Source organism: Leifsonia sp. Root112D2 (assembly GCF_001424905.1).
Classification (GTDB): domain Bacteria; phylum Actinomycetota; class Actinomycetes; order Actinomycetales; family Microbacteriaceae; genus Root112D2.
Window position 1 is genome coordinate 1,589,802 of sequence record NZ_LMCU01000001.1, and the last position, 57,671, is coordinate 1,647,472.

A 57,671-nucleotide genomic window follows, 5' to 3' on the forward strand; every position below is an offset into this window, starting at 1 on the left:
CCCCCGACCCCAACCCGGATGACGAGCCGGCGCGCGACGATGAGCCCGGCCGCGTGCCCGGTGCCGGCCCCGGATGGTTGAGCGACATCGAGCTCGCACAGGTTCGCACCCGCCTGCCGATTCTGTACGTCGAGGCGGTGCCGGTGCGGGTCGACGGCATCGGCCAGGTCATCCACGTGGGCGTGCTGCTGCGTGCGAATGCGGTCGGCGAGATGACCCGCACGCTCGTCTCGGGTCGGGTCATGTACGGGGAGACCCTGCGCGAGGCCCTCTTCAGGCACCTCGAGAAGGATCTCGGCCCGATGGCCTTTCCACAGCTGCCCGCGAGCCCCGTGCCGTTCTCGGTGGCCGAATACTTTCCGATGCCCGGCCTCACCCCGTATACGGATGATCGCCAGCACGCCGTCTCGCTGGCCTACGTCGTTCCCGTCACGGGAACGTGCGAGCCCCGGCAGGATGCGCTCGAGCTCACCTGGATGACGCCGCTCGAGGCGGCATCCATCGCGGTGTCAGAGGAGATGGAGGGCGGCCGCGGCACCCTGTTGCGCGCCGCGCTCGCCTCGGTGGGCGTGCTGCCGTAGCACTGCGCGAAAACGGGCTGGCTCCGTGGAGCCGACCCGTTCTCGGTGTGAAGCGTGTGGGTGTCAGCCCTGGGCGCGACGTGAGCCGCGACCGCGCGAGGTGCTGGGAGCGCCACCGACGAGGCTGCCGACGCGCATGCCGCCCGAGCGGCCGCCCTGGCCGGCGCCTCCACGAGACGACTGGCCGGATGCGCCCGCGCCGCTGCGTGCCGGCTGAGCGGAGCGCGCCGGCTGAGCAGAACCGCCGGAGCGGCCCTGCCCCTGCTGCACGCGACCGTTTGACGATCCCTGGCCGGATGCCGCGGGGCGACCCGAGCGGTCACGGCGCGGACGGCCGCTGCCGGCATCCGCTGAACCGCCGCGCCCGGCGCCGGAACCATCACGGTTCGCGCGCTTGCGCTGTGCGTTGGCACCCTGCGAGCGTCCGCCGCCACCCTGGCCGCGCTGCGGCTGCTCGGAGCGCGGCGCCGGCTTGACGTAGGGAGCGACGTCGCCGACGAGGCTCACGACGGCGGGGGAGGTGGCCGAGACCTGCTGCGGGGCAACGGCGATGGCGGCCTTGCGCAGCAGTGTCTTCACGTCGCTGCGCTGGGCGGGCAGCACGACGGTGACGACGTCACCGGCGCTGCCGGCGCGGGCGGTGCGGCCCGAGCGGTGCAGGTACGCCTTGTGCTCGGTGGGCGGGTCCACGTGAATGACGAGTTCGACGTTGTCGACGTGCACGCCGCGCGCCGCGACATCCGTGGCCACGAGCACGTTCACCGAACCGTCGCCGAACGCGGCCAGGTTGCGGTCACGTTGCGGCTGCGACAGGTTGCCGTGCAGGTCCACCGAGGGAATACCTGAGTCGGTGAGCTGCCTGGCGAGCTTCTTGGCGTGGTGCTTGGTGCGCATGAACAGGATGCGGCGCCCGGTGCCCGAGGCGAGCATCCGCACCAGCGCGGTCTTCTCCTCGGCGCCGGCGACCTCGAACACATGGTGGGTCATGGCGTCGACGTGCGAGGAGACGTCGTCGACCGAGTGCAGAACCTCGTTGTGCAGGAAGCGCTTGACGATCTTGTCCACGCCGTTGTCAAGGGTGGCGGAGAACAGCAGGCGCTGCCCGTGCTCAGGGGTCTTCGACAGGATGCGCGTGACGACGGGCAGGAAGCCCAGGTCGGCCATGTGGTCGGCCTCGTCGAGCACGGTGATCTCGACGGCGTCGAGCTGAACGAAGCCCTGCTGCATGAGGTCTTCGAGGCGTCCCGGGCAGGCCACGACGATGTCGACGCCGGCCTTGAGCGCGGCAACCTGGCGGTTCTGCGAGATGCCGCCGAAGATCGTGGTGGTGTTCAGGCCGTATGCCGCGGCGAGCGGGGCGAGTACAGCGTCGATCTGGGTAGCCAGCTCGCGGGTCGGGGCCAGGATGAGACCCACGGGGCGGCCCGGGCGGCGCTTGCCGCCGGCGAGGTCGCCGCCGAGGCGCGCGGCCATGGGAATGGAGAAGGCGAGAGTCTTGCCGCTGCCGGTCTTGCCGCGGCCGAGCACGTCGCGTCCCGCGAGCGTGTCGGGCAGGGTGTCGACCTGAATCGGGAAGGGCTCGGTCTTGCCGTCGCTCGCCAGCTTGGTGACGAGGGCGGCGGGAACGCCGAGTGAGGCGAATGTGGTTTCAGACATAGGTGTTGTGGTGCCTTTCAGGGCATCAGAATCTCGGTTGCACGCTGGTCGAGCTTGTCGAAACCGGCGTGGTCGGTGGAGATTTACATGGCGAAGGTGCCGGAGGGCACATCCGTTCGCCGTAAGAAAGTTTCTTTGGAATCGGCGCGCATCCGCGAAGGAATGTGCCGAGGAAAAGGGTCGATCTACGACGCAGGGAACGCCGTCATGGCGTTCGCAAGTAACAACAGTCTAGCGGATGCCGTATTCCCGAGCCGCAACAGGCCTCCACCGCCGCTCTCAGGCGGGCAGACTAGGCTGTTTGTCCCCGGCAATCAGGCCGAACCGCCAGGCGCGGTGTGTGGCAGATCGCCAGGAAGAGTCGAGTGACGCAAACCGAGTTGGACCGCGAACGGGCCTATACGGCTGCGCTTTACGAGCGGCTGGATGCCCTGCGTGCGGATGCCGAGACCCGCCTCACCCAGGTGCGTGAGCAGAACCCTGGCAGCAATCACCAACTGCGTTCGGAGCGCGACGCGTTCGCCCGACTCTACGAGGATCGGCTGGTACAACTGCGCGAGGTGGATGCCCGGCTCGTCTTCGGCAGGCTGCAGGTGGAGCTGCCCGAGGGGGGCGCCTCGGATGCCGACGGCGACGACACGGACAGCGACGACAGCGACGCCGCCGACGATCTGCGCTATATCGGCCGCATCGGCCTGCGCGACGATGAGCAGCGTTCGCTGCTGCTCGACTGGCGTGCCCCGCAGGCGAGCCCGTTCTACCAGGCGACCGCGGCGCATCCGCAGGAAGTGCGCGCCCGCAGACACCTCACGATGCGTGAGCGCGAGGTGCTGCGCGTCGACGACGAGGTCTTCGACGATCGGCTGATCGAGGCCGGCGAGCAGGTGCACGGCGAGGGCGCGCTCATGGCGGCGCTCACCGCCCAGCGCACCGGTCATATGCATGACATCGTCGCGACGATCCAGGCGGAACAGGACCGCATCATCCGCTCGGAGTTGCGCGGAGCGCTTGTGGTGCAGGGCGGTCCCGGCACCGGCAAGACCGCCGTGGCCATTCACCGTGCGGCTTACCTCCTCTATTCGCATCGCGAGCAGTTGCGCTCCAGCGGCGTGCTCATCGTGGGTCCATCGACCGCGTTCCTCAGCTATATCGATGCGGTGCTGCCCTCGCTCGGTGAGACCGGCGTGGTGCTCTCCACGGTGGGTGGGCTGTTCCCCGGCGTCGCCGCGAGCGAGGACGACGAGGCGCAGACCGCCATGCTCAAGGGCTCGCTGGCGATGGCGCCGGTCATCTCCCGCGCGGTGCGCTCCCGGCAGCGCGTGCCCGCCTCACCGCAGACGGTAGACGTGAATGGCGAGGCCCTCGTGATCGAGCCCGCCCTGATCGCCCGTGCCATCGGTGCCGCCCGCGAGACCCGCCTGCCGCATAACGAGGCGCGCGTCACGTTCGTGCAGCGTGCGCTTTCCGAGCTTTCGCGGCTGCTGGCCGAGCAGCTGCGCGCCAAGGGAGCCGCGCTCGACGATTCCGACCTTGGCGCCCTTCGCGAGGACCTGCGCACGGCCGACGATGTGAAAGTCGTGCTCAACACGGCCTGGCTGCCGCTCACCGCCGAGAAGGTCTTGCGCGACCTCTACGCGCGACCCGAGTGGCTGGCCGAACTCACCCCCGGCTGGAGCGACGAGACGCGGGCGCTGCTGGCGCGCGACCGCACGGCGGCTTTCACTGTCTCCGATGTTCCCTTGCTCGACGAGGCGGCCGAGTTGCTCGGTGAGTTTCCCCAGCAGGCGGATGCGGGTGCCGGCGAACGCGAGCGGCAACGCCACCGCGACATCGAGAACGCCGAGATGGCGATCCAGAACATGGGGGTTGAGGGCCAGGTCAACGCGGAGCAGCTGGCGCTGGGCTTCGCCGAGTCTCCCGATCGCTCCACGACCGCCGAGCGCGCCGTCGCCGACCGCTCCTGGACATACGGCCACATCGTCGTCGACGAGGCGCAGGAGCTTTCACCCATGCAGTGGCGCCTGCTCGTGCGCCGCTGCCCGATGCGTTCGTTCACCATCGTGGGCGACATCGCCCAGGTGGGCTCGGCGGCGGGAGCGTCGAATTGGCGCTCGGCACTGCAGCCGTTCTTCGATACCCGCTGGCGGCTCGAGGAACTCACGGTCAACTACCGCACGCCCGCCCAGATCGCCGAGGAGGCCGAAGTGCTCGCCCGGGCGAACAGGCTGCACATCACCCCGGCCCAGTCGGTGCGGCGCGGCGACTGGCCCGTTCGAGAGGTCACGGCGCAGTCGACCGCCGCGCTGCCTGCTGCGGTGACGGATGCCGTTGCCGCCGACCGCGAAATCGATGCGGGCGGCACGCTGGCCGTCATCTGTGCGCTGCGCCACGTGGATGCGGTGGCAGCGGCGCTCGCCTCACGATTCGGCGCGGAGGTCGGCCGCGGAGGAGACGGGCTCACGCGCGCGATCGCCGTGCTCACCGCCCGCGAGGCGAAGGGGCTCGAGTTCGACGCCGTGGTTGTCGTCGATCCCGATGCTCTGGTCGCCGAGTCCCCGCGCGGCGCCGGCGCCCTCTACGTGGCGATGACCCGCCCGACCCAGCGCCTCACCATGCTGCGGGTGGGCTGAGCTTCCCCTCGCTCGCAGGCTCGCTCGGCGCTGTGGTCGCGAATCGCTGGCGCGATTCTTCAAGCTCCACCGCGCTCAGCCGCGATACCGCTCGCCCACCGGCACCTCGACCGAGAGTGTGTTTCCTGCCTGGGCGAGCGGGCACGCCCACGCCGGGTCGTAGGCGCACGAGGGGTTGTACGCAAAGTTGAAGTCGAGCACGAGCGAGTCGGGGTCGCCGCCGGGGCCGAGATCTGCACCCTTCACGGTGTCGAGCAGATAGCGACCGCCGCCGTAGGTTCCCCCGGGTTGCCCGGCGAGGGCATCCTTCACCGGAACGAAGAGCCCGCCGGCATACGAGGCGAGCCGCCACACGTCAAGCGTGCCGGCAAAAGGCACGCGAACAGCGCCGAGCAACTCGAACGGAACGACGCCGTCGGTGCCTGTCGCCACTTCCATGCGCTTCTCGTTTGTCGCCGCCACGATCTCGAGCTCGAACCGCCAGTCGGGGTCGTACGTTGTGATCGGCAAACCCACGAACGAGGCCCGGTCCTGCTCCATGATCGGCGTTGCCGGATGCCCTCCCATCAGCTCGTCGCGCGCCGAAACCCAGTGTGCATGAGCGAGCCGCGCATCCTGGGCGCTCAGCTGCCGCACCGCCGCGTAGATGCCGAACATCCGCCGCCGCCAGTCCGCCACCTGAAGTGCCGCACCAAAACGACGGAGATTGTCGCCTTCTGCGTTCGTTTGGATGTCATTCTGCTCGTCTGGCACGAGATTCTCCGTCGTTTTGGTGTGCACTCGGGCGGGGGGAAACTTGTTCCAGTCTGGCGCACCGATGCGCGAAATGTCGGCGGCGTGCGCTAGACATGGGGGCGTGGCGATCCGGTTCTGGGTGGGTGTCGTGCAGCGCGACCATGTGCTGCGCGGGGTCGAGCTGGGCATCGCCCAGGTCAACCACGGCGCACGCGCACCGCTGGCGCGCATGGGCGTCAGCGACGGATTCGTGTACTACTCCCCGCGCGTCTCCTACCCCGACGGCGAACCGCTGCGCGAGTTCACCGCCGTCGGCCGCGTCGCCGACGACGAGGTGTATCAGGCAACCGAGGGGCCCACGATGCGCGGGCCCGGCGGCGACTTTCGACCGTGGCGACGTCGAATCGATTTCGATGCGGATGCCGTGCCGGCCGGCATCCGACCGCTGTTGCCCGTTCTCGAGTTCACCCGGGAGAGCCGCAACTGGGGCTTTCAGCTGCGCCGCGGCATGATCGAGATCTCCCGCCACGATTTCGAGACGATTCGCACCCAGATGCGCCGCCCCTCCGCCGACGACCGCTGAAACACAGACCACCGCTCTCGATACGATGAGGGCGTGAAAGAAGCCCTCGCCGCAGACACCCCCACCCAGAGCAAATACGAAGTGCGCTTCGACTGGGGGCGCGAAGGCCTCGCCAGCATCGCCCAGGGCGCGGGCGTCATCGTCGTCATCGATTCCATCTCGTTCACGACCACGGTGGGTCTCGCGGTCGAGCACGGTCTCGAGGTCGTTCCGTTCGACGGCGTCGGTGAGCCGGCGGATGCCGCTGCAGCCGCAGATGCGGTGCTCGCGGGGCCGCGCGGAGCATCCGGAATCACGCTGTCACCCTCAAGCATCACCCCGGAGAACGTCGCGGCCATTGCGCCGCAGTCGCGCGTACTCGTCAGCTCCCTCAACGGATCCCGTTTGAGCGCCGCCGCCGCCGCCTTTGGCGTGCCCGTCGTGGCCGCGTCGCTGCGCAATCGCACCGCCGTCGCAGAATGGATACTGCAGCAGCAGGTCGACACGGGAGACCGGCTGCGAGTCGCGATCGTTGCGGCGGGCGAGAGCAGGTCCGACGGCAGCACCCGCTTCGCCGTCGAGGACCTGCTGGTCGCTGGCGCCGTCATCGACGCGCTCGCCACCGTGGGCATCGACTACGCCGCCCCCGAGGCCGCCGCCGCGTGCGCGGCGTATCTCGGTCTGAAGCGGGCGGTCGGGCACCTGCTCACCGCATCCGTCACCGGCCAGCAGCTCATCGAGGCGGATGCCCGCATCGACGTCGAGCTCGCTGGCAAGCTGGACTCCTCCGCGGTGGTTCCCGTGCTGGGGGAATTCGGCTTCCACGCGTAACGTTGCAGGCTTCAGGAGGTTTGACATGAAGGCAGTACTGAACGACACCGTTATCGCAGAGGCGCCGGAGAGCGATCTGATCCGCATCGAGGGCAACTGGTATTTTCCGCCCGCGAGCGTGAAGAGCGAGTTGCTCGTCGCCAGCGACACCCCGTACACGTGCCCGTGGAAGGGCGAATGCCAGTACTTCAGCGTGAAGGATGGTGAGAACCTTCTGCAGGATCGCGCCTTCAGCTACCCGCATCCGTACCCGACGGCGTTCGAGCGTGTCGGCAAGGACTTCAGCGGATACGTGGCGTTCTGGAAAGACGTGCAGGTCTCCGAATAGCCGCACCTCACCTCTTCGATGACGTGACGGGTGGAAGGCAAACTATGACACTGCAGATCGCATTCGACACGAGTAACCCGCACGCGCAGGCTGAGTTCTGGGCAGCGCTGCTCGGCTATGAGGTCGAGGACAACTCGGCGTTCGTCGACCAACTCGTCGAGGCGGGTCGCATGCCGGAGGCCGGGCGCATCACCCGTAATGGGCGCTCAGAATTCGCGGATGTCGCGGTGGCGGTTGACCCCGCCGGCGCGAATCCTCGACTGTACTTTCAGAAGGTGCCGGAGCCGAAGACGGCGAAGAACCGGGTGCACATCGACGTTCCCGTTGGCCCGGAGCGGCTGCTCGATGAGGTCGCGCGGGCGGAGGGTCTTGGTGCCACGCAACTGTGGTTCACGAACGACCGCGGGCCCGACACCTACACGATGCAAGACCCCGAGGGCAACGAGTTCTGCCTGTGCTGACCCCCGGAGGGCGCAGCGCTCAGCGAGGAGGCATGGACGCCGCGGCCTTGCGGCGGGTCGCGGCGCTCACTTCGCGGTGGTTCCACGCGATGAGATTCGCGGCGTCGAAGCGACGTGAGCATGCCCCACAGGCAAGGCTGCGGGCCGGCTTGCGATAGCGGTAATGGGTGTGCCCGCGCGGGCATACGCCGATCCATGGTGCCAGTTCGTCGGCGATCGCGCCGCCGTGCAGGCGCTTGCCCTCGTAGCCGAGTTCGATGGCGATGCCGCGCCAGCGCGGCCCGTGCCCCGCACGGCTGCCGGCAAGGGCGTGCGCAACCTCGTGCAGCAGAATCTGGTGGATCTCATCGTCTTCGTACCGTGCCGCCAGGTAGCGCGAGACGGTGATGCGTTTCGCTGTGTAGTTGCACAGGCCGGCCCGCGTCTTGGCGTTGTCGAAGCCGAATGACCACACAGCCGGGTCGAGGTGAAGCGCGATGAGCGCATCCGCCCATCTCCGCACGCGCTCGAGATCAGCCATGCACCGAGAATATCGCCACCCGGGGACATGATCGCCGAAGGTCAGCCCCGCCCGTGCAAAAATCGGTCATTCGCGAACCGGTGCGGGACGCGTATCACTGACGGGCGGTACGTCGACGCTCGTCGAGAAACGACTCGGTGACCGCTATGGCCACGAGCGAGCTCTCGAGTTCGTTCGGCGGCAGGCCCAGACTCTCACGCAGCGCCAGTGCCGCCTTGAAGTCCGCCAGAGCGGCCTCCAACTCGCTCTGGTCGAAGAGCACCTTGCCACGATGCTGCAGAGCGAACGCCTCGGTGCGTGACCAGTCGTGTGCGTGCGCCTCGCCGATCACGGCGCTGAGTTCCACGTGGGCGTCGTCGAGTTTGCCCTGGAACTGCAGAACCTGTGCCCGTCTCGCGCGGGCGAGCGCCGCATCCTGCCTCTCACCCGTGAAGCGTGCCTGGCGCAGGGCCTGATTGGCGACATCCAGAGCCTCGTCGAGCCGGCCGACGAGCCGCAGCAGCCCGGCCTTCTCGTTGAGCGCGTCAAGGCTGCGCATCTCGCCGAGCTCGTCGAGACGCTTGCCCGCGGCGAGCAGATCGACCTTCTCGCGCAGGGTCGTGGGGTCATAGCCGAGAATGATGCTCAGGTGATGCTCCTGGTGTGCGGGCGGCGGATGCGACGCGGTTGCGCCATACATGCACGCCGGGTTCCTTTCACCCTAACCCCGGTCTCAGCCATCCAGCGGCGACAGGCGCACGGCAGAGATTCTGTCGTCGCCCGAGCGCGGCGTGCCGCGCCCATCCGTGTTGTTGGTGAGCAGCCAGAGCGTGTCGTGGCCGACCGCCATCACGTCGCGAAGCCGGCCGAGGGTATTCACATACGAGGCGATGGCGCGCACGGGAGCGCCGCCGCTGGTTGGGTAGATCGACCAGAGCCGCTTTCCGCCCAGACCGGCCATGAAGATGGTGTCATTCACTATCGTTATGCCGCTCGGGCTGGCGTCGCTGGTGCGCCACTGGTAGACGGGGTCGGTGAATTTCGCGTTGTGTGCGATGCCCTCCACGATCGGCCAGCCGTAGTCGGCGCCGGGCGTGATGATGTTGAGTTCGTCCCAGGTGTTCTGGCCGAATTCACTGGCCCAGAGGGTGCCGTGCGAATCCCATGCGAGACCCTGCGGGTTGCGGTGTCCGTATGAGTAGATGGGCGAGCCGGGGAACGGGTTGTCGGCCGGAACGTCTCCGGTGGGGGTCAGCCGCAGAATCTTGCCGCCGAGCGAATCGAGGCTCTGCGCGTTGTCGTGGCCACTCGCATCCCCTGTCGTGATGTAGAGCATGCCGTCGGGGCCGAACGCGATGCGGCCGCCGTTGTGGATGTTCGCCTTCGGGATGCCGGTGAGAATCTTCTCGGGCGGCCCGAGTCGGTAGATTCCCGGCACACCGCCCAGCTTCATGCGCACCACGCGGTTGTCGCTCGCCGTCGTGAGGTAGGCGTAAACGAATTCGGGGTCGCTGCCCTCGTACAGCGGCTTCGGCGCGGCAAGTCCGAGCAGCCCGCCCTCACCCGCGTGCACGACGCCAGGCACCGTTCCGACATCCCGGATGCTGCCACCGTCGGGCAGAATCTCGCGTATCAGCCCAGAGTCGCGTTCGCTCACGAGCGTTGACCCGCTCGGCAGCCGCAGCATCGACCACGGGGCTTTGAGCCCACTCTGAATCGTGCGCGGCGTGCCGCTCGGCTGCAGGGGCGTGAGTGGGACGGATGTCGTGGTGGTGGGGGTCGGGGTGTTCATGATCGGGGTCGTGGGTACTGGCGGGGGTGTGGGGTTCGGTGCCGACGTGCAGCCGACCACGAGCGCACTGACGAGCACCACGGATGCCGCGGCGGCCGAACGCCATGCGCGCCCCATGCGCCCTCCCGAACTCTTCACCTAGTCTGGCTGCCCGCGGGCGCCCGCTCCCAGATTCACGGCGAATCGTGACCCGCGGGGCGACCGTTACGAATTCGACTTCACCTGGAAGATGCTGCGGGCGGGTGGCGGAGACGGCACGGCCGTCGCATCCGTCACGATGGGGGCGCCCGCGGTGAACGCCTTGAGTTCGGCGCCGGCAACGGCCTTCGCCGGATGCGGTCCCCCGGCCAGCAGCCGCGGCAGCCAGTCCATGGGCAGCGTCGCGTTCGACCCCACGAGCACGACGTTGCCGAAACGGCGCCCCTTGAGCACCTGCGCCTCGGCCATCGCCACGACATGCTCGACCGCCATGCCGAGGGTCGCGGCCTGGCCGCGGGCGAAGGCGAGCGGCGGCCCATCCGCCACATTCACCAGAACCACGCCATCCGGTTTCAGCAACGAGACGGCCGAGCTGTAAAACTCCAGGCTCGTCACGTGGGCGGGTGTGCGCGCGCCGCTGAAGATGTCAATCACGAGCAGGTCGACCGAGCCGCGCAGCCCCGGCGGCAGCTTGCCGACGACCTCGCGCGCGTCGCCGTGACGGATGCGGATCTGCGCCTGCTTCGGCAGCGGCAGTTCCCGGCGCACCAGCTCAACGAGGTCGCTCTCGATCTCGACCACCTGCTGGCGCGAGCCGGGGCGGGTGGCGGCGATGTAGCGCGGCAAGGTGAGCGCGCCGGCGCCCAGGTGCACGGCGGTGAGCGGCTGCCCGGGCATGCCGATCAGGTCTATCACGTGCCCCATGCGCTGGATGTACTCGAAGAACAGTTCGTCGGGCTTGTCGAGGTTCACGTGCGACTGCGGCGTGCCGTCGACCACCAGCTGGAACGCCCCGGGAACGAAGCGATCCTCTTCGACGACCGCGCGGAATCCGCTGTTCTTCAAAACGACGGACGGATTCTCTTTCACCCCTCGATCATCGCACCCGATCTCCACCCGGTTCTCCACCCTGGGGCGGTGGGCGCGGATGCCTCGGCCCGCGAGTCTGGAATCACACCACTTCAAGGAGCTGACCGTGACCATCCAAACCATCGCCAACATTCTCATCGGCCTCGCGCTGGTCGGATGGATTCTGTACCGGCAGCTCACCTGGAGCATCATCTCCATTTCGCGCATGTGGCGTATGCCGCTGATCATGGGCGGCGTCGGCATCGTGATGCTGTCGCAGACGAAGGATGTGCACCAGATCTCCGCTGTCGACCTGGCCGTGCTCATCGTGGAACTCGTCATCTCGCTCGCCATCGGCGCGCTCATGGGGCGCATTGCGGTCTTTCGCTCGCGCGACATTCACCCGGGCGACCCCGGCGATCCGCTGGCCCGCGGCCGCGGCAGCCGACGCGAGGAGCGTCGCGGCGGATCCGGCAGCAACCCTCAGCGCGTGCTGAACGCCGACGGCACCGAGACGGTGCTGGAGACGCGCACCGGATGGCTCGGCCTCGTTCTCTGGATAGTGATGATCGGCGTGCGCGTGGGCATCGACATGATCGCCGCGGACATGGGCTCGGTGCTCGCCGCCGCGACGGGTGTGATTCTCGTGATGGTCGCCGCCAACCGGGTCGCCCGCGTCTTCGTTTTCGCCGCGAGGGTTCAGAAGAGCGCCGCAGTCACTGCATGATGGTGCTGTGACTCCCTACGAATGGCGCTCCGGCGGGCTGGGCATGGCGCTCAGCCTGTTCGGCGTTGTCGTCGTCGGCATCTTCCTGTTCCAGCAGTTCTTCGAGCGGTCGATCGCGCCCTGGGTCTTCGTGCTCGGTCTGATCGCGGTGGTCATCTGGCTCGGCGGTCAGCTCGGGCAAGGCTCACGATGGCAGTCGTCGCCGGGGTTGCGTGTGGCGGCCGTCGTGGCATCCGTGGTGATGATCGCGGCGGGATCACTCGGTGCCGCACCGTCGAACGGGCTGCTCGTGGTGCCCGCCAGCATCGGGGTCATGCGTCTTGCCTCGACCCTCTCGGCGAGAATCTGGATCGGCCTTGCCGCGATGCTGCTGGCCCTCGGGCTGATCGCCGTGGGCTCGCTCACCGTCACGATGAGTCCGATCGGCCTGCTGGCAATCATGGGCGGGGTTGTGCTCGGTTTTCTGGGCGGCCTCAACCGCCGCCAGGCGCGGCTGGCGGGCGTGCGCGAGCGCGAACTGGTCGAAAGCACCATGGCCACGCGTGAGGAACACGCGAAGGCGGCAGCCCTCGAGGCGCAGCAGGCGGTGGCCCGCGACATTCACGACGTGCTCGCGCACAGCCTGGGCGGCCTGGTCATTCAGCTCGATGCCGTCGAGGCGCTGCTCGAATCCGGGAGAACAGCGGATGCGGCGTCGCGCGTTCGCGACGCACGCGAGCTCGCCGCATCGGGGCTGGGTGAGGCGCGTCGGGCGGTGGAGGCGCTGCGCGAGCCCCGGGAGAACGAGCCGGTTTCGGGTGTTGAGATGCGGCAGTCGCTGGCTGAACTCGTCGACGCACACCGCGCGTTGGGCGGCAGCATCGAGCTTGCCGACAGCGGCCAGCCGCATGAGCTGTCGGCGGAGGCGGCCGTCGCCTTGCGCCGCGCGTTGCAGGAGGCGCTGAGCAACGCACGCAAGCATGCGCCGGGCGAGGCCGTGCACGCGCGGCTCGACTGGGGGCAACATGGGGTGGTGATGGATGTGCGCAACCGCATGGCGGGTGCGAGCGTGACCGCGCCGGCGGCGCTCGCCGCATCCGGGGGAGGGCACGGCTTGGCAGGCATGAGTGAGCGCTTCGACGCCCTGCACGGCGGCAGCGTTGTGGCGCAGACGCAGGGCGACGAATTCGTGGTGCGCGTCGAAGTGTCAAGGCAGGCGCCGCGATGAGCGCGGCGATTCGGGTGCTCGTCGCCGACGACCAGGCCATCGTGCGCGACGGCCTCGTCACGGTGCTCGACCTGCTTGACGACATCGAGGTCGTCGGCGAGGCGGCGGATGGCGAAGAGGCGTGTCGGCTCGTCGCCGAGCTCGCCCCCGACGTCGTGCTCATGGACCTGCGGATGCCCGTGCTCGACGGAGCCGCGGCCACCGCTCGCATCGTGAGTGAGCATCCGACGACAGCGGTACTCGTGCTCACGACGTTCGCCGACGACGCCTCGATCATGGGTGCGCTGCGCGCGGGTGCTCGCGGCTACCTCACCAAGGATGCCGGCCGCGCCGAGGTCGCCGCCGCCGTGCGCTCGGTGGCCACGGGCCAGACTACGCTCGCCGCCGCGGTCGGCGCCCGCCTGCTCGACTCAGTTGATCGAAGCACGCCAGGGCTTGAGACATCCGCTCTGTCGGCCCGTTTTCCGACACTCACGGCCCGCGAAGCCGAGGTGCTCGAGCTCGTCGGTGAGGGCCTCAGCAACCCCGAGATCGCCGCGCGCCTGTTCGTGAGCGTTGCAACCGTGAAGACGCACATCAACGCGATCTTTGCCAAGCTGGCCGTGCGCGACCGCGCCCAGGCCATAGCCCTCGTGCGCTCGTAGCTTCGCGTTACCGCGTCACGGGCTCCGTCGCGGTCAACGACGCGAGTTCGGCTCGGCGCGGCAGACCTTCCCAGTCGCCGTGCGTCAGGCAGGCGTATGCGCCGACGGTCACGGCCGTCTCCAGGCGCGTTGCCACGGGCTCGCCGGCCAGGTACTCGGCGAGATATCCCGCCACGAAGGCGTCGCCCGCGCCGACCGTGTCGACGGGAACGATGGGCACGGCGGTCTCCTCGTACTCCACGCCGTCGATCACCGCCACGGCTCCCGCGGCCCCGAGCTTCACCACGGCCTGGCCCGCGCCGAGCGCGATGAGCCCGTGCGCGAGTGCCACCGGCTCATCCGTTCGCCCAAGCGCGATCGCGGCCTCGTCGTCCCCGCCGAAGGCGAGATCGACGTGCGGCAGGATGCGCCGGTACGCCTCACCGGCCTGCTCCCGCGACCACAGTTTGCCCCGAAAGTTGAGGTCGAACGACACGGTGACTCCGGCATCCTTCGCCACCCGGATCGCCTCGTCGATGACCTCGGCCATGCCCGGCGAGAGAGCGGGCGAGATGCCGGTCACATGCAGCAGTGAGGCGCCGCGCACGAGGTCGAAGTCCACCTCATCCACGCGCAGCCGCGAGCCGGCGAGACCGTTGCGGTAGTAAAAGACGCGGGTGTCGGCTGGGGTGCGGCGCTCCTTGACCATGATCGCGGTGGGCGCATCCGGGTCGCGAATCGCAGCGACGTGTACGCCCTCGGCGCCGATCTCGCGCAGCACGAGGTCGCCGAGCGAGTCTGCCCCCACCTTGCCGATCCAGGTGACCTCCACGCCCAGCCTGCTCAGTGCGATGGCCACATTGCTCTCCGAGCCGCCCATGCCGAGCGTCATCGTCGGGGTGTGCTGCAGCGGCCCGGGCGTGGCGCCGGCCATCAGCGCCATCGTCTCGCCGATCGTGACAACCCCGCTCATCGGGCGCTCCTCGTTTCGGCGACAACCTCGACGACGCGGCGGGTGCGCTCGGCCAGCGCGTCGAGTGAACCACCCTTGAGCGCGTCGCCGATCAGGGGCCCGCCGAGGCTCACGGCCACGGCCCCCGCCCTCAGCCAGCCTGGAATGTCCTCGAGAGACACCCCGCCCGACGGCACGAATTCGATGTCGGGGAACGGACCGCGCAGGTGCGCGCCGTACTGTGAACCGACCGTCTCGGCCGGGAAGATCTTCACCGCCGTCGCCCCGGCCTCCCAGCCGGAGAACAACTCGGATGGCGTCAGCCCGCCCGGGTACACCGGCACGCCCGCCGCGACAGCAAGGGCCACGATATCCAGCCGGGTCACCGGCGTCACGAGATAGTCGGCGCCGGCGTCGATGGCCCGCTGCGCCTGCTCAACGTTTGTGACGGTGCCGATGCCGATCTCTATCGCGCCGCCGCCACTGGTGCCACCGGCGCCGCCGCGCCCGACGAGCGAGAGCAGGTGCTCGATGGTTCCCGGTGTGCTCAGCGTGAGCTCGACGGAGCGCACGCCGTTCTCGGCCAGCACGTCGAGCACGGCGTCGTAATCGCGCGGGTCGCGGGCGCGCAGCACCGCTATCACCGGATGCTCGCGCAGCACAGCGGAGGGCTGCAGACGCCGGGGTTCGATGCTGCTTTCGGGGGTGGATGCGCTCACAGGGATTCCTCGAGTTGTGGCTGGTGGGTGGGGGTGGCGGCGCGAGCTCCGGTGGAGTCGCGCACGATGAGGTGGGTCGGCACGGTACCGAAATGCGGAGCATCCGCGTCGAGAATGGCGGCGGCGGCCAGAGCGCCGAGGGTGCGCGACGAGCTGTCGACGGTCGTGAGCGACGGCCAGGCCATTCCGTCGGGAAGCGAGTTGTCGCATCCGACCACGCTGACATCGCCCGGCACGTCGAGCCCGGCCTCGCGCAGGGCGGAGAGCAGGCCGAGCGCCACCTGGTCGTTGAAGGCGACTATCGCGGTCGGAAAGCCCGCGTCGTGGCCGCCGCCGGCACCATCGCCCGCCGCGATGCGCGCATACGCGGCGCGGCCGCCGTCGAAGTCGGGGCGCGTCGTCGAGAGCGTGGTCAGCGGCATCCGCAGTTCGTCGCAGACGCGGGCGAGCGTGCGCGCCTTCTGCCGACCCGACCACGACTGCGGAGGGCCGTCGACATAGCCGACGGTGCGGTGCCCGAGCGCGTGCAGGTGCCGCACGACAGCGCTGAAACCGGGCTCCACGTCGATGGTGATCTGGCTGAGCCGTTCTGGCACCGGTGTCGTCACCTCAAGCATGCGGTTGGCGAGCACGACCGGCAGGCGGGCGGATGCCGCGACCACCGCCGCGTCGTCCAAGCGACTCGATGCCAGCACGAGAGCGTCCACCTGCGTGGTCATGCGCTCGATGAGTCGCCGCTCAAGTTGCGGCGTCTCATGCGAATCGCCCACGAGTACGCCGATGTCGCGCGCGCCGACGGCCGACTCGAGCTCGGCAAGGAACGAGGTGTAGAAGGGGTTGGTCACGTCGGGCAGAATCACGCCGATGTTGCCCGTGGAGCCTGTCGCGAGGCTGCGGCCGAGCCGGCTGGGCGTGTAGTCGAGTTCGGATGCGACCCGCAGCACGCGCTGGCGGGTCGCCGGCACGACGGCATCCGAACCGGTCAGGGCCCGCGACGCCGTGGCGATGGAGACGCCGGCGGCCGCGGCCACCTGCCGAATCGTCGTCGCCATCTTGACCTTCCGTCGCCCGGGACGAATAATGTAAGGAGTGAATGAAACCGGTTACATTCACGATAACCCAGGATCGAGGCCCCGCGCCACCATGACTTCACTCGCCCCCTCGGCACTACCGCTCGGCGAGGTCGCCCTGCACCTCGACCCGCACGACGAGGTGGCTGTGGCGCTGCGTGCGCTCGACGCCGGCACCGTGATCGAGCTCGGCGGTGGCACCCAGATCACCCTGGCCACCGACATCCCGCGCAGCCACAAGTTCGCCCTCGTTCCCATCGCGGCCGGTGAGCAGCTGCACAAGTACGGTCAGTCGATCGGCCGGGCGACGGCCGCGATCGCCACGGGCGACCACGTGCACAGCCACAATTTGGGCATGGACGACACCGACCGCCAGCACGAGTTCGGCACCGCCCGCACGACCCTCGCGATGCCAGACGGCCCAATCCCCACCTTCCGCGGCTACCCGCGCGCCAACGGCAAGACGGGCACGCGCAACTACATCGGCATCCTCACCTCGGTGAACTGCTCGGCCACGGCGGCCAATCTCATCGCGGATGCCTTCCGCGGCTTCGCCCTCGACGAGTTCGAGAACGTCGACGGCGTCATGGCTCTCACCCACCAGAGCGGATGCGGGCTGGTTCCGACCAGCGAGGGCGCGCAGACGCTCATGCGCACCCTGCACGGTTACGCCAGGCACCCCAACTTCGGCGGCCTGCTCGTGGTCGGCCTCGGCTGCGAGATGGTGCCCGTCGAGTCGCTCGTGACTGATCAGGACATTCCGGATGACACGCTCATCTCCACCATGAACATTCAGGGCGAGGGCGGCGTGCGCGCCACCGTGAAGGAGGGCATCGCCCGCATTCGCGCGATGCTGCCCGAACTCAACAAGCGGCAGCGGGTGGCGACGCCGGTCTCCGAGCTCGTTCTCGGCCTCAACTGCGGTGGATCCGACGGGTTCTCCGGCATCACCGCCAATCCGGCGCTGGGTGTCGCATCCGACCGCCTGGTGGCCTGGGGAGGCACCTCGATTCTGGCCGAGACCCCCGAGGTCTTCGGTGCCGAGCACCTGCTCACCCGCCGCGCCGTCACCCCCGCCGTGGGGCAGAAGCTGCTCGACCGCATCGAATGGTGGGAAGGTTACGCGGCGCAGGGCGGCGGCAGCCTCGACAACAACCCCTCACCCGGCAACAAGGCCGGCGGACTCACCACCATCCTCGAGAAGTCGCTCGGGGCGGTGGCCAAGGGCGGTCGCGCCGACCTGTCGGCGGTCTACGAATACGCCGAGCCCGTGACAGAACGCGGTTTCGTGTTCATGGACACCCCTGGCTACGACCCGGTCTCGGTGACCGGCATCGTCGCGGGCGGCGCGACGGTTGTCTGCTTCACGACCGGCCGCGGCTCGGTCTTCGGGGCCAAGCCAACGCCATCCATCAAGCTGGCGACCAATACCGAGACGTACGAGCGGATGTCTGACGACATGGATCTCAACGCGGGTCGCATTGTCGATGGCACGGCTTCGCTGGCCGAGGTAGGCGACGAGATCTTCGAGCTCATCATCCGCGTCGCCTCCGGCGAGCAGACCGTGAGCGAGGAACTCGGCATCGGCCAGGAGGAGTTCGTCCCCTGGCAGTTCGGCACCGTCACCTGACCTCTGCTGGTTGAGGAGCGAGGAACGAGCGTCTCGAAACCGGCCCGCGCGGCCCTGGTTTCGAGACGGGCACTCCTTCGTCGAGCCCTCCTCAACCGGCGATGGGCATCACCAGTCGTGCATGGTCCCGTCGATCTGCAGGCGGTTCACCGGCAGGTAGGCGGGCGAGTACTCGAAGGTGGCGGCGAGATCGTCGTCGTACTCCACGCCGAGGCCGGGGTTGTCGCCGGGGTGCAGCAGCCCGTCTTCGAAGGTGTAGCTGGTCTTGAAGACCTCGAGCGTGTCATCCGAGTGCTTCATGTACTCCTGAATGCCGAAGTTGTGAATGGCGATGTCCAGGTGCAGCGCCGCGGCCTGCCCGACCGGCGAGATGTCAGTGGGGCCGTGAAAACCGCTCTTGATCTGGTAGATCGCCGCGAAGTCCATGATCTTCTTCAGCGAGCTGATGCCGCCGGTGTGGGTCACGGCCGATCGCACATAGTCGATGAGCTGCTCGGTGATGAGCGTCTGGTAGTCCCACACCGTGTTGAAGATCTCGCCGATGGCGAGCGGGGTGGTGGTCTGCGAACGCACCCGGCGCAGCCCCTCCTGGTTCTCGCCCGGCGTGCAGTCCTCAAGCCAGAACAGGTCGTACGGCTCGAGCGACTTGCCGAGGGATGCGGCCTGGTTGGGCGTGAGCCTGTGGTGACCATCGTGCAGCAACGGCAGCTCGGGGCCGAATTCCTCGCGCACGGCGGCGAAGATCGTGGGAATGTGGCGCATGTACGCGCGGCTGTCCCACTCCTCTTCCTTTGGAGCGAGGCCCCGGCCGGCCGGCTCGTAGTCGTAGCGTGCGCCCGGCTTCTGGTCGGTCGCGACGCCGTACACCTGGCCGAGGCCCGGCACGCCGGTCTGCACGCGAATGGCCTTGAAGCCCTGCTCCTGGTGATTGCGAATCGACTGGAACAGCGAGGGCAGATCAGAACCGGATGCGTGTCCGTACGCGAGCGCGCCGCGCCGGGAAGCTCCCCCCAGCAGCTGGTACACCGGCAGCCCGGCGACCTTGCCCTTGATGTCCCACAGCGCCACATCCACCGCGGCGATGGCCGCCATCGTGATGGGGCCGCGCCGCCAGTACGCGCCGCGGTACAGGTACTGCCAGGTGTCCTCGATGTTGTTCGCCTCGCGGCCGACGAGCAGCGGCGCCACGTGCTCCTTGAGGTAGGCGACCACCGCCAGTTCGCGCCCGTTGACGGTGGCGTCGCCGAGGCCGGTCACGCCGTCCGAGGTGGTGAGCCGAAGGGTCACGAAGTTGCGGCCGGGGCTCGTGACGAGCACCTCGGCGCGTTCAATGATTGCCATGGGGTGTCAGTCTCTTTCGTCGAGGGGCGGTTCAGGCGGTCGGCCGTGCGTACGACTGCAGCGGCAGGGTGTAGCTCAGGTCTATCGCGGTCTCGATGGCCTCGTCCAATCCGAGACGGTGCTCGATGACGAGTTTGGCCAGGAATCCGGCATCCATTCGTCGGGCGAGGTCGTGCCTGGCCGGAATGGAGGCGAAGGCGCGCGTGTCGTCGACGAAGCCGCTGGTGTTGTAGAAACCGGCCGTCTCGGTGGTCAGTTCGCGAAAGCGCGCCATGCCGCCGGGGGAGTCGAGAAACCACCACGGCGCACCGAGCCGCACGGAAGGGAACGCCCCGGCCAGCGGCGCGAGCTCGCGCGAGAACACCGTCTCGTCGACGGTGAACAGGATCATGCGAAAGCGCGGGTCGTGCCCGAACGCGCCCAGCAGCGGCCGCAACGCACGCGTGAACTCGGTCTGGGTCGGAATATCGAAGCCCTGGTCCGAGCCGAATCGCTCGAATTCCGCGTGCGAATAGTCACGCTGCACCCCGGGATGCAACTGCATCACGAGACCGTCGTCGAGCGACATGCGGGCGGTCTCGAAGAGCATGTTGGCGGCGAAGGCGGTGGCGTCGGTGGCATCGACCGGCGCGCGCAGGGCCGCATCAAAGATGCGTTGCGCATCGGCGGCCTCGAGCGGAGCGGTCTCGGCCAGCAGGTGGCCGTGGTCGCTGGCTCGCCCTCCTGCCGCGGCAAAGGCGAAGCGGCGCTGGCGCAGTGCCTCGAGAAAGCCGGCATAGTCGCCGACATCGATACCGCTGGCTTCGGCAAGCGAGCGGATGCCGTCTCGCCAGTGTGCGCGGTCGGGATAGAACAGGGCGTCCGGCCGGAAGGTGGGCACGACGCGCTCCCCCCAGCCTTCGGCGGCGAGAGCGGCGTGCGCGGCGAGATCGGACTGCGGCGCATCCGTTGTGCTGAGAATCTCGATGTTGAAGCGGTCGAACAGTGGCCGAATGTGAAACTCGGGCAGCGCGAGCGTTTCGGTGAGCTGGTCGAAGATCTCGTCGGCGGTCTCGGCCGAGGGCTCGGTGGTCACACCGAAGATCTCCACGAGTTCGTGCTCCAGCCAGTAGCGCGTCGGAGTGCCGCGGAAGAGCTTCCAGTTCTCGCAGAAGCGACGCCAGATCAGCCGGTGGTCAGTTTCGGCGGCCGGGCCGCCGGCATCCCTCGACGCCGCACCCAACTCGTGGTTGCCATAGCCCTGCGAGACGAGCATGCGCCGCAGGTAGTGGTCGGGAATGACGAAGAGCTCGGCAGGGTCGCCGAACGCGGCGTTGTCACGAATGTGCTCAACGTCGATGTGCCCGTGCATCGAGACCAGTGGCAGCGGCGCGATCTGCGCGTAAATCTCCCGCGCTACGCCGCGTTGCCCAGGCTCTGCGGGCAGCGCCCGATCCGCGTGAAGACTCCACGTTGTGGCCATCGACTGCCTCCAGAATTGAAACAAATACAGAGATTGTTTCAGTGGTGGCGACCACCCGTTCGGGTGCGCACCACTGCGCTGCCGCCACTATATCGCCCAAATATCGCGGATGTCACGCGCCGGAGCCACTCTCACCCGCCGGCAGATAACAAATCGGACTCAGGACTTGACGAAACACTGAAAAGGTTTGCAGACTGTGCGTACGAGAGTGACCGACGGCACCGGACTGTGTCGCAAATGATGTGCACGAGGTGGTGTGGCATGGCTGTGACGATCAGAGACGTTGCCCGCGAGGCCGGCGTTTCCATCTCCACCGTCTCTCGTGCGCTTGCCGTCCCCGAGCAGGTCGCCGAGGCCACCCGCGTTCTCGTTCAGGCCACGGCAGCCCGCATGGGCTACCGCCCCAATCGCAACGCCCGCAGCCTCATCACGGGCCGCAACGGCAGCATCGGGCTGGTCGTGCCCGACCTCGAGAACCCGTTCTTCGGCTCCGTGTGCAAGGGCGTGCAAGCCCGGGCCAGGGCCGCCGGTTACACCGTGTTCGTCGCGGACACCGATGAAGACCCGACGGCCGAGGCAGAGATCGTGCGCAGCCTCATCAAACAGGTCGACGGGGTCATTCTCTGCTCACCGCGCACGACGGATGCCGAGGTGCGGCAACTCTCCAGCGAGACCCCCACGGTGCTCGCCAACCGTTTTCTCGAGGGCATCGACTCGATCATCTTCGACAACGGCGGTGGTCTCGACGTGGTCATGCAGCACCTGGTGGCGCTCGGCCACCGTCGCATCGCCTACGCGGGCGGTCCGCTGAAATCGTGGTCGAACGGTCAGCGGGCCGGGGCCTTCGTGGCATTCGGTGAGTCGCACCCCGATCTCGACCTCATCGAGCTCGGCAACTTTCCGCCGTACTTTTCCGGCGGCGTGCAGGTGGCAGACCTGGCCGTCGCGAGCGGCGCCACCGCCGTCGTGGCCTTCAACGACATCATGGCGCTCGGCATCATCGATCGCCTGCGCCAGCGGGGCCTCAGCGCTCCCGACGACATGAGCGTCACCGGCTTCGACAACGTTGCCGTCTCCACCTACGTGCGGCCGAATCTCACCACGGTCGACATGCCCCGCGTGCAGATGGGGCGCATGAGTGTCGACGCGCTGCTGGATTCGGTGCTGGGTCGGGGGCAGGCATCCGGCCCTCGTCTGCAGCAGCTGGCCGCCGAGCTCATGGTGAGGCAGTCATCCGGTGTGCCGCATGCCTCGGCGAAGGCGCCAACGGATGCCACAGAACTTCTAGACGCAGACGTCTAGAAACCCTTAATGAAGAGGAAGGAACACGATATGCGCATCAGCAAACGCACAGCGCTCATTTCCACCGTCGCCGTGCTCGCGCTCGCGATCACCGGCTGCACGGCGCCCAACTCGGGCTCGACCGGAGGAAAGACGGCCAAGGCGGGAGACGTGCCCGCAAAGCCGTCAGCCGCGGTCACCCTCAACATTCTCGATGTCGCCGGCGCTCAGAAAGAGGTCGGTGACATGGTCACCGACTATGTCAAGAAGCACTCCGACATCATCTCCTCCGTCACCTGGGAGAGCGGCGGCGCCCCCGACCTGGTCGGCACCATCAAACCCCAGGTCGACAGTGGCAATCTTCAGGTCGACCTCGTCTTCACCGGCAACGACGGGCTCTCCGCCGGCATCGGCCAGAACCTCTGGATTCCGATCGTCAAGGACTACGGTGACCGCCTCTCCAACCAGAAGAACTACATCGACCCGGCCGCGAAGATGCAGGCCCTGGCCGAGGGCTACGGCGCTGTCGTCTCGTACTACCCCTCGGGCCCGTTGCTGCAGTACAACCCTTCTGCGGTGAAGGACGTTCCGAAGAACCCGCAGGAGCTGCTGGCCTGGGCGAAGGCTCACCCGGGCAAGTTCGGTTACGCGCGCCCCGCCAACTCTGGCCCCGGTCGCACCTTCCTCATGGGTCTGCCGTACATGCTCGGCGACAAGGACCCGAAAGACCCGGTGAACGGCTGGGCCAAGACCTGGGCGTACCTCAAGGATCTGGGCCAGTACGTGTCGAATTACCCGACGGGCACCGGCCAGGTCATCACCAACATGGCCGACGGCACCTGGTCGATGATTCCCACCACCACGGGCTGGGACATCAACCCGCGCGCCACGGGAACCGAGCCGAAGAGCATCGAGGCCGCGGCGTTCGACAAGTTCACCTGGGTGACGGATGCGCACTACGCCGTCGTTCCGAAGGGCCAGTCTGCAGACAAGATGGCCGCGATTCTCGACCTGCTGCAGAACATGCTGACGCCGGAACAGAATGCCAAGGCCTACGACACCGGCTACTTCTACCCCGGCCCTGCCATCAAGGGTGCGACGCTCGACAAGGCGCCCGCGGCCAGCCAGCAGGTCATCAAGGACTTCGGTCGCGACTGGTATGACGCGCTCATCGAGAAGATGCCCAAGGAGACCCCGCTTTCGCCTGACGCACTCGTCAAGGCATTCGACGAATGGGACCGCACCGTCGGTGTCGGAAAGTACACGACGAAATAAATCATGACAATCTCAGCCTCCGCTTTCGATTCCCTCCAACTGAAGAATGTTGGGCGCAGTTTCGGTGGGCAGGATGCGCTGGTTGACCTCAACCTGACGATCCGGGCGGGCGAATTCATCGCCCTGCTCGGACCGTCGGGCTGCGGCAAGTCGACCGCGCTGAACTGCCTCGCCGGCCTGCTGCCCCTCACTCACGGCCAGATTCTTATCGATGACAAGCGCATCGACGTGCTTCCCGCAGAGAAGCGCGACTTCGGAATGGTCTTTCAGAACTATGCGCTGTTCCCGCACCTCTCGGTGCAGAAGAACATCGCCTTCGGCCTGCAGATGCGCGGCGTGCCGCGCCCCGAGGTCACCCGACGCGTCGCCGAGGCGCTCGCCCTGGTAAAGCTCGAGCAGCATGCCAAAAAACTGCCCGGCCAGCTCTCGGGCGGCCAGCAGCAGCGCGTGGCGATAGCCCGCGCCGTGGTGCTCGAGCCTCGGCTCGTGCTCATGGACGAGCCGCTGTCGAACCTCGACGCCAAGCTGCGCCTGGAGATGCGCACCGAGATTCGACGGCTGCACCAGTCGCTCGGGCTCACCACCGTCTATGTCACGCACGACCAGGAGGAGGCGCTGTCTCTGGCGGATCGCCTCGTGGTGCTTCGTGACGGTCGGGTGCAGCAGGTCGGCACTCCCCAGGAACTGCACAACAACCCCGCCAACTGGCACGTCGCCGACTTCATGGGCTACCGCAACCTGCTCGATCTCACCGTCGACTCGGTGAACGGGGCCGAGGCGCGGGTCTCCGGTCGCGGGTTGAGTCTCACCGGTCACGTTGCTCATCACGCCAACGCGGGCGACGCCGTGCGGGTCGCGATTCGCCCGCATGACCTGGTTGTCGTGCCGCCCGGCGCATCCGCCCCCGCACTCAACACGATCGAGGCCACGGTCAACGTCGTCGAGTACCAGGGCCGCGAATTCGCGGTCGAGGTGGCGACGGATGCCGGGCAGAATCTGTTCGTGCACGCCGAGGTGGCTCCTGTGCCCGGGGATCGGGTCACGCTCGCGGTCGACGCTGCCCGGGTGCTCATCTACCAGGCCGACCTCGACGCCGAGACGCTTTCCGCGGATGCCGGCGCGCGGCCAGCGCTGACCACGGTGCCGTGATGACCTCGACCATCCAGAGCCGCTCGGGCACGAAGAGCACCGCGAGTCTGGCGCACCGACTGGCCGAGCGTGGCATCGACAGCAGGCTGTGGCTGCTTGTGCCGGCCGTGGTGTTCATTCTCGCGCTGTTCGTGTACCCGTTCGCCTACGGCATCGGGCTCACCTTTCAGCCCATCGAGCGCACAGCAACCCAGTGGGGTGGCGGCGCGTTCGCGAACTACGTGGCGTTCTTCAAGGATCCGTTCACCTTCGAATCGGTGTGGCTCACGATGCGGCTCGCGCTGCCTGCCGCGTTGTTCAACGTGATCATCTCGATCCCGCTGGCGTTCAAGCTGCGCCACAAGTTTCGGGGCAAACGCTTCCTCTCCACGCTGCTCGTGCTGCCGATCACGCTGGGCACGGTGCTCACCGCGCAGGGTCTGTTGATCTTTGCCGGGCGGCAGGGCTGGCTCAACCGCTTCCTGCTCGATGCGCACATCATCGACCAGCCGCTTCAGCTCGTGAACAACTACCTCGGCGTGATGTTCTCGCTCATCATCTCGGGGTTTCCGTTCGCGTTCCTGCTGGTCTCCTCCTATCTCTCCGGCATCGACCCGTCGCTCGAGGCGGCGGCGAAGACACTCGGGGCGAACTGGAAGCAGCGGTTCCGGCGGGTCACGCTTCCGCTGCTGGCGCCGGGGCTGGCGACCACCTTCATCCTCACCTTCGTGCTCGCGTTCAGCGTGTTTCCGTCGGCCAGGCTCGTCGGTGACCCCGGCGGTGCCACGCGTGTGATGGCGCTCATGGCGTATCGCTCGTTCGGTGAGCAGCAGAACTACAGCATGGCATCCACCATCGCGATCATGATGGGGGTGGTCGAGCTCATCGTCATCGCGGTGGTGCTGCTCGGGCGCTCCTTCCTCTATAAGGGTTCAACGGGAGGGAAGGGCTGATGGCCGATACAACACTCACCGACAATCGACTGGCCATTGCTGCAGACCAGTTGCCGCACGCGCCCGGTCGCAAGCCGAAGAAGAAGCGCCCCGACAGGCTGCCGGGGGAGAAGGCGCTCGTCGCCTCGCCGGGAACCTGGTTCGTCTGGGCCGGAATCGTGGTGTTCTTCCTCTTCCTGTTCGGCATTCTCATCAGCGTGCTGGTGGACTCCTTCGGCAAGTCGTGGTTCACGACCTGGCTGCCGCAGGAATTCTCCGCCGACTGGTACTCGCAGGCGTGGAACAGCTTCGACCTCGGCCACGTGATAGGCGTGACGCTGCTCGTGGCGTTCAGCGTCGTGATCATCTCGATAGTGGTGGGGGTGCCCGCCTCGTACGTGCTCGCCCGCAGCAACTTTCCGTTCAAGCGACTGGTCATGGGCCTGTTCCTACTGCCCGTGCTGATTCCGCCGATCACCTTCGGCATTCCGCTGGCGACGGTCATGTACAACTTCGGGCTCGGGCGCACGGTGCTCGCCGTCATCCTGGTGAACCTGGTGCCGTCCGTGCCGTTCGTGATCATCACCATGACGCCGTTCATCGAGCAGATCAATCCCTCCATCGAGAACGCGGCACGCATGTGCGGTGCGGGCATGCGCCAGGTATTCGTGCGGGTTCTCGGCCCGTTGCTGGTTCCCGGTATTCTGGCCGCGGGCATCCTCGTGCTGGTGCGCACCGTCGGCATGTTCGACCTGACGTTCCTCGTCTCCGGGCCGCCATCTGACACGCTGGTTGTGGCGATCTACCGGGCCATGACCTCGGCCGGCGGGGCGGAGCCGCGGGCGCTGGTATCGGCGATGGCCGTGATGTACACGGTCATGATGCTGATCATTCTCATCATTGCCCTGCGGTTCATCAATCCAACCCAGCTCGTCGCCCGCGTGAAGGATTCCAAGGACGACTGAATGGAGCATCACCTGTGAGCACCCCACGCCTGTCGGCGGCCACGCTTGCCGACATGTCGGTTGAGGAGAGGTCGAGGAACGAGGCCTCGTCTCGAAACCCGCAGAAGTCCGGCCCACTCGTCGATCCTGCGGCGCTCTCGATCGGCATCGTGCACTTCGGCATCGGGGCGTTCCACCGCGCCCACCAGGCCGTGTTCACGGAAGACGCGGCAGCGGCATCCGGTGACACCCGCTGGGGAATCCTGGGCGTCACGGGCCGCAGCGACACGGTCGTGCGCCAGTTGCAGCCGCAGGACTGTCTCTACGGCGTGCTCGAGCGGGGGGCGGATGCGACGAGCCTGCGTCTCATCGGATCGGTGCGCGATGTCGCGTGGCCCGGTCGCGACTCGGAGCGCGTGGTTGAGCAACTCGCCAGCCCGACCACGCACGTGGCGACCCTCACCATTACGGAGAAGGGATACTTGCGCGGGGCAGACGGCGAGCTCGACCTGAGCCTGGGCTCGGTGCGCCACGATGTTGCGGTTCTCGGGCGGGAGCTGGCGGGGGAGAGCGAACTGCCGGCGTCGCTGACCCCGCTGGGTCTGCTGGTGCGCGGGCTGGCGCGACGCTTCCGCAGTGGCGGTGAGCCGTTCACCGTCGTGGCCTGCGACAACCTCGTCGACAACGGCCCCACCACGCGCCGCCTCGTGCAGGGCTTCGCCGCCGCGGCCACGCCGGTTGAGGAGGATGCGACCAAGGAGCATCCGTCTCGAAACCAGCACCAGCACCCCTTCGCAGCCTGGCTCGCGGCATCCGTCACCTTCCCTTCCACGATGGTCGATCGCATCGCGCCGGCCACCACCGAAGGCGATCGCGCGCTCGCCGAAGAGATCCTCGGGCTGCGCGATGAGGCGCTCGTGGTCGCCGAGCCCTTCAAGCAGTGGGTGATCGAAGACGACTTCGCCGGCCCGCGCCCCGCCTGGGAGCAGGCCGGGGCCATCCTGACCTCCGATGTCGCCGCGTACGAACGCGTCAAGCTGCGCGTGCTCAACGGAACGCACTCGATGCTCGCCTATCTGGGTGCGCTCAAGGGCCATGACACGATCGCCCAGGCGGTGACGGATGTCGCGCTTCACGATGCCGTTCTGCGGGTGCTCAACGACGACATCCTGCCGACGCTTCAGGCGCCACCCGGTCTCGATCTTGAGCAGTACCGCGACTCGGTGCTGCAGCGCTTCGCCAACCCGAACCTCGCACACACCACCGGCCAGGTGGGCATGGACGGCTCGCAGAAGCTGCCGTTCCGCTTCGTGTCGACCGCCGCCGACCGGATGGCCGCCGGGCACCTTCCCGAGGGGCTGGCGTTCGCGCTCGCCGCGTGGATCAGCTACATCGCCTCCACCTCGGATGCCGGCGGCCCGGTTCTCGACGATCCGCTCGCGACGCGGTTGCAGGCGGCGATCGGCACCTCGGTGAGCCTCGCGGAGCATCCGGATGCCGCCGTCGACCGCCTCTTCGCAATAAACGAGGTCTTCACCGCCGAGGTGCGCGCGTCCTCCGCCTTCCGCGCCGCCGTCGTCGCTGCCCTCCCGCAGGTGCGCGCCCTCACCCGTCCCGCTGGTTGAGGAGGCGCGCGAAGCCGCCGTCTCGAAACCGCCCCGCGCGGCCCTGGTTTCGAGACGTCGCCTCGTTCCTCGACGACTCCTCAACCAGCGAACAGGTGAGAAAGCTGGGTTATACCCCAGAATCGGGATGCGGTCAACATTTAAGTAGACACGGCGCGCCCTGCGGCATATAGTTGATCTTTGCGCTCCCTCATACAATCACGCCTTCATATTGCGGTCGGCTCGTGTGCCCGGGCCCGGTTTCGAACTATCGAAACGGGTCATATATCGGCACCATCTGCGGGAGTTCGTTCACAACAGTTCCCCATACTGATCACAAGTAACTTAAGGCCCGACGGGGCCCACGGAGGTTATTTCCTTGGCTGCTGCGCGCAACGCAACCACCACGCATTCATCAAAATCCGAACCAAAGAACGGGCGCAACCACTCGCGTCTTTCGTTCGCAAAGATCACAGACACCCTGACCGTTCCCGATCTGCTTGCTTTGCAGACCGAGAGCTTTGACTGGCTCGTCGGAAACGACGCCTGGAAGGCGCGCGTTGCCGAGGGCGAGGCGCAGGGTCGCCAGGACCTTCCGAGCAACACCGGTCTGGAGGAGATCTTCGAGGAGATCTCTCCGATCGAGGACCTCGGCGAGACCATGCAGCTGTCGTTCACGAACCCGTTCCTCGAAGAGAAGAAGTACTCGATAGACGAGTGCAAGGAGAAGGGCAAGACCTACTCCGCTCCTCTCTACGTCGAGGCCGAGTTCATGAATCACCTCACGGGTGAGATCAAGACGCAGACCGTCTTCATGGGTGACTTCCCGCTCATGACCGAGAAGGGCACCTTCGTCATCAACGGCACCGAGCGTGTCGTCGTGTCGCAGCTGGTTCGCTCCCCCGGTGTCTACTTCGACCGCACGCCCGAGAAGACCTCCGACAAGGACATCTACTCCGCACGTGTCATCCCCAGCCGTGGCGCCTGGCTCGAGTTCGAGATCGACAAGCGCGACCAGGTCGGTGTGCGCATCGACCGCAAGCGCAAGCAGTCCGTCACCGTGTTCCTCAAGGCACTCGGCCTGACGAGCGAAGACATCCTCGAGGAGTTCAAGGGCTTCGATTCGATAGCCCTCACCCTCGAGAAGGATGCCATCCTCACCAAGGAAGAGGCGCTCAAGGACATCTACCGCAAGCTGCGCCCGGGCGAGCAGGTTGCCGCCGAGGCCGCGCGTGCGCTGCTCGACAACTTCTACTTCAACCCGAAGCGTTATGACCTGGCCAAGGTTGGTCGCTACAAGATCAACCGCAAGCTCGGTATCGACGCTCCCCTGAGCGACTCGGTGCTGACCACCAAGGACATCATCGCGACGATCAAGTACCTGGTCTCGCTGCACGACAACCAGACCACGTTCAAGGGCGTGCGCGACGGCAAGAGTGTCGACATCCGCCTCGACGTCGATGACATCGACCACTTCGGCAACCGTCGCATCCGCGCGGTCGGCGAGCTCATTCAGAACCAGGTTCGCACCGGTCTCTCCCGCATGGAGCGCGTCGTTCGCGAGCGCATGACCACGCAGGACATCGAGGCGATCACCCCGCAGACCCTGATCAACGTGCGCCCCGTCGTCGCCGCGATCAAGGAGTTCTTCGGAACCAGCCAGTTGAGCCAGTTCATGGACCAGAACAACCCGCTCGCGGGCCTGACCCACAAGCGCCGCCTGTCGGCACTGGGCCCGGGTGGTCTGAGCCGTGAGCGCGCAGGCGTCGAGGTGCGAGACGTTCACCCGTCGCACTACGGCCGCATGTGCCCCATCGAGACGCCTGAAGGCCCCAACATCGGCCTGATCGGTTCGCTCGCATCGTTCGCGCGCATCAACTCGTTCGGGTTCATCGAGACCCCGTACCGCCGCGTCGTCAAGGGCAAGGTCACCACGACCATCGACTACCTCACCGCAAGTGAGGAAGACGACTTCATCGTGGCCCAGGCCAACGCCCCGCTCACGAAGGACAGCACCTTCGCCGAGGAGCGCGTGCTCGCCCGCAAGAAGGGCGGCGAGGTCGACCTGATGCCGCACGACGAGATCGGCTACATGGATGTCTCCCCGCGCCAGATGGTGTCGGTCGCGACCTCTCTTATTCCGTTCCTCGAGCACGACGACGCCAACCGCGCCCTCATGGGCGCGAACATGCAGCGTCAGGCCGTGCCGCTGGTGCGCAGCGAGTCCCCGCTGGTGGGAACCGGCATGGAGGGCTACGCGGCCATCGACGCCGGTGACGTGCTGACGGCGGATGCTGCCGGTGTCGTCTCCGAGGTCTCTGCGGATGCTGTCACGGTTCAGCTCGACGAGGGCGGAACGCAGACCTACTACCTGCGCAAGTTCGACCGCTCCAACCAGGGCACCTCGTACAACCACCGTGTTGTCGTGAACGAGGGCGACCGCATCGAGGCAGGCGAGGTCGTCGCAGACGGTCCGGCCACCGAGAACGGTGAGCTCGCGCTCGGCAAGAACCTGCTCGTGGCATTCATGCCGTGGGAGGGCTACAACTACGAAGACGCGATCATCCTCAGCCAGAACCTGGTGAAGGACGACACGCTCTCCTCGATTCACATCGAGGAGTACGAGGTCGACGCCCGCGACACCAAGCTCGGTAAGGAAGAGATCACCCGCGATCTGCCGAACGTCAGCCCGGATCTTCTGGCCGACCTCGACGAGCGCGGCATCATCCGCATCGGTGCAGAGGTTCGCCCCGGCGACATTCTGGTCGGAAAGGTCACGCCGAAGGGCGAGACCGAGCTTTCCGCCGAGGAGCGCCTGCTGCGCGCCATCTTCAACGAGAAGAGCCGCGAGGTTCGCGACACGAGCCTCAAGGTTCCCCACGGTGAGCAGGGCACGATCATCGGCGTCAAGGTGTTCGACGCGCAAGACGGAGACGACGAGCTCGGCTCGGGCGTCAACCAGCGCGTTGTCGTCTACATCGCCCAGAAGCGCAAGATCACCGCGGGTGACAAGCTCGCCGGCCGTCACGGCAACAAGGGTGTCATTTCGCGCATCCTGCCCGTCGAAGACATGCCGTTCCTCGCGGATGGTACGCCGGTCGACATCATCCTCAACCCGCTGGGTGTTCCCGGTCGCATGAACTTCGGCCAGGTGCTGGAGATTCACCTGGGCTGGATCGCCAAGCAGGGCTGGAACGTCGAGGGCAAGCCCACCTGGGCCAAGAAGCTGCCCGCCGCCGCTCACTCGGCCGAGCCGAACACCAAGGTTGCGACCCCGGTGTTCGACGGTGCCCGTGAGGAGGAGATCGCGGGTCTGCTCGACTCCACGATCCCCACGCGTGACGGCGAGCGCCTGATCGACTCCACCGGCAAGACGCAGCTGTTCGACGGCCGCAGCGGTGAGCCGTACCCGTACCCGATCTCGGTCGGCTACATGTACATCCTCAAGCTGCACCACCTCGTCGACGACAAGATCCACGCACGTTCGACCGGACCGTACTCCATGATCACGCAGCAGCCGCTGGGTGGTAAGGCACAGTTTGGTGGTCAGCGCTTCGGTGAGATGGAGGTGTGGGCGCTCGAGGCATATGGCGCCGCATACGCCCTGCAGGAGCTGCTGACCATCAAGTCGGACGACATCCTCGGCCGGGTCAAGGTCTACGAGGCCATCGTCAAGGGTGAGAACATCCAGGAGCCGGGCATCCCGGAATCCTTCAAGGTTCTGATCAAGGAAATGCAGTCGCTCTGCTTGAACGTCGAGGTGCTCTCGGCCGACGGCACAGCGGTGAGCCTGCGCGACACGGACGATGAAGCGTTCCGTGCCGCCGAGGAGCTCGGCATCAACCTTTCCTCGCGCTTCGAGTCGTCGTCTGTCGACGAGATCTAAGCGCAGCCAGACCCTACTGACGAATCTTCACAAGGAGAGAGTAAAAATTGCTCGACGTTACAACTTTTGACGAGCTTCGCATTGGCCTGGCTACCGCCGACGACATCCGTCGTTGGTCGCACGGTGAGGTCAAGAAGCCTGAAACAATCAACTACCGCACCCTCAAGCCCGAGAAGGACGGTCTGTTCGGTGAGCAGATCTTCGGTCCTTCCCGCGACTGGGAGTGCTCCTGCGGCAAGTACAAGCGCGTGCGCTTCAAGGGCATCGTCTGTGAGCGCTGTGGCGTAGAGGTCACGAAGTCGTCGGTGCGCCGTGAGCGCATGGGCCACATCGAACTCGCCGCCCCTGTCACCCACATCTGGTACTTCAAGGGTGTTCCTTCGCGCCTGGGCTACCTGCTCGACATGGCGCCGAAGGACCTGGAGAAGGTCATCTACTTCGCCGCGTACATGGTGATCGAGGTAGACGAAGACGGCCGTCACGCCGACATGCCGGGCCTGGAGAACGAGCTGCGTCTCGAGATCAAGACCCTCAGCGACCAGCGCGACTCGCGCATCGCCGACCGCCTCACCAAGCTCGAGGGCGACCTCGCGGCTCTGGAGGCCGAGGGTGCGAAGGCCGACCAGAAGCGTCGTACCAAGGACGGCGCCGAGAAGGAGATGAACCAGATTCGCAAGTCCTTTGACGAGGACATTGCGCGTCTGGAGCGTGTCTGGGATTCCTTCCGCAACCTCAAGGTGGGCGACCTCAAGCCTGAGGACGCCGACTTCAACGAGCTCTCCGACCGCTTCGGCCTGTACTTCGAGGCTTACATGGGCGCCGAGGCGATCAAGAAGCGTCTCGAGTCGTTCGACCTGGCCGCCGAGGCCGAGGTTCTGCACGACCAGATCGCCAACGGCAAGGGCCAGAAGAAGATCCGCGCCATCAAGCGTCTGCGCGTGGTCAACTCCTTCATCCAGACCGGCAACTCGCCGGCCGCGATGGTGCTCGATGTCGTTCCGGTGATCCCGCCCGAGCTGCGCCCGATGGTGCAACTGGATGGTGGCCGCTTCGCGACATCCGACCTCAACGACCTCTACCGTCGTGTGATCAACCGCAACAACCGCCTGCGTCGCCTGCTTGACCTCGGTGCCCCCGAGATCATCGTGAACAACGAGAAGCGCATGCTGCAGGAGGCCGTTGACGCGCTGTTCGACAACGGCCGTCGTGGTCGCCCCGTCACGGGTACCGGCAACCGCGCCCTCAAGTCCCTGAGCGACATGCTCAAGGGCAAGCAGGGTCGTTTCCGCCAGAACCTGCTTGGCAAGCGCGTGGACTACTCGGGCCGTTCGGTCATCATCGTCGGACCGCAGCTCAAGCTGCACCAGTGTGGTCTGCCGAAGGACATGGCTCTCGAGCTGTTCAAGCCGTTCGTGATCAAGCGCCTGATCGACCTGAGCCACGCTCAGAACATCAAGGCCGCCAAGCGCATGGTCGAGCGCGCACGCCCGCAGGTCTGGGACGTGCTCGAGGAGATCATCCGTGAGCGCCCCGTGCTGCTGAACCGCGCACCAACCCTGCACCGCCTGGGCATCCAGGCCTTCGAGCCTCAGCTCGTCGAGGGTAAGGCCATTCAGTTGCACCCGCTCGTGTGTGCCGCGTTCAACGCCGACTTCGACGGTGACCAGATGGCAGTGCACCTGCCGCTGTCCGTCGAGGCGCAGGCCGAGGCGCGCATCCTGATGCTCGCATCCAACAACATCCTGAAGCCGTCAGACGGCCGCCCGGTGACCCTGCCCTCACAGGACATGATCATCGGTCTGCACCACCTGACCACGCTCAAGGAGGGTGCCGTCGGTGAGGGCCGCGCGTTCTCGACGATCGCCGAGGCGATTCTCGCGCACGACCAGCACTCGCTCGACCTCAACGCCAAGGTGCGCATTCGCCTCTTCGACGTTGTCTTCGCCGAGGGTACCGGCCCGCAGAACATCGAAGAGGGCAAGCCTGTTCTCGTCGAGACCACGCTGGGTCGCGCGATCTTCAACGAGGCGCTGCCTGCCGACTACCCCTTCGTTGAAGAGGTTGCCGACAAGGGTGTGATCTCCGGCATCGTGAACAACCTTGCCGAGCGTTACCCCAAGGTCGAGGTTGCCACCGCGCTGGACAACATCAAGGATGCGGGCTTCTACTGGGCCTCGCGTTCCGGTTCCACCGTCGCGCTTTCCGACATCCTGACCCCGCCCTCGAAGCCGCAGATCATCGCGGGCTACGAGAAGAAGGCGGCCAAGGTTCAGGGCGAGTTCGACAAGGGTCTCACGACCGAGAACGAGCGCCGTCAGGAACTGGTCAAGATCTGGACGGATGCCACCAACGAGGTCGCCCAGGCGATGCAGGACAACTTCCCGAAGGACAACACGATTTACCGCATGGTCACCTCCGGTGCCCGTGGTAACTGGCTGCAGGTGCGCAACATCGCCGGTATGCGAGGCCTCGTGAACAACCCGAAGGGTGACATCATCCCGCGCCCGATCATCTCCTCGTACCGCGAGGGGCTGAGTGTGGCCGAGTACTTCATCGCGACACACGGTGCCCGCAAGGGTCTGGCTGACACGGCTCTGCGTACCGCAGACTCGGGTTACCTGACGCGTCGTCTCGTGGATGTCTCGCAGGACGTCATCATTCGTGAAGACGACTGTGGCACCTCGCGTGGTCTTGACACCGTCATCGCCGCACCGGATTCGACCGGCACGCTGGTTCGCGACGTCAACGTCGAGAACTCCGTGTTCGCGCGTTCGCTCGCTGCGGATGCCGTGGACTCGAAGGGCACCGTCATCGCCCCCGCGGGCAGCGACATCGGTGACGTGCTCATCGACAAGCTGGTCGAGGCCGGCGTGGAGAACATCAAGGTGCGTTCGGTGCTCACGTGTGAGTCTGCCGTCGGTGTGTGCGCGGTCTGCTACGGCCGTTCGCTCGCGACCGGCAAGCTCGTCGACATCGGCGAGGCCGTCGGCATCATCGCGGCCCAGTCGATCGGTGAGCCCGGCACGCAGCTGACGATGCGTACCTTCCACACCGGTGGTTCGGCATCCGCTGATGACATCACGCAGGGTCTGCCCCGCGTGACCGAGCTCTTCGAGGCGCGCACCCCCAAGGGTGCGTCGCCCATCGTCGAGTCCGCCGGTCGCGTCGTGATCGAAGACACGGATCGCAGCCGCAAGGTGATCCTCACGCCCGACAACGGCGACGAGCCGATCGCATACCCGGTGCTCAAGCGTTCGACCCTTCTCGTTGAGGACGGCCAGCACGTTGAGCTCGGCCAGCAGATCATCGTCGGTGCCGTCGACCCGAAGGAGGTGTTGCGCGTCAAGGGTGTTCGTGCCGTGCAGCAGCACCTCGTCGGTGGCGTGCAGGGCGTCTACCGCTCGCAGGGTGTGCCGATTCACGACAAGCACATCGAGGTCATCGTGCGCCAGATGCTGCGCAAGGTCACGGTTGTCGACCACGGCGACACGGATCTGCTGCCCGGTGAGCTGGTCGACCGCTCGAAGTACAACGAGCTGAACCGCGCCGCGCTGACCGAGGGCAAGAAGACCGCCTCGGCCCGTCAGGAGGTCATGGGTATCACCAAGGCGTCACTGGCGACCGAGTCGTGGCTGTCGGCCGCGTCGTTCCAGGAGACCACGCGTGTTCTCACGCAGGCCGCCATGGAAGGCAAGAGCGACCCGCTGATCGGCCTGAAGGAAAACGTGATCATCGGAAAGCTGATCCCGGCCGGAACCGGTCTGCCGCGCTACCGCAACGTGACCGTCGAGGCCACCGAGGAAGCAAAGGCGGAGCGTTACCCGAACCGCATCTTCACGGATGACGCCACCTTCGCCGAGAACGACCTGAGCTTCGTCGACTTCGACAGCTTCAGTTCGGACGACTACACGCCCGGCACCTACAACTAGGTTCGAGCGCAGTACACGAGGGGCCCCGGCTAACGCCGGGGCCCCTTCGTCGTGTCCTGCTACCCGCTGGTTGAGGAGCGAGGAACGAGCGTCTCGAAACCGGCCCGCCCGGCCCTGGTTTCGAGACGGGCCCTCCTTCGTCGAGCCCTCCTCAACCAGCGGAACGGCGCGACCACCGAACGGGTGGCCCCATATTTGGGTGATGTGCTCAGCATCCGCTCGGCGATAGCGTGACAGGGCTTATCCATATGCCCACCCGCTCTCTCTGTGCGCACCCGAAACGCCGCAGTCCCAGCTCTGTCGAGGAGGTACCCGTGGCATCCATGACCGAAATTCTGATTCTGCACGGGCTGCTGCCGATCGAGCAGCTCGATGCCCTCGAACACAGTCAGGCCGAAGAAGAGGCCGCCATTCGCGACCTCGTCAACAAGGGCGTCATCAACGAGGTGCAGCTCGCCACCGCGCGGGCCGCGCAGGCCAATCTGCCCTTCGTCGAACTGCTGGACTACCCCGTCGATCGCACCGCCGTCTCTCTCGTTGCCCCCGGCATCTGCCGCAGGCACAACGTTCTTCCCATCGCCGTGACCAACAACCGTGTGGTGCTGGCGATGGTCGACCCGGGCAATGTCTTCGCGATAGACGATGTGCGCGCGGCGACGCGCATGCAGGTCGACTCCGTTGTGGCCGAACGCAGCGACCTGCTGGCCGCCATCGATCGCTATCTGCGTGCCGACGGCGAGCTCAGCGACCTCACCACCACGCTCGAGGAGGAGAGCGCGCCGGCGGATGCCGCGACGCTGAGCATCGGCGATGCCGGTGACGACGACGCGCCCATCGTGCGTTTCGTGAACCTGCTGGTGAGCCAGGCGATCCAGGATGCGGCATCCGATATTCACATCGAACCGGGCGAGCACGAGGTGCGGGTTCGCTACCGCATCGACGGCGTGCTGCATGAGATGCAGCCGGCGCCCAAGAGCATCCAGAACGGCGTCATCTCCCGCCTGAAGATCATGAGCGACATCGACATCGCCGAGCGGCGCAAGCCGCAGGACGGTCGCATGTCTGTCAGCCACGGCGGCCGTCAGATCGACCTGCGCGTGGCCACGCTTCCCACGGTGTGGGGCGAGAAGATCGTCATGCGTATTCTCGACAACACCAACACGAGTCTCGATGTGCGCGACCTGGCCATGCTCGACCGCAACTTCGAGGTCTTCCGCACCTCGTATTCCAAGCCGTACGGCATGATCCTGGTCACCGGCCCCACCGGTTCGGGCAAGTCGACGACGCTGTACACGACCCTCGGCGCGGTGGCGAAGCCCGAGATCAACGTGATCACCGTCGAAGACCCGGTGGAGTACCGCATGGCGGGCATCAACCAGGTGCAGGTGAACCCGAAGGCGGGGCTCACCTTTGCCAGCGCGCTGCGCTCCATTCTGCGCAGCGACCCGGATGTCGTTCTGCTCGGTGAAATTCGCGACCACGAGACCGCGCAGATTGCCATCGAGGCCTCGCTCACCGGCCACCTGGTGCTGTCGACCCTGCACACCAACGACGCACCGAGCGCGGTCACCCGGCTCACCGAGATGGACATCGAACCGTTCCTGGTGGGATCCGCCCTCGATTCGGTCGTGGCCCAGCGGCTGGCCCGGCGCCTGTGCGAGCGCTGCAAGGCACCCGCCCCGATCGACCCGCAGCGGTTGCTGCAGCTGAACTTCACACTCGACCCCACCCGGGAGATGCCCGTCATCTACCAGCCCGTCGGATGCGCCAGCTGCTCGAACACCGGCTATCGCGGGCGGCTCGCCATTCACGAGGTGATGGTGGTGACCGAGGACATCGAGCGACTCGCCGTCGGGCGCGCGTCCAGCGCAGAGATCGGCCGCCTGGCCAGAGCCCAGGGCATGCTCACGCTGCGCGAAGACGGCTGGGCCAAGGTGCAGCTGGGCATGACGTCGATTGACGAGATCTTGCGGGTGGTCGCCTAGTGCGCCCCGGCATTCGGTGCGAAGGCGCGCTTGCGCCGACCCGCACGCGGGAGAAGGGCAATGAGCATGGATGACTCTATCTACGAGATTCCGGTGATTCCGCCGGACCCCGGCACCGGCAGCTGGAGTCTCACCGGCTTGGGCTCTGAGCAGGGCGGTGCGAAGCCGGATGCGGTCCAGCCGCTGCTGCGCCCGCGTTCCGCAGACCGGGCGGCGGTGCCCGGCGTAGCGCTTCCGCAGCCCGTTCCTGCGCCGACCGGCCAGCCCGCGGCAGCCGCGCCTCCCGTGCAGGCACAGCCTGCGCAGCCGCAGCCGCAGCCGCAACAGCCGCAGCCGCAGCCCGTGGCAGCAGCGCAGCCTGCACCCCCCGCCGCCGACTCACCCGCAGATGCGCGCCGCGTCTCCCGCCAGAGTGCCGACCCCGAACTCATCGCCGCGCTGCAGGAGGTCGTCTACAGTCGCGCATCCGACCTGCACATCACCGCGAATGCGGCACCGATGATCCGCGTCGACGGAGGCCTGCGGCCCGTGCCCGGTGGGCAGGTGTGGGATCGCGAGCGAGTCGCATCCGCCCTGCAGAGCATCATCAGCGAGCAGCAGCGCACCCAGTTCGGGCGCGAGCTCGAGCTCGATTTTGCCTACACGGTGTCGGCGAACGCCCGCTTTCGCGTCAACTACTACCAGCAGCGCGACTCGATCGGCGCGGCTTTTCGGCTCATCCCCACCGAGATCAAGCAACTCAAAGACCTCGGCGTGCCCGAGTCAATCGGCCGCTTCGCGACCCTGCCGCGTGGTCTCGTGCTCGTGACAGGCCCCACCGGCTCCGGAAAGTCCACCACGCTGGCCGCGCTCGTGGACTTGGTGAACTCCACGCGCACCGACCACATCGTGACCGTCGAAGACCCCATCGAGTTTCTGCACGCGCACAAGAAGTCCATCGTGAACCAGCGCGAGGTCGGCCACGATACCCACAGCTTCGCCTCGGCCCTCAAGCATGTGCTGCGTCAGGACCCGGATGTGATTCTCATCGGCGAGCTGCGCGACCTCGAGACCATCTCGGTAGCGCTCACCGCCGCCGAGACGGGCCACCTGGTCTTCGCCACCCTGCACACGCAGGATGCCCCGCAGACGATCGACCGCATGATCGACGTGTTCCCGCCCCACCAGCAGGGCCAGGTGCGCGCACAGCTCGCCGCGACGCTGCAGGGCGTGGTCTGTCAGACTCTCGTGGCCCGGGCCACGGGTGAGGGCCGGGCCGTGGCCACCGAGATCATGATCACGACCCCGGCCATCGGCAACCTCATTCGCGAGGGCAAGACGTACCAGATCGCCTCGGCCATGCAAGCCGGCCGCGATCTGGGCATGCACACCATGGACCAACACCTGGCCGAGCTGGTGAACACCGGCAAGGTGACGCACGCCGCGGCACTCGAGAAGGTGCACGACCCGGCCGGCTTCGACAGGCTCATCGACCGCGTGGAGTCGCCCACGGAGGCATCCGCTCGAGCTCTCTCGGTGGGCGGCATTGACTTCGGCGATTCATTCTCGGGAGGGGCGCGCTGATGTCCACCAGCACACAGACATTCGCTTACACCGGCAGAAACTCCGCCGGGAAGCTGGTGAAGGGCCACGTGGATGCCACAACCGAGGGCGCCGTCGCCACCCGACTGCGCACCATGGGGCTCTCGCCCGTCTCGATCGAAGAATCCGCTGGCGGCACGGGGCTGAACCGGGAGATCTCTATCCCCGGCTTCACCAAGGGCGTCGGTCTGAAGGACCTCGCCGTGATGAGTCGCCAGATGGCGACGATGATCGGGGCAGGGCTCTCGCTGCTGCGCACGCTCAACATCCTGGCGGAGCAGACCGAGAACAAGACGCTCGCCAAACAGCTGGCCACCATCAGCAAGGACGTGGAGTCGGGCACCTCGTTGTCGGATGCGATGCGCCGGCACGATGAGACATTCCCCCCGCTCATGATCAATATGGTGCGGGCGGGAGAGACCGGTGGCTTTCTCGACAACGCGCTGACATCGATCGCCGAGAACTTCGAGAAGGAAGCGAAGCTGCGCGGCACTATCAAGTCGGCCATGACCTATCCCGTGGTAGTACTCATCATCTCCGGCATTGCCGTGATAGCGATGCTGATCTTCATCGTTCCAGTCTTCGACAACATGTTCAAAAGCCTGGGCGGCCAGTTGCCGCTGCCCACCGAGCTGCTTGTGCAGCTCTCCCATGCAATGGTGTGGCTGGGACCCGTGATTGTCGTGGCGGTGATCGTCTTCTGGATCTGGTGGCGCAAGAACAAGCACACCGAGGCCGTGCGGCGGCGCCTGGACCCGATCAAGCTCAAATTGCCGGTCTTCGGTGCGCTGCTGAAGAAGATCGCCGTGGCGCGCTTCAGCCGCAACTTCGCCAATATGATCAGCGCCGGCGTGCCCATTTTGCAGGCGCTGCATATCGTGGGGGAGACCTCTGGCAACTGGGTGATCGAGCGCGCGTTGCAGCGCGTCTCTGAGTCGGTGCGTCAGGGCAAATCGATTGCCGGGCCGCTGGGCGATGAGCCGGCGTTTCCCGACATGGTCACCCAGATGATCGCCGTGGGCGAGGACTCTGGGTCGATGGAGACCATGCTCGAGAAGATCGCCGAGTTCTACGACGCGGAGGTGGAGGCGACCACTGAGGCGCTGACCTCGCTCATCGAGCCTCTGCTCATCGTCTTCCTTGGCGTGATTATCGGGGGCATGATCGTGGCTCTGTATTTGCCGATCTTCAACATCGCCACGCTGATCAAGTAGCTTTTGCCCCTCCCTCTGGGGTCAGAAATCCCTGATAAACCCCCCAATCGCGGGCTGCACCTGAGAAAATCCTGCGAATAGCATCAGTTCTGCCGGACCAGCTCGTCAGGCTCCCGAACCGCCTGTAGTACCCGAATGATTGGAAAGATTCTTATGCTCTCACGCGTCATGAATGCGCTCTCGCGCAAACGTTCCGCCCTCAACGAGAACGAGAAGGGCTTCACCCTGATCGAGCTTCTCGTCGTCGTGATCATCATCGGCATCCTCGCCGCGATCGCGATCCCCGTCTACCTCGGCATCCAGAACAACGCCAAAGACAGCGCGACGAAGTCCGATCTGACGAACTGGAAGACGGGTGTTATCGCTGCGCAGACTACGGCCAACGGCACGCTGCCTGCGGACAAGGCTGCCGCTGGTATCTCCGATACCACCGGCTCGACCGCAACGGTCTACACAACGGACGGCAGCACCACATTCTGCATCCAGGCAACGAGTGGCTCTTCAAAGACTTTCAAGATCACTGATTCGGCTGCCGCTGTAGAAGGCACTTGCTCTTAAGCCGCTTGGCTACGCAATATTTGCGGAACCATTCAGGGTGGGGTGCTGCTGACGTGGCACCCCACCTCACCCTTTTCCCCCGGCATGAAACGGACCCGACCGTGAAGAACGCCAGCGACGCAATCGCACATCCCGACAAACTTGAGCAAGGCTTCGGCCTCATCGAGATCATTGTCTCGATGTTTCTTCTCGCGCTGCTCGCCGTGGCCTTCCTTCCCGTGCTCATCCAGTCGATGAAGGTCACGGCAACGAACGTCACGATCGCCGCGGCGACACAGCTTGTGAGTCAGGATATTGAGGATGCACGCACCAAAGGCAGTGTGTGCGCGAATCTCGAGGCTTATGTCGCCGAGACGATTCCCCCGGTGATCGACGGGCGTGGTGTCTCCATCCAGGTGCACCGGCAGCCCGTCGTCTGCCCCTCAGCGGCCGCTGGCTATCCGACATCGGTTCGGTTATCCGTCTACGCAACGAGAACCGGCGACGCAACCCAGCTCGCCGGTGCGACGACACTTGTTTCCGTGAGCGCCCGATCATGATCACTCGTATCCGGCACTGCGTCAAAGAACGCGAGTCCGGCATGTCCCTCATCGAACTCATGGTGTATATGGGGCTCGCGGTCATCGTGCTTGGTGTCGTTGGCGGTTTTCTGGTGAACTCGCTGCGTACAGGCAACGACGTCCGCACCACCACGGCGGCAACGACGGCTGCACAACTGATCTCATCATCTATCCAGACCGGTGTGCGGAACGCGTCAGGGATCCACGAAGTCGACGAGGGAGCCGACGGAAGCCAACTTGTCGTAGTTCGCACCGCAACGAAAACGTCGACGGCCGGCTGGCGTTGCCAGGCTTGGTATTACAGCGCCGCCGATCAGGCTGTCTACACAACGATTACCGGCGCTACTGCGCCGATTACCGTTCCCTCCGGAGGGCCCAAGGGGGCATGGACGCTGCTCAGCGATGGCGTGTCGCCCGCAAATGGCGCAAGCCAGGTCTTCCAAGTGACGAGCTACTCTGTGGCCCTCAGCTTCGGCGTAGCAACGACCGGGGGCAGCCCCGTCCGCATCGACAACACCGCGTTCATGCGCACAGCCAACCCGGAGGGGGCGCCATGTTTCTGAGTCGTCTGAAGTTCGCCTATGAAGATCGAGAAGAGGGCAGTGCGCTCATTGCCGTTCTGGGCTTGATCGGCGTCGCCGCAATCATCGGGCTTCTGGTCTCAAGCGCGACAGTATCGGCCATGGGGTTCACCAGCGCCACCCGAGCGGGTGTGCAGTCGCAGGCGGCGGCAGAGGCTGGGATTGATTTCGCGCAGGTCAGCCTGGCGACGGGAAGTTGTCAACCGAGTTATACCTCGAGTGTGGCGCCCTCGTTTACTGCAACGCTCTACTACTCTCTCCAGAGCCTCGGTGATTCCTGGGCGACCGGATGCCCCAACGGCGCACCCGCGCAGCGCATCAAGATCGTGTCGACAGGTCTGGCAACATCTGTGGGCGTCGCTGGGAACACACGCGGCAATGCGAGTGCAGTGGAGGCGATCTACCCCGCAATAGTGACGGACACGTCGATCACCGCTACCGGTCCCGCTGTCTATGCATTCTCGGCGACGGGGTTTTCCGGGTCTGGGACGTTGCTGCCGGTCAGCGGCAGCCTGCCCAGCGTGCGGATCAAGCACGGAAACGTGACTTGCGATGGTGGGAGCGCGGTGGCCGGTGACATGGTTGCAGCCGACGGCTCGCTCACGATCGGCGGTTCCTGCAGCGTCGGCGGCAGCGTTTGGTCTTCGCAAGCATTGACGATCTCCGGCGGTGGAATGACGGTTGGCGGTGACGCGACCGCCTCCTCCATCAGCCTCGCCGGAGTCGAGGTCAAGGGCAACGCCTGGGCATCGAACGCGATCAAGGTAAATTGGGGGTCGACCATTGACGGGCGCGCAACCGGTGGGAGCCTCAATTTCGCGGGTGGAAACATCAAGGGCGCGTCCTGGACCAACGGCGCAGCCGCTTTTACCGTCGGCGGCTCCTCGATAGACGGCTCACTCACGGCGCGGTCGCTAACAGGAACTGGAACCGTAAAGGGCGGCAAGACGATCGTGCCGACCGGACCCGGTGCCGGACCGGCGGCGCCGGCGACCCCGGTGGTGCCGAACTGGGTCGACTTCGTTTTCAAGCCCAGCGACTGGGTCGGTTTCACGGTCGTCACGCTCCCCGCAGGTACCTGCAGTTGGGCCCAGTTCCAGGCTGCCGCAGCCACATTGGGGACCAGCGCCGGTGTGATCAATGCGCAGGGCTGCACGAATACCATCACGCTTTCGACGGGGAGCGAGAAGTTGCCCGTGAACAATGACCTGGCGATCATCGGTAAGACCTTCAGTTTCGGCGGCAGCGGTGGTTTCTCGGCGACAAGCGCGCATCGCCTGTGGCTGATCTCACCCGATGCGACAGCAGATAGCCAGCCCACGTGCCCCGCAGGCGGCGGATTCACCGTCGCGGGTGGATTCACGCTCGATCCAAAGCTCAGTGTCATGATCTACAACCCGTGCCACGTTGACATCACCTCGGGCATCAACTGGCGCGGCCAGATCTTCGCCGGGTCAGTGACGATCAACGGCGCGGCAACGCTCAGCTACGCACCGGTAGGGCTCCCCGGCTTCGATCTCGACCTGGGAAATCCGACGAATGCGGGTGCGCCTGGTGCCAGCATGATCGGAACTCAGACCTCCATCCGTGATGTCGGCGTCGGAGGGTGATCGTCGTGGCCATCGTTATTGGAGTTTTTGGATCGTTGATCGGTTCGTTTCTCAACGTGGTCGTCTACCGCGTTCCGTTGAAGCAATCGATAGTCTCGCCGCCAAGCGCGTGCCCGCGCTGTGGTGCGCTCATTCGCGGTTATGACAACATTCCGATGCTGTCGTGGTTGCTTCTGCGCGGGCGATGCCGCAGCTGTTCGGCACCCATTTCTCGTCGGTACCCGCTGGTCGAACTCGGCACGGCGCTGTTCTTCGCCGCGGTCGCGTGGTGGTGGCTCGGTGCCGATCTGGTAGGCGCTTCGGGAGAATCGGCAAGCGGAGGGACATTCGCGGCGCGCATCCTCGTGTTGGTGGCATTCCTGTATCTGGCGGCAGTGAGCGTTGCCCTCGCGCTCATCGACATCGATACGCACACCCTGCCCAACCGGCTTGTGTTGCCCAGCTACATCGTCGGGGCCGCCCTTCTGGCCGCGGCAGGGATAGTAGTCGGCAATTTCGGCGCCCTGATTTCTGCCGGCATCGGATGCGCGGCGCTCTTCGTGCTCTACGCGATACTCGCCATCGTGCGTCCCGGTGGAATGGGCCTCGGCGATGTGAAGCTTGCGGGTGTGCTCGGCCTGTTTCTCGAGTTTCTCGGATGGCCGCAGCTCGTTGTCGGCGCATTCGCCGCCTTTCTGCTCGGTGGCCTCTACGCCATCGCGCTGCTCGCGCTGCGCCGAGCGAAGCGCGGCAGCGGAATTCCATTCGGCCCGTGGATGCTTGGCGGCGCGTGGGTAGGCATCTTCTTCGGAAACATCATCATGAACGGCTATCTGTCGCTCGTTGGATTGGCTTAGCGGTTCGCACGGCGCGAATCGTGAGGGGGTATGAATAGTGGCTAACACTGTCGTCGGCGTCGATATCGGCAGCAGTTCACTGCGCGCTGTCGAAGTGAGCGATGCAGACAAGGCGCGACCGACGGTGCTGCGTGTCTACGAGGCGGCCCTTCCCGAGGGCGCCGTGAGCAGGGGCGAGGTGCTCGAGGCCAACACGGTGGCTTCGGTGCTCAAGCAGGTATGGTCCAAGGGCGGCTTCAAGAGCAAGAACGTGGTGCTCGGCATGGGCAACCAGAGGGTGCTCTCTCGGGATCTGACGGTTCCCAAGATGTCGCTGCGGCGCATCCGGGAATCGTTGCCGTTTCAGGTTCAGGACCTCCTGCCGGTGCCCGTCGCGGACGCGCTGCTCGATTTTTACCCCGTCTCCGAATCTGAAGGAGAGAATGGCCCCGTCGTTCACGGCCTGCTGATTGCCGCGGTCAAAGATGCCGTGCTCGGCAACGTGAAGGCCGTTCAGCTTGCGGGTCTGTCGCCGGTGGAAGTCGATCTCATTCCCTTTGCCCTCTGCCGAGTGCTTCTTACCCGGCCCAAGGTCGAGACCACTACCGCGCTGATCGATGTCGGTGCAAGCACCACCACCGTGGTGGTCGCCACCAACGGAGTACCGCAGTTCGTGCGCATCATTCCGAGCGGAAGCGACGATCTCACGCAGGCACTCGTGACGAGGCTCGAACTCACCCCCCAGGATGCCGCCACGACCAAGATCTCGCTCGGACGCGCCACTCAGGTCAGCTCGGTCGAAGAACAGCGAGCCGTCGAGGTCATCTACGAGGTGACGAACGAGCTGTTGGTGAGCCTGCGCAACACCGTGAACTACTTTGCGAATACCAGGCCGCAGGATCCGGTGCGTCAGGTCGTGCTGACCGGCGGCGGTGCCGCCACCCAGGGTTTTGCTCATGCATTGGGCGAGATGGTGCGTATTCCGGTCGTGATGGGTGATCCTTTTCAATCGGTGGCGCTGTCGCGCAGCCTCAAGGCAGACGAACTGCGTTCCAGCGCGTCGGCCATGACCGTTGCCCTCGGCCTGGCATTGGGGAGCAACGTATGAGCAAGAAGACCCCCACCGATGCGTTGATCCTCGGTGCAGAGCCGCGGGCAGACCTGCTGCCGGTCGAGGTTCACGGCCAGATCAAGGCGCGGGGAACCCGACGGCTGCTTCTCTACGTGCTCGTCGGCGTTCTGGTGATCACCGTTGCCGGAATAGCCGCTGCCGCCTACTCTGCCGGCGACGCGCAACGGCAGCTGGCCGCGGAACAAGCACACACGCAGGATCTACTGGCCATGCAGAGCAAATACGTCAAGGTGCGCAGCGTGCAGGCGGATGTTGCGGCAGCCCAGGCGGCGCAGCAGGTCGGAGCATCCACCGAGATCGATTGGAAGCCGTATCTCGACAAGGTTCAGGCGACGCTTCCGTCGGGATCGACGCTGACGGTCGTCACCATCGACTCTGAGTCGCCGCTTCTGCCGTATGGGCAGGCCGCGGCCCCCTTGCAGCCCACACGAATCGCGACTCTCACCCTGACGGTCGCCAGCCCAACCCTCCCCGATGTCGTCGCGTGGCTGGAAGCGCTGCACACCTTGCCCGGATTCGCGGACGCGGTTCCTGGTGCGACGACTCAGATTCCGAATGGGTACACCGTGAACGTGACCATGCACATCAACGAAGAAGCGTTTTCGAAGCGCTTCGCTGAGATTGCGAAGTAGGGACTATGAGCAGCAACAGACTCTGGATGATCGGCCTGGCCGTGGCTATCGTTGCCGTTCTCGGACTCGGCTGGCTGGTCGGTGTGGCACCCCAACTCGCGGCGGTTGACGCGGCGAATGCGCAACGGCAGACGGTGCAACAGCAAAACGAGCAGGCGACAACCGCGCTGGCAAAACTGAAGAGCGACTATGCCGGTATCGACGACCTTAAAGCCAAGCTGGCAACGCTGCAGCAGTCGGTGCCGGGCTCCGCAGAATTGAACACGTTCGTCAAGCAGCTCATCTCGGCTTCGAGCACATCACAGGCCACGGTATCGAGCATCACCATCAGCGACGCTCAGCCATACGCACCGCCCGCCCCCGCTGCGGCTGCTGCTCCGGCGGCCAGTGCCTCGACGGCCACGCCGACACCCGCACCGACGGCGGCGCCCACCGCTGCGCCGGCTGCAGCGGCTCCGCCAGCCCCGCTCCCTCCTCAGCTGAAAACAAACCCGAAGGTCACTGGAGCGAACTTCATTGCGATTCCGGTAGCCGTCGGGCTCAAAGGAAGCTACTCGAACGTGCTCGCTTTCACGAAGGCTGCACAAAGCGGCTCGCGCCTTTTTCTGGTCAATAAATTCACGAGCACGGCGAGCACGGCTTCTGCCGCGACGAAACCGCCGGCCGGAACCGATGCGACCAATGCGCAGGATGCTTCCTCGTCCGTCACAGCCACTCTGAGCGGCTTCGTCTACGTTTTCCTCTATTCCGACAGCGCGACGTCGACGCCCGCGCCCGCCGGCTGACACGCCGCGTGACGGATGCCTCCCCGCGCGACTGCGGGGAGGCATCCGGTCGTTCGGGCTCCCGATTGCTACAGTGTCAGCAGTAAGCATGCCCGCGCGGGCCGAACGAGGAGTGACACCATGAGCAACACCACGCCTGAGTCACCGCTAAACGACCCTGCGAACGAGAGCAGTCCCGACACTGCTGCGGGCTCCGTTCCTGCCGAACCCGAGTGGGCGAAGGAGGCCGACGCGTCTGAAAGCGCAGCGAGCGAAGACACGTTCACCGGTGAGGTCAACGTTCCGGCAGAACCGCGATCGGCCAGCGGGCACGTGAGTGCGCCGGCAACGGGGGAGACCCAGGCGAGCGACGAGGCCGCCACGCGGCGTTCCGACGACACCGCCGCGACCGAGACGTACGCAGCGGCGCCTGCTGCCGCTGCCGCGCCGGCCGCACAGAACGCCTGGACCGCCGAGCCGACCACAACAGACTCGGCCGCAACCGGGCCGACCACAACCAAGCCCGCAACCGTCGCCGCACCCGCCGCGAGCACCGTCTACGTCTCCACCCCGACGCCGCCGAAGAACAAGGGCAATCGTGGCGCCGGAATACTCATCGCCGTGCTCGCCACCGTCGTCTTCGCCGTGGTGTACGCGCTGGTCGTCACCGGCATCTTTGCGCTCAACCGCCAGGGCGATGTGTTCAACGACCTCACGAGATACGTGGTCACACCGGCATTCTGGGCCACGGCGATAGTCTTCTTCCTCGCGTTCATCCTCCTCATCGCCATCGCCAACCGCGGCGGCTGGTGGTGGTACGTGATCGGCGGATTCTTCGTGGGCGTCATCGTGTACTTCGGCTACATCGGCGCAACCCTGCTCACGAACGCGTGGGACCTGGCGCCGTCGGAGGTGGGTCGGTTTGTGGGGCAGTTGTGGGCGCATCCGCTTACCCTCGCTGCAGCAATTGTGGCCCGCGAAGTGACCGTGTGGTTCGGCGCCTGGATCGCAGCCCGTGGCCGCAAGGTGCGTGCGCGCAACATTGAGGCGCGCGAGGCCTACGACCGCGAGGTCGCCGAGGGGCCGCAGTATCGGCAGCCCGTCGCCGGCCGACCGTGACTCTGACGCACAACATATGACGGCCGGCGCATGAAGGCCACATCATGAGCGACTTTCGTCGTTATGCCGCGGTTGTCGCCGTCTTTGCGACGGTGCTTTACCTCGCGCTGCTCATCGCGGTGTTCGGCCAGATCAGCCTGTACACCAACCTCGAGGTGATCCCCGAAGCGGATGCCGGCTTCGTGGTCGGGCCTGTTATGAGCGGCATCGCCACGCTCATCGTGCTCTTCGCTCTGCTGTCCATAGGCCTGCGCATCCCGGTCGAGAAGCAGCGCGTCTCGGTGCCGGGTGCGCTCGGAATCGGCATTGCGGCCTACCTCGGGTACACCCTGCTGGGTGGCGCCATCTACGCGGCCGGGCGTGGTGACCCCTTCGGCTTCATCCTGTTCGTCGGCCGGTCGTTCCTCTCGCCTTTTCCGGCCGCGGTCGGGCTGCTCGCCTTTCTGGTGACGCTCGCGTACATGCTCGTGCTGGCATCCAGGGTGGGTGAGAAGGGCCCGCCGAAGTGGCCGTGGGAGCGGCCGAGGCGGCCTCGGCGCTAGCCGGCGCATCCGGCGAAGAATATTGCGCGGGGTATGCAGTCTGTAGGGTGTCTTTCGGGGCCGTGAGCGCGCGGCCGCGAAGGGGGAGGAATGCGCCTCAAGCTCACGCTGTCCAGGCCGTCGGGTCAGGCAGACGACATCGTCGTCACCACGGATGCCGCGGCATCCATCGCTGATATCGCCACCAGCATCAAACGCCTTGACCCCACCGGCGACGCAGCCCCCGCCTACGTGGACGATCGTGGCCTCACCCTTGCGGCCACGCTTCCCGGGCAGCCCGAGGCGCTGATTCTGCCCCCGGATGCCCCCGTCGGCGAGGCCTGGATCGGCAGCGGGGCCACCGTCGCACTCGCCGATGCGGGTGTCTACTACTCCCCGAACGCCACGGGCAAAGCCCCCACCGCCGCCACGCTGAAGGTGCTCACCGGTCCGGATGCCGGCGCCGAGTTCGCCCTCGCCCCCGGCACCACGGTGCTCGGCAGAGAGGCATCCTGCGACATCGTGCTGCAGGACAAGCTCGTCTCCAAGCGCCACGTGCGCTTCGAGGTCTCGAACGTTGTGGAGGTGGTCGACCTCGGCTCTGCCAACGGCGTTGTCGTCGACGGCGGCATCGTCACCCGGCTGCGCATCGAGAAATCGGAGACGTTGCTCATTGGTGACTCGCAGGTGCTTGTCACTGTCGTGAGCACCGTTGCCCAGACCGGCGCTGCGCCGAAGGCCGGCCCCATCTTCTTCAACCGCTCACCCAAGGTGGAACAGCGCTACGCGGGCAAGGAATACCCCGGCCCCGATGTGCCGGCAGAGAAGGAAGAGCCGCCGTTTCCGCTGCTGGCCATGATCACGCCGTTCCTCATGGGCGGCGCCATGTTCTTCATCATGGGCAATCCATCGACGCTGCTCTTCTGCCTCATGTCGCCGCTCATGATGATCGGCAACTTCGCCACGCAGAAGAAACGCGAGAAGCGTCGACTCAAGAAGGCGATAGTCAAGTTCGACAGCCGCCTCGAGGTGCTCACCGCCCAGCTGGCGGAAGAGCGTGAGACCGAATATCGGCTGCGGCTCGGCGAGTCGCCGTCGACGAAAGACGCCTACGACCACGCCATTCGCCGTGGCCCGCTGCTCTGGACGCGCCGGCCCGAGCACTGGTCGTTCCTGAACGTGCGACTCGGCATCGGCACCATGAAGTCGCGCAACACGGTGCAGAGCGGGGGCAGCGGCGACATGCTGCCCGAGTACCAGGAGCGCCTGGACGCCGTGATCGACGAGCACAAATACATCGCCGGGGTGCCGCTCATCGACAACCTCTTCGAGTCGGGGGCGCTCGGTGTCGCCGGTTCGCCCGCGCAGGCGATGGGCTCGATCAACTCGATCCTGGTGCAGCTCACCGCGCTGCATTCGCCGGCCGAACTCGTGGTGGCCTCGCTCGTCACGCCGCGCTGGTCGCGCGAACTCGAGTGGCTCAAGTGGATTCCGCATACCTCCTCGCCACACAGCCCCATCGAGGGCAGTCACCTGGCCGACAGCGCCACCAGCGGTTCCACGGTGCTCTCCGCCATCGAGGGCGTGATCGAGCAGCGCTTTGCCACGGCCCAGGCGACCGCCCAGCGTCGTGGCGCCATGGTGCAGGACGATGCGGCCATCGAGCGCGGATCCGAGGTGGGCGCAGCCAAGACCGTGCAGGGAACGCCCTCCCCGATTCCCGCCATAGTCGTGCTCATCTCCGACGACGTGGCCGTCGACCGCGCCCGGCTCGTGCAGCTGGCCGAGATGGCAGCGGATGCCGGGGTCTACCCGATCTGGATCGCTCCCGACGTTGCCGCCCTCCCCGCCGTCTGCCGCACCTATCTCGAACTCGGCAGCGAGTCTGAAGGCGGGGAGCCGGGAACGGCAACGGTCGGTTTCGTGCGGCTCGGCGAAACCATCACCGATGTGGTGACGGAGCAGGTCGACTCCGAGGTGGCGCTCGACTTCGCCAAGCGCATGGCTCCCGTGATCGACGCCGGTGCTCTCGTGGCCGACTCCAGCGATCTGCCGCGCTCGGTCTCGATGATCGCCCTGCTGGGCCACGAGATGATCGAGGCGAGCGATGCGGTGATTGACCGGTGGCGGCAGAACGCATCCATTCACGACCGCTCGGGTGGGCCGCTCAAGCCGCGCAGGGCCGGCAAGCTGCGCGCCATCATCGGATCCTCCGGCGTCGATGCCATGCACCTCGACCTGCGTACGCAGGGGCCGCACGCCCTCGTGGGCGGCACCACCGGCGCCGGTAAGAGCGAGTTTCTGCAGGCGTGGGTGCTCGGCATGGCCGCCGAGTATAGCTCCGACCGGGTCACCTTTCTCTTCGTCGACTACAAGGGCGGCTCGGCCTTCGCCGACTGCGTCACCCTGCCGCACTGCGTGGGTCTGGTCACCGACCTCAGCCCGCACCTGGTGCGCCGCGCCCTCACCAGCCTGCGTGCTGAACTGCACTACCGCGAGCACCTGCTCAACCGTAAGAAGGCCAAGGACCTGCTCGAGCTGGAGAAGCGCGGCGACCCCGAGAGCCCGCCCGCCCTCGTGCTCGTGATCGACGAGTTCGCGGCGCTCGCCGGTGAGGTGCCGGAGTTCGTCGACGGCGTGGTCGACATCGCCCAGCGCGGTCGTTCGCTCGGCATCCACCTCATCATGGCCACGCAGCGCCCCGCCGGTGTCATCAAGGACAATCTGCGCGCCAACACCAATATGCGCATCGCACTGCGGATGGCCGATGAGTCGGACAGCCAAGACGTGGTGGGCATCAAAGACGCCGCGCACTTCGACCCGGGCATTCCCGGTCGCGGCGTGGCCAAGACCGGCCCCGGCCGTCTCGTGCAGTTCCAGTCCGGCTACGCCGGCGGCTGGACCAGCCGTGAACCCGAGCGCGCCGACATCGAAGTGGCAGAGCTGCGCTTCGGTGGCGAGAACCGCTGGGAGGAACCCGGCCGGCCCGATGTGGAGGAGATCAAAGATCTCGGCCCGACCGACCAGCAGAAGCTCGTGGCATCCATCATCGGTGCCCAGAAACTCGCGAGCATTCCCGCGCCGCGCCGACCGTGGCTCGACGAGCTGGCCAGCGCATACGACCTCGGTCTGCTGCGCCAGCGCACCGACTCCGAGCTGCTGCTCGGCGTCAGCGACATCGCCGAGCGCCAGCAACAAGTGCCGGTGTATTTCCAGCCGGATGTCGACGGCAACATCTCCATTTTCGGCACCGGCGGTAGTGGCAAGTCGGCCGTGCTGCGCACGCTCGCCAGCGCCGCGGCCATCACGCCGCGCGGCGGCCCCGTGCAGGTGTACGGTCTCGATTTCGGCTCCGGCAGCCTGCGGATGCTTGAGCAGCTCCCACACGTCGGCTCCATCATCAACGGCGACGACGCGGAACGCATCATCCGGCTGTTCCGCATGCTGCAGGGCGTGCTCGACGACCGCAAGCCCCGCTACGCAGAGGCCAACGCCTCGAGCATCAGCGAATACCGAACGCTGGCCGGCAAGCCGGCCGAGCCGCGCATCCTGCTGCTCATCGACGGGTTCCCGAACTTCCGCAACGACTTCGAGATTCCCGCGGGGCGCTCGATCTGGTACGACGTGTTCAAGGACATCCTCTCCGACGGCCGCCAGCTGGGCATGCACATCGCACTCACGGCCGACCGGGCCGGCGCCGTGCCCGCCTCGATCTCTTCGACCATCCAGCGCAAGGTGGTGCTGCGGCTCGCGGACGACGGTTACGGCATGCTCGACGTGCCCGGCGACATCCTGAGCACGAAGTCACCCGCCGGTCGCGCCATCGTCGACGGCGCCGAGACGCAGATCGCGATTCTCGGCGGTTCGTCGTCGGTCTCCGACCAGTCGACCGCGACGCGCAAGCTTGCCGAGGCGATGCGCCGCGCGAACGTTCCGGAGGCACCGGCGATCGGCTCGCTGCCCAAGGAATACGCGGCGACGAACCTGCCCGATTCGGTCAAGGAATTCCCGGTGCTGGGCATCAGCGATCTTGACCTCGGGCCGTTCGGTTTCGACCCGACCGGCACAATGCTGCTCGCGGGCCCACCCGCGAGCGGGCGCACGACGGCGCTGCGGGCCATCGCCGAATCGATGCGTCGCTTCGACCCCGAGGTACGCATGTACTACTTCGGCAACGCGCGCTCGCCGCTGACCAAGCTCGTCGACTGGACGGAGGCGGCCGTCACGGTCGAGGCAGTGGCGGCTCTCGCCAAAGATCTGGCCGCGGCCGTCTCCGACCAGGACACCGAGGGTCGCATCGCCGTCTTCATCGAGGCCATCGGCGACTTTCTGCAGACCCCGGCCGACTCGGCGATCGTCGAGCTCACCAAGGCCACCCGCCGCAGCGATCACTTCCTCATCGCCGAGAACGAGACGAGCGCGTGGGGTTCCTCGTGGCCGCTGCTCGGCGAGGTGAAGAACGGTCGCCGCGGACTGCTGCTGCAGCCCGATTCGATCGAGGGCGATATTCTGCTCAAAACCCCGCTGCCGCGCCTGAACCGTTCCGAGTTTCCGCCCGGTCGCGGCGTGTACATCGCCAAGGGCCAGTTCGCCCGGGTGCAGCTGCCGCTCCCCGACGGCGCGTGAGCCCCTGCCCGCTCAGCGCCAAAGCCCCACCGCATGGGCAGTGCTCCCCATCGTGCACAACGGGGCCCACCCAGTACCGTGTTTCTTAGCCAGTTATCACTGCCGCCACACCGACCGGTCGGCGTAAAACCACATGGGGGACATCCGTGAGCGATCTCAAACTCGATCTGCAGCTCCTGACCCAGCTCAAGGACGACCTTGACGCTGTTGTTGCCGAGTTCAAGAATGCCGACGACTTCAGCGACAGCGTCGCGGATGCCACCGGTCACGACGGACTACACGGTCACGTGCGCGACTTCGCTCATAAGTGGAACGACAAGCGGCAGAAGATGACAGACAATGTCGCGGCCCTGCAGCAGCAGGTCAAGGCCATCTCTGACGGCTTCACCCAGGTGGATGCCGGGCTGGCGAAGGCACTGGAGGATGCGGCCAAAGAGGGCGCGGAGAAATACCCGGCCCCGAAGCCGAAGAATGCCAAATAGGCCGAGCGAGCGAAGGACTTGAGACGATGAGCGACAACGAATTCGAGCCGCTGAAGGGTGAGCCCGACCACCTCGCCACGAAGGCCCAGCACTACCTCAACATTGCTGACGCCATTGCGCGCTCGGTGACGACCCTGAACAAGATTCACGACGTCGACACGATGAAGAGCCAGGCTACCGACAAGCTGCGCGACAAGGCCGAGGAAGTCGCCAAGGACATCAACAAGGCGCACGACCGCTACCACCAGACGGCGACCGCTCTCATCACATACTCTTCTGTGCTGCGCACCGCGCAGGACGAGGCCGATGCCGCCATCAAGAAGATCGGCACGAAGCAGGAGCAGGCCGACCATGCCAGCCGAGCGGATGCCACGGCCAAGCAGACAGCGGAGAGCTCGACGGCAGACAGCAAGGATGCCGACCAGACCGCGGCGAACAAGGCCCACGACGATGCCGTTCAGGCAGGCAAAGAGCTGGGCGCCGCCCACGACGAGTGGCGCACCGCGCGGGACAAGAAGAACACCGCGGCAGACGCCGCCATCAAGTCCATCGTCGAGGTCGTCGACGGCAAGAAGAACCACGGCCTGAAGGACAGCTGGTGGGACAACTGGGGTTCCAAGCTGTACGACGCGTTCAAGACGATCTGCAAGTGGGCGGGCGTCCTGGCCATCTTCCTGAGCTGGGTTCCGATTCTCGGCCAGGTTCTCATCGTGCTCGCGGCGATCGGCGCCGTGCTCGAACTCGTCGACTCGATCGTTGCCGTGATTGCCGGCGACGGCAGCTGGGGCGATGTACTCATGGCAGCGGGTGGAGTCGTGCTCACCTTCTTCGGCGGCGCTCTCATCAGCCACCTTGCCAAGCTCGGCAAGTCCGCCGTGATCATGAAGACCGTGCCGAGCCTTGTGGGAGATTCGGCGAAACTCAACCGCATGAAGGGCATCCTGAAGCTCAAGAACGGCGAGAGCATCGCCCCCGAACTCGTTTCGGCGAGCAAGCGGATGCGCATGGGATTCAAAGACCTCTTCAAGGAACCGTTCAAGGCGCTTGTTCCCAAGGGAATCATCAACGATGCGAGCGAGTTCACGAAGGCGAACTTCATCAAGATGCTCAAGGAGGCCGGCCCAGGCAACCCGATCAAGAACGCCCTGAAGATCAACAGCGACACGCTCGCAACGTGGAAGCTCGTCGGAATGAATCCTTCGGTGTTGCGTGATCCGATGACGCTCGCTCGTGTCGCCATTCCCACGACGGTGCAGGCCGTTCAGACGGGCAACGCTGTCAGCAACATCGTGAGTGACCCGGGCGGCTACGCGAGTGATCCGACGAACTATCTCGGTGGACCGACCGTCGACGCCATCAAGAGCACCGCGGGCACGGTTCACCACATCACCGGAAACTAGTCCGTTGGCAGCTCGGCGGCAGCGCCGCTGCGTGTGTCTAAAGTAGTACCGTCGGCCGACACCACAACGGGGGGAACCACCTAGCTCATGTTCGATGCCAACCGTCGCGATCGGGTCATCGCAGATTACGATATCGGCCTGCCAGAGAGCTGGTACCAGGTAGATCTCGAGGCCGCACCGGGTGTGGTCTGGGCCCGCGGCCTTGCACAGCAGCTCGCGGCCACCGCCTCGGCACGCACCTCGCTGACCGAGCGGCTGCAGGCGGTGCACGGTTCGCTGGTGCGCATACAGGACCCGTCGATGACGGCTGCGGTGTGGATCAGGGACCCTGACTCGGGCCGCGTGGATTCAGTGCTGGGCTTTCGATTGACGGATCTCGCCGAGGGACAGGACGAGGAGACCTACCTCGCGGAGCTCGCCGAAGACGACGGACGCATTGAGCCCGGAACGCGTTACCAGGCCGTGCAGACCTGGACCGTTCCGGTCGCCGCCGGCCTGGCGGTGGGGGCATACAACCTCATCTCCCACACCGAGCTCGGCGATGAGGAGACCCAGCTCGAGGAACGCACCGTGATAGGCGTGTTCCCGCCGCACAGCACACAATTCGTCGAATGCATCTTCACGGCCGAGACGCCGGGGACATATGAGGACATCATTCAAGACACCATGAAAATCGCCGCATCCATCTCCGTCGAATTGGTCAAGGCATGACCGAGACCAGGCAGGTGCGCATGGGCGCCGGAGACTTCAGTCTGATTCTGCCCGGCACGTGGGCGTCGATTCCGTTGAACGACTCGGATGCGATGAAGAAGCGCATCAGCGCGCTCGTCAAGCAGCAGCTCGGTGCCGATGACCGCCTCGCGCGCCGTCGCATCCAGCTGAGGAATGAGCTCGTCGAGACGGCCGAGAAGGCGGCCGCAGAGGGCGCGCTTTCGTTCTCGCTCTCGATCGAATTGCTGCCCGGCGCCCCGTTCCCGGCGGCGCTGATGGCCAAGCGCCGCTCCTGGCCGAACGAGGTGAAGGATGCGACGGCGCTTGCTGCAGCGGAACGGCTCGCGAAGGGATTTCCCACCGCGGAGATCCTGAGTCTCGACTCGGGCGATGTGATGGCACGCATCGCGACGACGGAGCAGCAGCGTTATGTCGCCGAGACGACGCCGTCTCTGATGGCGGAGTACTGGACACCCGCCCCCGACGCCGACGAGCTGCTCTACATCACGATCTCGGCCCCGATGGTTCCGCAGTCCGGGCTGTTCATCGAGCTCTTCGACACGATGATCGCTTCCCTCGTGTGGAACTTCGACGTCGCCCAGGCCGTTTTCGCCGTGCAGAGGTCGCTCGATGGCGACTAAGTCTGCAACGAGCGCTCGCGTGGGTCGGGTGCTTCTGGTGATCGGCATCGTCATCGCGGTGGTGGCGGTAGCATCCGTCGTCGTTCTGATGTGGTATTTCAGCTTGCCCATCGATCACGGTTCGCTCTCGAATGACACCAAGGTGCGCGGAGGGCTGCTGCTGACCGAAGACACCGTGAGCGAAGGCGGAGTGTTTCTCGCGATTCCAGCCGGTATTCTGCTCGTGGCCAGCTGCTTTCTGTTTCCCGGCTATTTCATGAGCCGGGGCCGCATGGGCCTCTCCACCTCCAACCGCGTGGGCGGCAGCATCGTCGCGAATTATGCGGTCGTTCCCGCGCGCACCCACGTGCTGTGGTTGCTGGTTGCCGTTCTGTTCTGGATTCTGCTGCTGGTCGTTCCGCTGATCAGCGCGGGGGCAGGAGGCTGGCCGATGGGCGTCGAATCGGATGCGCGCGACTACGTCTTCGTTCTCTGCGGAATGTATGGGGGGCTCGCGGCTGGAATCGCCGGGCTCATGGCGGTATCGCTCGTCAAGAAGCAGCATTACCTCTCGATGCAGCGCAGCAATGACCCGCGTCTTCAGGGCGCCGAGGCGGCCAGCCCGTTCTGGCGCTGGTTCAGCTACCGCTGGCGCATCGATGGCTGGCTTGCCATGATCGGCGGTGGTCTCGCAGGGGTGAGCGTGATACCGGCCCTGCTGGGCAGCCCGCTGATCTGCGCGATCCTTCTCGTGATAGCCCTGGCCCTGCTCGTGGCGGCGGTGGCCGCGGCTCGCCAGTACTGGCGAGCCGGGGAGGGGCTGGGCTCCGCGGAGGGCTTCGCCTGATTCGGGGCATGGGCAGTCCTGCCCATTCCGCCCACCGTGGCCTGCCTATAGCGTTGACGTAGTTGGTTGGCCTGAGGGGGT

General features: G+C 66.1%; 48 protein-coding genes (1 of these 48 only partly in view). 37 read left to right on the top strand and 11 right to left on the bottom strand.

What is annotated here, in order from left to right:
- On the top strand, positions 1–581 hold the 3' portion of the coding sequence (locus ASC63_RS07325; protein ID WP_055811363.1) for an NUDIX hydrolase family protein. It extends 13 nt beyond the left edge of the window; 581 of the gene's 594 nt are visible here — the last part of the coding sequence; the start codon falls outside the window, past its left edge; it ends in the stop codon at positions 579–581.
- 63 nt (positions 582–644) lie between these two features.
- Here the strand turns inward: ASC63_RS07325 and ASC63_RS07330 are convergent, their stop codons facing one another.
- Complete coding sequence (locus ASC63_RS07330) at positions 645–2,237, bottom strand: DEAD/DEAH box helicase (protein WP_055811366.1); 1,593 nt, start codon at positions 2,235–2,237, stop codon at positions 645–647.
- Between the two features lie 365 nt (positions 2,238–2,602).
- On the opposite strand from ASC63_RS07330, the gene ASC63_RS07335 reads away from it, so the two are divergent.
- Complete coding sequence (locus tag ASC63_RS07335; RefSeq protein ID WP_055811368.1) at positions 2,603–4,867, top strand: HelD family protein; 2,265 nt, start codon at positions 2,603–2,605, stop codon at positions 4,865–4,867.
- Positions 4,868–4,942: 75 nt separating this feature from the next.
- On the opposite strand, the gene ASC63_RS07340 is transcribed toward ASC63_RS07335, so the two are convergent.
- Positions 4,943–5,524: a DUF1684 domain-containing protein gene (locus ASC63_RS07340; protein WP_055815122.1), complete on the bottom strand. Its 582-nt coding sequence runs from the start codon at positions 5,522–5,524 to the stop codon at positions 4,943–4,945.
- Positions 5,525–5,723: 199 nt separating this feature from the next.
- On the opposite strand from ASC63_RS07340, the gene ASC63_RS07345 reads away from it, so the two are divergent.
- The 4 genes from ASC63_RS07345 to ASC63_RS07360 are packed head-to-tail and all read left to right on the top strand — an operon-like array spanning position 5,724 to position 7,784.
- Positions 5,724–6,185: an EVE domain-containing protein gene (locus ASC63_RS07345; protein ID WP_235491981.1), complete on the top strand. Its 462-nt coding sequence runs from the start codon at positions 5,724–5,726 to the stop codon at positions 6,183–6,185.
- Positions 6,186–6,218: 33 nt separating this feature from the next.
- On the top strand, positions 6,219–6,995 hold the full coding sequence (locus ASC63_RS07350; protein WP_055811374.1) for a 2-phosphosulfolactate phosphatase: 777 nt from the start codon (positions 6,219–6,221) through the stop codon (positions 6,993–6,995).
- 25 nt (positions 6,996–7,020) lie between these two features.
- A complete protein-coding gene (locus ASC63_RS07355) occupies positions 7,021–7,323 on the top strand; it encodes a DUF427 domain-containing protein (protein WP_055811377.1) in 303 nt (100 codons plus the stop codon).
- Between the two features lie 44 nt (positions 7,324–7,367).
- Entirely contained in the window at positions 7,368–7,784 is a 417-nt protein-coding gene (locus ASC63_RS07360) for a VOC family protein (protein WP_055811380.1), read from the top strand.
- Between the two features lie 19 nt (positions 7,785–7,803).
- On the opposite strand, the gene ASC63_RS07365 is transcribed toward ASC63_RS07360, so the two are convergent.
- From ASC63_RS07365 to ASC63_RS07380, 4 genes are all read right to left on the bottom strand, one after another.
- Complete coding sequence (locus tag ASC63_RS07365; protein ID WP_055811383.1) at positions 7,804–8,304, bottom strand: SprT-like domain-containing protein; 501 nt, start codon at positions 8,302–8,304, stop codon at positions 7,804–7,806.
- A 94-nt stretch (positions 8,305–8,398) separates the two neighbouring features.
- The gene (locus ASC63_RS07370; RefSeq protein ID WP_200936813.1) at positions 8,399–8,983 is read right to left on the bottom strand and encodes a hypothetical protein; all 585 of its coding nucleotides are present in this window, start codon (positions 8,981–8,983) and stop codon (positions 8,399–8,401) included.
- 33 nt (positions 8,984–9,016) lie between these two features.
- The gene (locus ASC63_RS07375; protein ID WP_235491986.1) at positions 9,017–10,213 is read right to left on the bottom strand and encodes a PQQ-dependent sugar dehydrogenase; all 1,197 of its coding nucleotides are present in this window, start codon (positions 10,211–10,213) and stop codon (positions 9,017–9,019) included.
- A 66-nt stretch (positions 10,214–10,279) separates the two neighbouring features.
- The gene (locus tag ASC63_RS07380; RefSeq protein ID WP_055815129.1) at positions 10,280–11,143 is read right to left on the bottom strand and encodes a spermidine synthase; all 864 of its coding nucleotides are present in this window, start codon (positions 11,141–11,143) and stop codon (positions 10,280–10,282) included.
- Between the two features lie 106 nt (positions 11,144–11,249).
- Here ASC63_RS07380 and ASC63_RS07385 point away from each other — a divergent pair, with 106 nt between their 5' ends.
- Genes ASC63_RS07385 through ASC63_RS07395 form a run of 3 tightly spaced genes read left to right on the top strand, consistent with a single transcriptional unit; the run spans position 11,250 to position 13,700 of the window.
- Positions 11,250–11,849, top strand: a complete 600-nt coding sequence (locus tag ASC63_RS07385) for a hypothetical protein (RefSeq protein WP_082487729.1) — start codon at positions 11,250–11,252, stop codon at positions 11,847–11,849.
- 7 nt (positions 11,850–11,856) lie between these two features.
- On the top strand, positions 11,857–13,056 hold the full coding sequence (locus ASC63_RS07390; RefSeq protein WP_157487622.1) for a sensor histidine kinase: 1,200 nt from the start codon (positions 11,857–11,859) through the stop codon (positions 13,054–13,056).
- Positions 13,053–13,700 carry a response regulator transcription factor gene (locus ASC63_RS07395; RefSeq protein ID WP_055811393.1) on the top strand — a complete coding sequence of 216 codons (648 nt, stop codon included), beginning with the start codon at positions 13,053–13,055 and terminating at the stop codon, positions 13,698–13,700. The genes ASC63_RS07390 and ASC63_RS07395 overlap by 4 nt, the downstream gene beginning before the upstream one ends.
- Before the next feature lie 7 nt (positions 13,701–13,707).
- Here ASC63_RS07395 and ASC63_RS07400 read toward each other — a convergent pair whose 3' ends face one another.
- Genes ASC63_RS07400 through ASC63_RS07410 form a run of 3 tightly spaced genes read right to left on the bottom strand, consistent with a single transcriptional unit; the run spans position 13,708 to position 16,402 of the window.
- Positions 13,708–14,652, bottom strand: coding sequence for a sugar kinase (locus tag ASC63_RS07400; protein WP_055811395.1), 945 nt, complete (start codon positions 14,650–14,652; stop codon positions 13,708–13,710).
- Positions 14,649–15,350, bottom strand: coding sequence for a bifunctional 4-hydroxy-2-oxoglutarate aldolase/2-dehydro-3-deoxy-phosphogluconate aldolase (locus ASC63_RS07405; RefSeq protein WP_235491988.1), 702 nt, complete (start codon positions 15,348–15,350; stop codon positions 14,649–14,651). Before ASC63_RS07405 ends, ASC63_RS07400 begins: the two co-directional genes overlap by 4 nt.
- The gene (locus ASC63_RS07410) at positions 15,347–16,402 is read right to left on the bottom strand and encodes a LacI family DNA-binding transcriptional regulator (protein ID WP_055811396.1); all 1,056 of its coding nucleotides are present in this window, start codon (positions 16,400–16,402) and stop codon (positions 15,347–15,349) included. The genes ASC63_RS07405 and ASC63_RS07410 overlap by 4 nt, the downstream gene beginning before the upstream one ends.
- 91 nt (positions 16,403–16,493) lie before the next feature.
- Between ASC63_RS07410 and ASC63_RS07415 the strand changes: the two genes are divergently transcribed.
- Entirely contained in the window at positions 16,494–18,050 is a 1,557-nt protein-coding gene (locus ASC63_RS07415; protein ID WP_055811400.1) for a UxaA family hydrolase, read from the top strand.
- A gap of 108 nt (positions 18,051–18,158) precedes the next feature.
- On the opposite strand, the gene manD is transcribed toward ASC63_RS07415, so the two are convergent.
- Both manD and uxaC read right to left on the bottom strand, forming a co-directional pair.
- On the bottom strand, positions 18,159–19,391 hold the full coding sequence (gene manD, locus ASC63_RS07420; RefSeq protein WP_055811402.1) for a D-mannonate dehydratase ManD: 1,233 nt from the start codon (positions 19,389–19,391) through the stop codon (positions 18,159–18,161).
- 31 nt (positions 19,392–19,422) lie between these two features.
- The gene (gene uxaC, locus ASC63_RS07425) at positions 19,423–20,853 is read right to left on the bottom strand and encodes a glucuronate isomerase (RefSeq protein WP_055811405.1); all 1,431 of its coding nucleotides are present in this window, start codon (positions 20,851–20,853) and stop codon (positions 19,423–19,425) included.
- A 261-nt stretch (positions 20,854–21,114) separates the two neighbouring features.
- Here uxaC and ASC63_RS07430 point away from each other — a divergent pair, with 261 nt between their 5' ends.
- The 27 genes from ASC63_RS07430 to ASC63_RS07560 all read left to right on the top strand — a co-directional run bounded on the left by ASC63_RS07430 (position 21,115) and on the right by ASC63_RS07560 (position 57,590).
- Positions 21,115–22,155, top strand: coding sequence for a LacI family DNA-binding transcriptional regulator (locus tag ASC63_RS07430; RefSeq protein ID WP_055811406.1), 1,041 nt, complete (start codon positions 21,115–21,117; stop codon positions 22,153–22,155).
- Between the two features lie 30 nt (positions 22,156–22,185).
- Positions 22,186–23,409, top strand: coding sequence for an extracellular solute-binding protein (locus ASC63_RS07435; protein WP_055811409.1), 1,224 nt, complete (start codon positions 22,186–22,188; stop codon positions 23,407–23,409).
- A gap of 3 nt (positions 23,410–23,412) precedes the next feature.
- The gene (locus ASC63_RS07440) at positions 23,413–24,558 is read left to right on the top strand and encodes an ABC transporter ATP-binding protein (RefSeq protein ID WP_055811412.1); all 1,146 of its coding nucleotides are present in this window, start codon (positions 23,413–23,415) and stop codon (positions 24,556–24,558) included.
- On the top strand, positions 24,558–25,490 hold the full coding sequence (locus tag ASC63_RS07445) for an ABC transporter permease (protein ID WP_055811414.1): 933 nt from the start codon (positions 24,558–24,560) through the stop codon (positions 25,488–25,490). Before ASC63_RS07440 ends, ASC63_RS07445 begins: the two co-directional genes overlap by 1 nt.
- A complete protein-coding gene (locus ASC63_RS07450; RefSeq protein ID WP_082487377.1) occupies positions 25,490–26,434 on the top strand; it encodes an ABC transporter permease in 945 nt (314 codons plus the stop codon). The genes ASC63_RS07445 and ASC63_RS07450 overlap by 1 nt, the downstream gene beginning before the upstream one ends.
- 14 nt (positions 26,435–26,448) lie before the next feature.
- A complete protein-coding gene (locus ASC63_RS07455) occupies positions 26,449–28,038 on the top strand; it encodes a mannitol dehydrogenase family protein (RefSeq protein WP_235491994.1) in 1,590 nt (529 codons plus the stop codon).
- 358 nt (positions 28,039–28,396) lie between these two features.
- Complete coding sequence (gene rpoB / locus ASC63_RS07460; RefSeq protein WP_055811417.1) at positions 28,397–31,903, top strand: DNA-directed RNA polymerase subunit beta; 3,507 nt, start codon at positions 28,397–28,399, stop codon at positions 31,901–31,903.
- A 47-nt stretch (positions 31,904–31,950) separates the two neighbouring features.
- Positions 31,951–35,832, top strand: coding sequence for a DNA-directed RNA polymerase subunit beta' (locus tag ASC63_RS07465; RefSeq protein WP_055811420.1), 3,882 nt, complete (start codon positions 31,951–31,953; stop codon positions 35,830–35,832).
- 314 nt (positions 35,833–36,146) lie between these two features.
- Positions 36,147–37,817 (top strand): GspE/PulE family protein, encoded by a 1,671-nt coding sequence (locus ASC63_RS07470; protein ID WP_055811423.1) that lies wholly within the window; start codon positions 36,147–36,149, stop codon positions 37,815–37,817.
- Positions 37,818–37,883: 66 nt separating this feature from the next.
- Complete coding sequence (locus ASC63_RS07475) at positions 37,884–39,380, top strand: type IV pilus twitching motility protein PilT (RefSeq protein ID WP_235491996.1); 1,497 nt, start codon at positions 37,884–37,886, stop codon at positions 39,378–39,380.
- Complete coding sequence (locus ASC63_RS07480) at positions 39,380–40,612, top strand: type II secretion system F family protein (RefSeq protein WP_157487623.1); 1,233 nt, start codon at positions 39,380–39,382, stop codon at positions 40,610–40,612. Before ASC63_RS07475 ends, ASC63_RS07480 begins: the two co-directional genes overlap by 1 nt.
- Before the next feature lie 168 nt (positions 40,613–40,780).
- Positions 40,781–41,170, top strand: coding sequence for a type IV pilin protein (locus ASC63_RS16790; protein ID WP_327063339.1), 390 nt, complete (start codon positions 40,781–40,783; stop codon positions 41,168–41,170).
- Between the two features lie 101 nt (positions 41,171–41,271).
- On the top strand, positions 41,272–41,709 hold the full coding sequence (locus tag ASC63_RS07490; protein ID WP_055811429.1) for a prepilin-type N-terminal cleavage/methylation domain-containing protein: 438 nt from the start codon (positions 41,272–41,274) through the stop codon (positions 41,707–41,709).
- Positions 41,706–42,293, top strand: coding sequence for a PilW family protein (locus tag ASC63_RS07495; RefSeq protein WP_055811432.1), 588 nt, complete (start codon positions 41,706–41,708; stop codon positions 42,291–42,293). Before ASC63_RS07490 ends, ASC63_RS07495 begins: the two co-directional genes overlap by 4 nt.
- Entirely contained in the window at positions 42,284–43,921 is a 1,638-nt protein-coding gene (locus ASC63_RS07500; RefSeq protein WP_055811434.1) for a hypothetical protein, read from the top strand. Before ASC63_RS07495 ends, ASC63_RS07500 begins: the two co-directional genes overlap by 10 nt.
- 5 nt (positions 43,922–43,926) lie before the next feature.
- Complete coding sequence (locus tag ASC63_RS07505; RefSeq protein ID WP_235492005.1) at positions 43,927–44,757, top strand: prepilin peptidase; 831 nt, start codon at positions 43,927–43,929, stop codon at positions 44,755–44,757.
- 37 nt (positions 44,758–44,794) lie between these two features.
- Entirely contained in the window at positions 44,795–45,844 is a 1,050-nt protein-coding gene (gene pilM / locus ASC63_RS07510; RefSeq protein WP_055811440.1) for a type IV pilus assembly protein PilM, read from the top strand.
- The gene (locus ASC63_RS07515; RefSeq protein WP_055811443.1) at positions 45,841–46,500 is read left to right on the top strand and encodes a hypothetical protein; all 660 of its coding nucleotides are present in this window, start codon (positions 45,841–45,843) and stop codon (positions 46,498–46,500) included. Before pilM ends, ASC63_RS07515 begins: the two co-directional genes overlap by 4 nt.
- A 5-nt stretch (positions 46,501–46,505) precedes the next feature.
- Positions 46,506–47,285 carry a hypothetical protein gene (locus ASC63_RS16490; protein ID WP_055811446.1) on the top strand — a complete coding sequence of 260 codons (780 nt, stop codon included), beginning with the start codon at positions 46,506–46,508 and terminating at the stop codon, positions 47,283–47,285.
- A 120-nt stretch (positions 47,286–47,405) separates the two neighbouring features.
- Positions 47,406–48,383: a hypothetical protein gene (locus ASC63_RS07525; protein ID WP_055811448.1), complete on the top strand. Its 978-nt coding sequence runs from the start codon at positions 47,406–47,408 to the stop codon at positions 48,381–48,383.
- Positions 48,384–48,427: 44 nt separating this feature from the next.
- Positions 48,428–48,925, top strand: a complete 498-nt coding sequence (locus ASC63_RS07530) for a DUF6121 family protein (RefSeq protein WP_055811450.1) — start codon at positions 48,428–48,430, stop codon at positions 48,923–48,925.
- Between the two features lie 90 nt (positions 48,926–49,015).
- On the top strand, positions 49,016–53,530 hold the full coding sequence (locus ASC63_RS07535; RefSeq protein ID WP_055811453.1) for an FtsK/SpoIIIE domain-containing protein: 4,515 nt from the start codon (positions 49,016–49,018) through the stop codon (positions 53,528–53,530).
- A 146-nt stretch (positions 53,531–53,676) separates the two neighbouring features.
- Entirely contained in the window at positions 53,677–54,012 is a 336-nt protein-coding gene (locus ASC63_RS07540) for a hypothetical protein (RefSeq protein WP_055811456.1), read from the top strand.
- A gap of 26 nt (positions 54,013–54,038) precedes the next feature.
- Complete coding sequence (locus tag ASC63_RS07545) at positions 54,039–55,412, top strand: putative T7SS-secreted protein (protein WP_055811458.1); 1,374 nt, start codon at positions 54,039–54,041, stop codon at positions 55,410–55,412.
- Positions 55,413–55,499: 87 nt separating this feature from the next.
- Positions 55,500–56,123: a hypothetical protein gene (locus tag ASC63_RS07550; protein WP_055811460.1), complete on the top strand. Its 624-nt coding sequence runs from the start codon at positions 55,500–55,502 to the stop codon at positions 56,121–56,123.
- Entirely contained in the window at positions 56,120–56,764 is a 645-nt protein-coding gene (locus ASC63_RS07555) for a hypothetical protein (RefSeq protein WP_055811463.1), read from the top strand. The genes ASC63_RS07550 and ASC63_RS07555 overlap by 4 nt, the downstream gene beginning before the upstream one ends.
- Positions 56,754–57,590, top strand: coding sequence for a hypothetical protein (locus ASC63_RS07560; protein ID WP_157487625.1), 837 nt, complete (start codon positions 56,754–56,756; stop codon positions 57,588–57,590). Before ASC63_RS07555 ends, ASC63_RS07560 begins: the two co-directional genes overlap by 11 nt.
- Positions 57,591–57,671 lie beyond the last annotated feature (81 nt).

What these genes read in the sequence shown, in the direction of transcription:
- ASC63_RS07525 (WP_055811448.1), top strand. Translation starts at nt 47,406, where the DNA reads ATGAGCAACACCACGCCTGAGTCACCGCTAAACGACCCTGCGAACGAG.
- ASC63_RS07480 (WP_157487623.1), top strand. Translation starts at nt 39,380, where the DNA reads ATGTCCACCAGCACACAGACATTCGCTTACACCGGCAGAAACTCCGCC.
- ASC63_RS07400 (WP_055811395.1), bottom strand. Translation starts at nt 14,652, where the DNA reads ATGAGCGGGGTTGTCACGATCGGCGAGACGATGGCGCTGATGGCCGGC.
- ASC63_RS07515 (WP_055811443.1), top strand. Translation starts at nt 45,841, where the DNA reads ATGAGCAAGAAGACCCCCACCGATGCGTTGATCCTCGGTGCAGAGCCG.
- manD (WP_055811402.1), bottom strand. Translation starts at nt 19,391, where the DNA reads ATGGCAATCATTGAACGCGCCGAGGTGCTCGTCACGAGCCCCGGCCGC.
- ASC63_RS07560 (WP_157487625.1), top strand. Translation starts at nt 56,754, where the DNA reads ATGGCGACTAAGTCTGCAACGAGCGCTCGCGTGGGTCGGGTGCTTCTG.
- ASC63_RS07550 (WP_055811460.1), top strand. Translation starts at nt 55,500, where the DNA reads ATGTTCGATGCCAACCGTCGCGATCGGGTCATCGCAGATTACGATATC.
- ASC63_RS07330 (WP_055811366.1), bottom strand. Translation starts at nt 2,237, where the DNA reads ATGTCTGAAACCACATTCGCCTCACTCGGCGTTCCCGCCGCCCTCGTC.
- ASC63_RS07545 (WP_055811458.1), top strand. Translation starts at nt 54,039, where the DNA reads ATGAGCGACAACGAATTCGAGCCGCTGAAGGGTGAGCCCGACCACCTC.
- ASC63_RS16490 (WP_055811446.1), top strand. Translation starts at nt 46,506, where the DNA reads ATGAGCAGCAACAGACTCTGGATGATCGGCCTGGCCGTGGCTATCGTT.
- ASC63_RS07495 (WP_055811432.1), top strand. Translation starts at nt 41,706, where the DNA reads ATGATCACTCGTATCCGGCACTGCGTCAAAGAACGCGAGTCCGGCATG.
- uxaC (WP_055811405.1), bottom strand. Translation starts at nt 20,853, where the DNA reads ATGGCCACAACGTGGAGTCTTCACGCGGATCGGGCGCTGCCCGCAGAG.
- ASC63_RS16790 (WP_327063339.1), top strand. Translation starts at nt 40,781, where the DNA reads ATGAATGCGCTCTCGCGCAAACGTTCCGCCCTCAACGAGAACGAGAAG.
- ASC63_RS07365 (WP_055811383.1), bottom strand. Translation starts at nt 8,304, where the DNA reads ATGGCTGATCTCGAGCGCGTGCGGAGATGGGCGGATGCGCTCATCGCG.
- ASC63_RS07360 (WP_055811380.1), top strand. Translation starts at nt 7,368, where the DNA reads ATGACACTGCAGATCGCATTCGACACGAGTAACCCGCACGCGCAGGCT.
- ASC63_RS07435 (WP_055811409.1), top strand. Translation starts at nt 22,186, where the DNA reads ATGCGCATCAGCAAACGCACAGCGCTCATTTCCACCGTCGCCGTGCTC.
- ASC63_RS07370 (WP_200936813.1), bottom strand. Translation starts at nt 8,983, where the DNA reads ATGTATGGCGCAACCGCGTCGCATCCGCCGCCCGCACACCAGGAGCAT.
- ASC63_RS07445 (WP_055811414.1), top strand. Translation starts at nt 24,558, where the DNA reads ATGACCTCGACCATCCAGAGCCGCTCGGGCACGAAGAGCACCGCGAGT.
- ASC63_RS07340 (WP_055815122.1), bottom strand. Translation starts at nt 5,524, where the DNA reads ATGTTCGGCATCTACGCGGCGGTGCGGCAGCTGAGCGCCCAGGATGCG.
- ASC63_RS07535 (WP_055811453.1), top strand. Translation starts at nt 49,016, where the DNA reads ATGCGCCTCAAGCTCACGCTGTCCAGGCCGTCGGGTCAGGCAGACGAC.
- ASC63_RS07430 (WP_055811406.1), top strand. Translation starts at nt 21,115, where the DNA reads ATGGCTGTGACGATCAGAGACGTTGCCCGCGAGGCCGGCGTTTCCATC.
- ASC63_RS07555 (WP_055811463.1), top strand. Translation starts at nt 56,120, where the DNA reads ATGACCGAGACCAGGCAGGTGCGCATGGGCGCCGGAGACTTCAGTCTG.
- ASC63_RS07395 (WP_055811393.1), top strand. Translation starts at nt 13,053, where the DNA reads ATGAGCGCGGCGATTCGGGTGCTCGTCGCCGACGACCAGGCCATCGTG.
- ASC63_RS07440 (WP_055811412.1), top strand. Translation starts at nt 23,413, where the DNA reads ATGACAATCTCAGCCTCCGCTTTCGATTCCCTCCAACTGAAGAATGTT.
- ASC63_RS07475 (WP_235491996.1), top strand. Translation starts at nt 37,884, where the DNA reads ATGGATGACTCTATCTACGAGATTCCGGTGATTCCGCCGGACCCCGGC.
- ASC63_RS07500 (WP_055811434.1), top strand. Translation starts at nt 42,284, where the DNA reads ATGTTTCTGAGTCGTCTGAAGTTCGCCTATGAAGATCGAGAAGAGGGC.
- ASC63_RS07410 (WP_055811396.1), bottom strand. Translation starts at nt 16,402, where the DNA reads ATGGCGACGACGATTCGGCAGGTGGCCGCGGCCGCCGGCGTCTCCATC.
- ASC63_RS07415 (WP_055811400.1), top strand. Translation starts at nt 16,494, where the DNA reads ATGACTTCACTCGCCCCCTCGGCACTACCGCTCGGCGAGGTCGCCCTG.
- ASC63_RS07530 (WP_055811450.1), top strand. Translation starts at nt 48,428, where the DNA reads ATGAGCGACTTTCGTCGTTATGCCGCGGTTGTCGCCGTCTTTGCGACG.
- ASC63_RS07355 (WP_055811377.1), top strand. Translation starts at nt 7,021, where the DNA reads ATGAAGGCAGTACTGAACGACACCGTTATCGCAGAGGCGCCGGAGAGC.
- ASC63_RS07450 (WP_082487377.1), top strand. Translation starts at nt 25,490, where the DNA reads ATGGCCGATACAACACTCACCGACAATCGACTGGCCATTGCTGCAGAC.